At 74.1% G+C, this 56,219-nt stretch carries 58 protein-coding genes (2 of these 58 running past the window's edge); 32 read left to right on the top strand and 26 right to left on the bottom strand.

The features are described from left to right. Positions 1-377 carry the 3' portion of an NDMA-dependent alcohol dehydrogenase gene (locus O2W16_RS05805; RefSeq protein WP_269157856.1) on the top strand. Its footprint begins 751 nt before the window's first position, so 377 of the gene's 1,128 nt are visible here — the last part of the coding sequence; its start codon lies off the left edge, out of view; the stop codon is at positions 375-377. On the opposite strand, the gene O2W16_RS05800 is transcribed toward O2W16_RS05805, so the two are convergent. The 6 genes from O2W16_RS05800 to O2W16_RS05775 form a co-directional block, all read right to left on the bottom strand. Next, on the bottom strand, positions 356-970 hold the full coding sequence (locus O2W16_RS05800; protein ID WP_269157855.1) for an MOSC domain-containing protein: 615 nt from the start codon (positions 968-970) through the stop codon (positions 356-358). The genes O2W16_RS05805 and O2W16_RS05800 overlap by 22 nt on opposite strands. An 82-nt stretch (positions 971-1,052) precedes the next feature. Next, positions 1,053-2,174, bottom strand: coding sequence for an XdhC family protein (locus O2W16_RS05795; RefSeq protein ID WP_269157854.1), 1,122 nt, complete (start codon positions 2,172-2,174; stop codon positions 1,053-1,055). Between the two features lie 74 nt (positions 2,175-2,248). Then, the gene (locus O2W16_RS05790; protein ID WP_269157853.1) at positions 2,249-3,433 is read right to left on the bottom strand and encodes a vWA domain-containing protein; all 1,185 of its coding nucleotides are present in this window, start codon (positions 3,431-3,433) and stop codon (positions 2,249-2,251) included. Further along, positions 3,423-4,313 (bottom strand): AAA family ATPase, encoded by an 891-nt coding sequence (locus O2W16_RS05785; RefSeq protein ID WP_269157852.1) that lies wholly within the window; start codon positions 4,311-4,313, stop codon positions 3,423-3,425. Before O2W16_RS05785 ends, O2W16_RS05790 begins: the two co-directional genes overlap by 11 nt. Before the next feature lie 34 nt (positions 4,314-4,347). Further along, a complete protein-coding gene (locus O2W16_RS05780) occupies positions 4,348-4,614 on the bottom strand; it encodes a hypothetical protein (protein ID WP_269157851.1) in 267 nt (88 codons plus the stop codon). A gap of 102 nt (positions 4,615-4,716) precedes the next feature. Beyond that, entirely contained in the window at positions 4,717-6,273 is a 1,557-nt protein-coding gene (locus O2W16_RS05775) for an HNH endonuclease signature motif containing protein (protein ID WP_331253736.1), read from the bottom strand. 163 nt (positions 6,274-6,436) lie between these two features. Here O2W16_RS05775 and O2W16_RS05770 point away from each other — a divergent pair, with 163 nt between their 5' ends. After that, positions 6,437-7,708, top strand: coding sequence for a M18 family aminopeptidase (locus O2W16_RS05770; protein WP_269157850.1), 1,272 nt, complete (start codon positions 6,437-6,439; stop codon positions 7,706-7,708). A gap of 18 nt (positions 7,709-7,726) precedes the next feature. On the opposite strand, the gene O2W16_RS05765 is transcribed toward O2W16_RS05770, so the two are convergent. Both O2W16_RS05765 and O2W16_RS05760 read right to left on the bottom strand, forming a co-directional pair. Continuing rightward, complete coding sequence (locus tag O2W16_RS05765; protein WP_269157849.1) at positions 7,727-8,116, bottom strand: hypothetical protein; 390 nt, start codon at positions 8,114-8,116, stop codon at positions 7,727-7,729. 30 nt (positions 8,117-8,146) lie between these two features. Continuing rightward, on the bottom strand, positions 8,147-9,772 hold the full coding sequence (locus tag O2W16_RS05760; RefSeq protein WP_269157848.1) for an acyl-CoA dehydrogenase family protein: 1,626 nt from the start codon (positions 9,770-9,772) through the stop codon (positions 8,147-8,149). Positions 9,773-9,988: 216 nt separating this feature from the next. Between O2W16_RS05760 and O2W16_RS05755 the strand changes: the two genes are divergently transcribed. The 6 genes from O2W16_RS05755 (at position 9,989) to O2W16_RS05730 (ending at position 16,545) form a co-directional block, all read left to right on the top strand. Next, entirely contained in the window at positions 9,989-11,578 is a 1,590-nt protein-coding gene (locus tag O2W16_RS05755; RefSeq protein ID WP_269157847.1) for an ABC transporter substrate-binding protein, read from the top strand. After that, positions 11,575-12,621 (top strand): ABC transporter permease, encoded by a 1,047-nt coding sequence (locus O2W16_RS05750; protein ID WP_269157846.1) that lies wholly within the window; start codon positions 11,575-11,577, stop codon positions 12,619-12,621. Before O2W16_RS05755 ends, O2W16_RS05750 begins: the two co-directional genes overlap by 4 nt. Beyond that, the gene (locus tag O2W16_RS05745) at positions 12,614-13,435 is read left to right on the top strand and encodes an ABC transporter permease (protein WP_269157845.1); all 822 of its coding nucleotides are present in this window, start codon (positions 12,614-12,616) and stop codon (positions 13,433-13,435) included. The genes O2W16_RS05750 and O2W16_RS05745 overlap by 8 nt, the downstream gene beginning before the upstream one ends. After that, positions 13,432-14,412, top strand: coding sequence for an ABC transporter ATP-binding protein (locus O2W16_RS05740; RefSeq protein WP_269157844.1), 981 nt, complete (start codon positions 13,432-13,434; stop codon positions 14,410-14,412). The genes O2W16_RS05745 and O2W16_RS05740 overlap by 4 nt, the downstream gene beginning before the upstream one ends. Then, a complete protein-coding gene (locus O2W16_RS05735; RefSeq protein WP_269157843.1) occupies positions 14,406-15,092 on the top strand; it encodes an ABC transporter ATP-binding protein in 687 nt (228 codons plus the stop codon). The genes O2W16_RS05740 and O2W16_RS05735 overlap by 7 nt, the downstream gene beginning before the upstream one ends. 94 nt (positions 15,093-15,186) lie before the next feature. Beyond that, on the top strand, positions 15,187-16,545 hold the full coding sequence (locus O2W16_RS05730; RefSeq protein WP_269158118.1) for a glucose-6-phosphate dehydrogenase: 1,359 nt from the start codon (positions 15,187-15,189) through the stop codon (positions 16,543-16,545). A gap of 5 nt (positions 16,546-16,550) precedes the next feature. Here O2W16_RS05730 and O2W16_RS05725 read toward each other — a convergent pair whose 3' ends face one another. Further along, positions 16,551-16,742, bottom strand: a complete 192-nt coding sequence (locus tag O2W16_RS05725; RefSeq protein ID WP_269157842.1) for a hypothetical protein — start codon at positions 16,740-16,742, stop codon at positions 16,551-16,553. A gap of 148 nt (positions 16,743-16,890) precedes the next feature. On the opposite strand from O2W16_RS05725, the gene O2W16_RS05720 reads away from it, so the two are divergent. From O2W16_RS05720 to ppk2, 9 genes are all read left to right on the top strand, one after another. Further along, positions 16,891-18,576: a ribonuclease J gene (locus tag O2W16_RS05720; protein ID WP_269157841.1), complete on the top strand. Its 1,686-nt coding sequence runs from the start codon at positions 16,891-16,893 to the stop codon at positions 18,574-18,576. 161 nt (positions 18,577-18,737) lie between these two features. Beyond that, a complete protein-coding gene (locus O2W16_RS05715; protein ID WP_269157840.1) occupies positions 18,738-20,219 on the top strand; it encodes a SulP family inorganic anion transporter in 1,482 nt (493 codons plus the stop codon). A gap of 1 nt (position 20,220) precedes the next feature. Further along, a complete protein-coding gene (locus tag O2W16_RS05710) occupies positions 20,221-20,613 on the top strand; it encodes a MerR family transcriptional regulator (protein ID WP_269157839.1) in 393 nt (130 codons plus the stop codon). Positions 20,614-20,677: 64 nt separating this feature from the next. Further along, complete coding sequence (gene argG / locus O2W16_RS05705) at positions 20,678-22,126, top strand: argininosuccinate synthase (RefSeq protein WP_269157838.1); 1,449 nt, start codon at positions 20,678-20,680, stop codon at positions 22,124-22,126. A 79-nt stretch (positions 22,127-22,205) separates the two neighbouring features. After that, on the top strand, positions 22,206-22,592 hold the full coding sequence (locus O2W16_RS05700) for a YchJ family protein (RefSeq protein WP_269157837.1): 387 nt from the start codon (positions 22,206-22,208) through the stop codon (positions 22,590-22,592). Positions 22,593-22,701: 109 nt separating this feature from the next. Next, entirely contained in the window at positions 22,702-23,349 is a 648-nt protein-coding gene (locus O2W16_RS05695; RefSeq protein ID WP_269157836.1) for an FMN-dependent NADH-azoreductase, read from the top strand. Positions 23,350-23,602: 253 nt separating this feature from the next. Then, positions 23,603-24,529 carry a lysophospholipid acyltransferase family protein gene (locus O2W16_RS05690; protein WP_269157835.1) on the top strand — a complete coding sequence of 309 codons (927 nt, stop codon included), beginning with the start codon at positions 23,603-23,605 and terminating at the stop codon, positions 24,527-24,529. Then, the gene (locus O2W16_RS05685; protein WP_269157834.1) at positions 24,522-25,730 is read left to right on the top strand and encodes a glycosyltransferase family 4 protein; all 1,209 of its coding nucleotides are present in this window, start codon (positions 24,522-24,524) and stop codon (positions 25,728-25,730) included. The genes O2W16_RS05690 and O2W16_RS05685 overlap by 8 nt, the downstream gene beginning before the upstream one ends. 88 nt (positions 25,731-25,818) lie before the next feature. After that, complete coding sequence (gene ppk2 / locus O2W16_RS05680) at positions 25,819-26,808, top strand: polyphosphate kinase 2 (protein WP_269157833.1); 990 nt, start codon at positions 25,819-25,821, stop codon at positions 26,806-26,808. A 141-nt stretch (positions 26,809-26,949) separates the two neighbouring features. Here the strand turns inward: ppk2 and O2W16_RS05675 are convergent, their stop codons facing one another. Beyond that, positions 26,950-27,735 (bottom strand): PRC and DUF2382 domain-containing protein, encoded by a 786-nt coding sequence (locus O2W16_RS05675; RefSeq protein ID WP_269157832.1) that lies wholly within the window; start codon positions 27,733-27,735, stop codon positions 26,950-26,952. A gap of 269 nt (positions 27,736-28,004) precedes the next feature. On the opposite strand from O2W16_RS05675, the gene O2W16_RS05670 reads away from it, so the two are divergent. The 3 genes from O2W16_RS05670 (at position 28,005) to O2W16_RS05660 (ending at position 30,240) form a co-directional block, all read left to right on the top strand. Then, positions 28,005-28,814, top strand: coding sequence for a DUF3097 domain-containing protein (locus O2W16_RS05670; RefSeq protein ID WP_269157831.1), 810 nt, complete (start codon positions 28,005-28,007; stop codon positions 28,812-28,814). A 104-nt stretch (positions 28,815-28,918) separates the two neighbouring features. Beyond that, a complete protein-coding gene (locus O2W16_RS05665; RefSeq protein ID WP_269157830.1) occupies positions 28,919-29,857 on the top strand; it encodes a hypothetical protein in 939 nt (312 codons plus the stop codon). A gap of 2 nt (positions 29,858-29,859) precedes the next feature. Next, positions 29,860-30,240: a GntR family transcriptional regulator gene (locus O2W16_RS05660; protein WP_269157829.1), complete on the top strand. Its 381-nt coding sequence runs from the start codon at positions 29,860-29,862 to the stop codon at positions 30,238-30,240. A 142-nt stretch (positions 30,241-30,382) separates the two neighbouring features. Here the strand turns inward: O2W16_RS05660 and O2W16_RS05655 are convergent, their stop codons facing one another. The 4 genes from O2W16_RS05655 to O2W16_RS05640 form a co-directional block, all read right to left on the bottom strand. Next, entirely contained in the window at positions 30,383-31,225 is an 843-nt protein-coding gene (locus tag O2W16_RS05655; protein ID WP_269157828.1) for an aldo/keto reductase, read from the bottom strand. 137 nt (positions 31,226-31,362) lie between these two features. Beyond that, on the bottom strand, positions 31,363-32,250 hold the full coding sequence (locus tag O2W16_RS05650; protein ID WP_269157827.1) for a tryptophan 2,3-dioxygenase: 888 nt from the start codon (positions 32,248-32,250) through the stop codon (positions 31,363-31,365). A 33-nt stretch (positions 32,251-32,283) separates the two neighbouring features. Continuing rightward, entirely contained in the window at positions 32,284-33,921 is a 1,638-nt protein-coding gene (locus O2W16_RS05645) for a peptide chain release factor 3 (RefSeq protein ID WP_269157826.1), read from the bottom strand. 72 nt (positions 33,922-33,993) lie between these two features. Further along, on the bottom strand, positions 33,994-35,253 hold the full coding sequence (locus O2W16_RS05640; protein ID WP_269157825.1) for an MFS transporter: 1,260 nt from the start codon (positions 35,251-35,253) through the stop codon (positions 33,994-33,996). Between the two features lie 150 nt (positions 35,254-35,403). On the opposite strand from O2W16_RS05640, the gene moaA reads away from it, so the two are divergent. Genes moaA through O2W16_RS05625 form a run of 3 tightly spaced genes read left to right on the top strand, consistent with a single transcriptional unit; the run spans position 35,404 to position 36,920 of the window. Further along, positions 35,404-36,453, top strand: coding sequence for a GTP 3',8-cyclase MoaA (moaA, locus tag O2W16_RS05635; RefSeq protein WP_269157824.1), 1,050 nt, complete (start codon positions 35,404-35,406; stop codon positions 36,451-36,453). 1 nt (position 36,454) lies between these two features. Next, entirely contained in the window at positions 36,455-36,706 is a 252-nt protein-coding gene (locus O2W16_RS05630; RefSeq protein WP_269157823.1) for a MoaD/ThiS family protein, read from the top strand. Positions 36,707-36,716: 10 nt separating this feature from the next. Next, positions 36,717-36,920 carry a hypothetical protein gene (locus O2W16_RS05625; RefSeq protein WP_269157822.1) on the top strand — a complete coding sequence of 68 codons (204 nt, stop codon included), beginning with the start codon at positions 36,717-36,719 and terminating at the stop codon, positions 36,918-36,920. Positions 36,921-36,944: 24 nt separating this feature from the next. Here the strand turns inward: O2W16_RS05625 and O2W16_RS05620 are convergent, their stop codons facing one another. From O2W16_RS05620 to O2W16_RS05585, 8 genes are all read right to left on the bottom strand, one after another. Next, a complete protein-coding gene (locus O2W16_RS05620) occupies positions 36,945-38,534 on the bottom strand; it encodes a SpoIIE family protein phosphatase (RefSeq protein ID WP_269157821.1) in 1,590 nt (529 codons plus the stop codon). A gap of 133 nt (positions 38,535-38,667) precedes the next feature. After that, a complete protein-coding gene (locus O2W16_RS05615; RefSeq protein ID WP_269157820.1) occupies positions 38,668-39,087 on the bottom strand; it encodes a molybdenum cofactor biosynthesis protein MoaE in 420 nt (139 codons plus the stop codon). A 21-nt stretch (positions 39,088-39,108) separates the two neighbouring features. Continuing rightward, the gene (locus O2W16_RS05610; RefSeq protein ID WP_269157819.1) at positions 39,109-39,684 is read right to left on the bottom strand and encodes a nucleotidyltransferase family protein; all 576 of its coding nucleotides are present in this window, start codon (positions 39,682-39,684) and stop codon (positions 39,109-39,111) included. A gap of 12 nt (positions 39,685-39,696) precedes the next feature. Beyond that, positions 39,697-40,746, bottom strand: coding sequence for an ABC transporter ATP-binding protein (locus tag O2W16_RS05605; RefSeq protein ID WP_269157818.1), 1,050 nt, complete (start codon positions 40,744-40,746; stop codon positions 39,697-39,699). After that, complete coding sequence (locus O2W16_RS05600; RefSeq protein WP_269157817.1) at positions 40,743-41,582, bottom strand: ABC transporter permease; 840 nt, start codon at positions 41,580-41,582, stop codon at positions 40,743-40,745. The genes O2W16_RS05605 and O2W16_RS05600 overlap by 4 nt, the downstream gene beginning before the upstream one ends. Then, the gene (gene modA / locus O2W16_RS05595; protein WP_269157816.1) at positions 41,579-42,340 is read right to left on the bottom strand and encodes a molybdate ABC transporter substrate-binding protein; all 762 of its coding nucleotides are present in this window, start codon (positions 42,338-42,340) and stop codon (positions 41,579-41,581) included. The genes O2W16_RS05600 and modA overlap by 4 nt, the downstream gene beginning before the upstream one ends. A 68-nt stretch (positions 42,341-42,408) precedes the next feature. Beyond that, entirely contained in the window at positions 42,409-42,801 is a 393-nt protein-coding gene (locus tag O2W16_RS05590) for a TOBE domain-containing protein (RefSeq protein ID WP_269157815.1), read from the bottom strand. A gap of 67 nt (positions 42,802-42,868) precedes the next feature. Next, positions 42,869-43,633, bottom strand: a complete 765-nt coding sequence (locus tag O2W16_RS05585; RefSeq protein WP_269157814.1) for a polyprenol monophosphomannose synthase — start codon at positions 43,631-43,633, stop codon at positions 42,869-42,871. A 213-nt stretch (positions 43,634-43,846) separates the two neighbouring features. On the opposite strand from O2W16_RS05585, the gene O2W16_RS05580 reads away from it, so the two are divergent. The 3 genes from O2W16_RS05580 (at position 43,847) to O2W16_RS05570 (ending at position 47,445) form a co-directional block, all read left to right on the top strand. Beyond that, a complete protein-coding gene (locus tag O2W16_RS05580; RefSeq protein WP_269157813.1) occupies positions 43,847-44,149 on the top strand; it encodes a hypothetical protein in 303 nt (100 codons plus the stop codon). Positions 44,150-44,273: 124 nt separating this feature from the next. Further along, positions 44,274-45,620, top strand: a complete 1,347-nt coding sequence (locus tag O2W16_RS05575) for a phospholipid carrier-dependent glycosyltransferase (RefSeq protein WP_269157812.1) — start codon at positions 44,274-44,276, stop codon at positions 45,618-45,620. A 103-nt stretch (positions 45,621-45,723) separates the two neighbouring features. Beyond that, positions 45,724-47,445, top strand: coding sequence for a RecQ family ATP-dependent DNA helicase (locus O2W16_RS05570; protein WP_269157811.1), 1,722 nt, complete (start codon positions 45,724-45,726; stop codon positions 47,443-47,445). Positions 47,446-47,455: 10 nt separating this feature from the next. Here the strand turns inward: O2W16_RS05570 and O2W16_RS05565 are convergent, their stop codons facing one another. Further along, positions 47,456-48,103 carry a flagellar brake protein gene (locus tag O2W16_RS05565; RefSeq protein WP_269157810.1) on the bottom strand — a complete coding sequence of 216 codons (648 nt, stop codon included), beginning with the start codon at positions 48,101-48,103 and terminating at the stop codon, positions 47,456-47,458. A 180-nt stretch (positions 48,104-48,283) separates the two neighbouring features. Here O2W16_RS05565 and O2W16_RS05560 point away from each other — a divergent pair, with 180 nt between their 5' ends. From O2W16_RS05560 to O2W16_RS05545, 4 genes are all read left to right on the top strand, one after another. Then, positions 48,284-49,933, top strand: a complete 1,650-nt coding sequence (locus O2W16_RS05560) for a carbamoyltransferase family protein (RefSeq protein WP_269157809.1) — start codon at positions 48,284-48,286, stop codon at positions 49,931-49,933. 122 nt (positions 49,934-50,055) lie between these two features. Continuing rightward, entirely contained in the window at positions 50,056-50,517 is a 462-nt protein-coding gene (locus tag O2W16_RS05555) for a DUF4383 domain-containing protein (RefSeq protein ID WP_269157808.1), read from the top strand. A gap of 131 nt (positions 50,518-50,648) precedes the next feature. Next, positions 50,649-51,860 carry an acyl-CoA dehydrogenase family protein gene (locus O2W16_RS05550; protein WP_269157807.1) on the top strand — a complete coding sequence of 404 codons (1,212 nt, stop codon included), beginning with the start codon at positions 50,649-50,651 and terminating at the stop codon, positions 51,858-51,860. Between the two features lie 63 nt (positions 51,861-51,923). Further along, entirely contained in the window at positions 51,924-52,310 is a 387-nt protein-coding gene (locus O2W16_RS05545) for a DUF1801 domain-containing protein (protein ID WP_269157806.1), read from the top strand. A gap of 4 nt (positions 52,311-52,314) precedes the next feature. On the opposite strand, the gene O2W16_RS05540 is transcribed toward O2W16_RS05545, so the two are convergent. After that, positions 52,315-52,515 carry a hypothetical protein gene (locus O2W16_RS05540; protein WP_164700673.1) on the bottom strand — a complete coding sequence of 67 codons (201 nt, stop codon included), beginning with the start codon at positions 52,513-52,515 and terminating at the stop codon, positions 52,315-52,317. A 139-nt stretch (positions 52,516-52,654) separates the two neighbouring features. Between O2W16_RS05540 and O2W16_RS05535 the strand changes: the two genes are divergently transcribed. Further along, complete coding sequence (locus tag O2W16_RS05535) at positions 52,655-53,155, top strand: SigE family RNA polymerase sigma factor (protein ID WP_269157805.1); 501 nt, start codon at positions 52,655-52,657, stop codon at positions 53,153-53,155. Between the two features lies 1 nt (position 53,156). Continuing rightward, positions 53,157-54,503 carry a hypothetical protein gene (locus tag O2W16_RS05530; RefSeq protein ID WP_269157804.1) on the top strand — a complete coding sequence of 449 codons (1,347 nt, stop codon included), beginning with the start codon at positions 53,157-53,159 and terminating at the stop codon, positions 54,501-54,503. 65 nt (positions 54,504-54,568) lie between these two features. Here O2W16_RS05530 and O2W16_RS05525 read toward each other — a convergent pair whose 3' ends face one another. Together O2W16_RS05525 and O2W16_RS05520 are read right to left on the bottom strand one after the other, a co-directional pair. After that, on the bottom strand, positions 54,569-54,766 hold the full coding sequence (locus tag O2W16_RS05525) for a hypothetical protein (RefSeq protein WP_269157803.1): 198 nt from the start codon (positions 54,764-54,766) through the stop codon (positions 54,569-54,571). Between the two features lie 55 nt (positions 54,767-54,821). Beyond that, on the bottom strand, positions 54,822-56,219 hold the 3' portion of the coding sequence (locus O2W16_RS05520) for an aldehyde dehydrogenase family protein (RefSeq protein WP_269157802.1). The gene runs 168 nt beyond the window's last position; only the last 1,398 of its 1,566 coding nucleotides appear in the window; its start codon lies off the right edge, out of view; it ends in the stop codon at positions 54,822-54,824.

Genomic DNA, 56,219 nt, shown 5'->3' with positions numbered 1-56,219 from the left:
GGGGCCGGATGGCGGAGAAGGCGATCATCACCGTCGGCGACATCCAGGGGGAGGACGTCCAGGCCGCGGTCTCGATGATCGGCAAGGGCGGCCGGGTCGTCGTCACCGGCATGGGCAACGCAGCCAACATGGACGTGAAGCTCAACCTGTTCGAGTTCACCCTGCTGCAGAAGGACCTGCAGGGCGCGATCTTCGGCGGTGCGAACCCGCGCGCGGAGATCCCCGCCCTGCTCGCCCTCTACCAGGCAGGTCAGCTCAAGCTGGACGGGCTGGTGACCCAGAAGTACTCCCTGGCGGAGATCAACCAGGGGTACCAGGACATGCGCGAGGGCAAGAACATCCGCGGGATGGTCGTCTACACCGACGCCGACCGCTGACCGAGCCCGCGCCCCGTCGGTGGACGGGGCGCGGGCCGCACGGCGGCACCCGCCTGCGCCGGGTCCAGCGGGACAGCGGAGCGCAACACCGCCGCCCCCAGACGCAGGATGCCGTCCGTCCGCGGCGCGCACCGCACCCCGCCGCGCCCCCGCAGGCCGCGGTGGGCACCGGGCGCGAGCACCAGGTCCATCCAGGCGCACGGGTGGGCCGGCCGCCCACCGGCGAGGACGACGACCCCCTCGCCGCAGTCCAGGCTGAACAGCTGCCCGCGCAGCGCCTCGACCTCCGCACCCCGAAGCACGACGTTGCGGCGGGCCGCGAGCGGGTCGAACGGTTGGTTGCCCAGCTCCTGCGCCAGGGCCTCCAGCGCCTCGACCGCCAGCACGGTCACCGAGGCGTCCCGGTGGGCGGGCCGGCCGAAGTAGCGGTCACCGACGACCCCCAGGCCGGCGCGCACCTCGATCCGGTCCTGTGACTCCACGGGGCGGGCCGCGACCTCGGCGTCCGGCCGCCCGTCGTAGCGGTGCGCCGGCGAGGCGAGCAGCCCGACGACCTCGACGTCGCAGCGGTACGGCAGGTCGTCGTCCGTCACCCGCCGATCGTCCCCCTCCTCGACCACCAGGATGGCCGTTCTGGTGGTCGAGGAGGGGCCGAAGTCGCGATATCGGCCCCTCTCAGCGGTCAGCGGTGCGGTGGATGGGGCCGGCGACCTCGGCCAGCCGCTCACCGGTGCCGCCCCAGCGGCCCGCGATGATCTCCGCGGCGATCGAGACGGCGGTCTCCTCCGGGGTGCGGGCGCCCAGGTCCAGCCCGATCGGGGAGGCGAGACGGACCAGTTCGTCCTCGGCCAGCCCGGCCTCGCGCAGCCGCGCCAGCCGCTCGTCGTGGGTGCGCCGGGAGCCCATCGCACCGACGTAGGCCACCGGCAGCCGGAGCGCGACCTCCAGCAGCGGGACGTCGAACTTCGGGTCGTGGGTGAGCACGCACAGCACCGTGCGCTCGTCGAGCGCCCCGGCGTCCACCTGGGCCTGCAGGTACTTGTGCGGCCACTCCACGACGACCTCGTCGGCGTCGGGGAAGCGGCGGGCGGTGGCGAACACCGGCCGGGCGTCGCAGACGGTGACCCGGTAGCCGAGGAAGGACCCCACCCGGGCGACGGCGGCGGCGAAGTCGATCGCGCCGAAGACGACCATCCGGGCCGGTGGGGCGAAGGAGGAGACGAACAGCGTCAGCTCGTCGCCGCGCCGCTCGCCGTCGTGGCCGTAGGTGAGGGTCGCCGTCCGGCCGGCGGCGAGCATGCCGCGGGCGTCGTCGGCGACGGCGTCGTCCAGCCGCTGGAGGCCGAGCGTGCCCGAGGCACGGTCCGGCCAGAGCACCAGCCGCTTGCCCAGCCGGTCGGCCGGGCCCTTGACGCAGGTGACGACGGCGACCGGCTCGTGCGCACCCACCGACGCGGCGACGTCGCCGAGCTCGGGGAAGGACTCCCGGGAGATCGCCTCCACGTAGACGTCGAGGATCCCGCCGCAGGTCAGGCCGACGGCGAAGGCGTCGTCGTCGCTCACCCCGTACCGCTCCAGGGTGGGTTCGCCGCTGGTGAGGACGTCCTGCGCCTCGGCGTAGACCGCGCCCTCGACGCAGCCGCCGGAGACGCTGCCGACCGCCGTCCCGTCCGGACCGACCAGCATCGACGCCCCCGCCGGTCGCGGCGCGGAACGCCAGGTGGCCACCACGGTGCCCACGCCGACGGTCTCCCCCGCCTGCCACCACCCGACCAGGTCATCGAGTACATCGCGCATCTGCGTCCTCCTGTCGGTCGGCCTCGGGCAGAGGCTCGCCGCGAGCTTGCGAGTGGTGAGGGGACCGAGGTCCTTCAGGCATGAGACTCCTCCTGTCGGCCTCGGGCAGAGGCTCGCCGTGAGCGTGCGAGTGGTGAGGAGCCCGGGATCCTCTCGATGACCCTCGCCAGTTCCTCGAAGGCGGCAAGGCTGTGCCCGGCGACGAAGCAGTCGATCGACGGCAGCGCCGCCACCATCCCGCCGGTCAGCGGCTCGTAGCCGGCCCGGCCCTTGTGCGGGTTCACCCAGACGACGGCGTGCGCCAGCCGGGCCAGCCGGGTCATCTGCTCGCCCAGCAGCTCCGGCCCCCCGCGCTCCCAGCCGTCGCTGCAGACCACCACGATCGCGCCGCGGGCGGTGCCGCGCTGGCCCCAGCGGTCCAGGAAGGCCTTGAGCACCTCGCCGATCCGGGTGCCGCCGGACCAGTCGGGGATCGCCGAACCGCTGGCGGCCAGCGCCTTGTCCGGGTCCCGCAGCCGCAGCTCGCGGGTCACCCGGGTCAGCCGGGTGCCGATGGTGAACACCTCGGTGCTGGCCGGCCGGGCCCGGACGGCGGCGTGCGCGAACCGCAGGAGCGCGTCGGCGTAGGGGCTCATCGACCCGGAGACGTCGATCAGCAGCACCACCCGGCGCGGGCGCGGGCGGGCCCGGTGGTGCACCAGCCGGGTGATCTCCCCGCCGTCGCGGAGCGCCCGCCGGACCGTGCGCGCCTGGTGGATGGAGCCGTGCGCCGAGGGGCTGCGGCGCCGCGACGCACGCATCGGGGTGGCCGGGGCGAGCAGGGCGAACAGCCGGCGCAGCTGGTCGCGTTCGGCGACGGTCAGCTCGGCGACGTCCCGGTGCCGGAGCACCTCCTCGCCGCTGGCCTGGGTGGCGAGCTCGGTGGGCTCCCCGCCCTCCTGACTGCCCTCGCCGGTCTGCAGCGGCGCGGACTGGGCCACCCGCTGCTCCTCCGCCCCCGACGGCCGCCGCGCCCGCGGCGCCTCGCCCCCGAAGTACGCGGCGAACCCGGCGTCGTAGCGCTCCAGGTCGTCGGGGCTCGCGCAGAGCGTCAGCCGACCGGACCAGTAGACGGCGGTGGGGTCCAGCACGTCGAGGTGGGCGACGGCGGCCAGCATCGCCTCGACCCGGTCGGGGGAGGCGTCGACGCCGGAGTGCCGCAGCGTGCGGGCGAACCCGAGCACCGTGGTGACGACGTCCCGCCGCTGGTCAGCCGCCACCGAAGAGCGCTCCCCGGGCGAGTGCGTGCACGCGGTCGGTGTCCTCCCGGTACTTCAGCACCGCGCCCAGCGTGCGGGCCGCGGTGTCCGGGTCGAGCTCGCGGGCGCCGAGGGCGTGCAGTGCGGTGGCCCAGTCCATCGCCTCGGCCACGCCGGGCGGCTTGAGCAGGTCGAGCTCGCGGAGCCGGGCCGTGGCGCGGGCGACCTGGCGGGCCAGCTCCTCGGTGACGTCGGGCAGCCGGCGGCGCAGGATCGCCACCTCGCGATCGAAGTCGGGGTGCTCCAGCCAGTGGTAGAGGCAGCGGCGCTTGAGCGCGTCGTGCACCTCGCGGGTGCGGTTGGAGGTGAGGACGACGAGCGGCGGGGTCTCCGCGCGGATCGTCCCCAGCTCCGGGATGGAGATGGTGAAGTCGCTGAGCACCTCGAGCAGGAACGCCTCGAACTCGTCGTCGGCCCGGTCGACCTCGTCGATCAGCAGCACCGAGGGGGAGTCCTCCAGCGCCTGCAGCAGCGGGCGGGCCAGCAGGAACCGCCGGTCGTAGAGAGAGGCCTCCAGCTCCTCGGCGCGCTCGGCGGCACCGGCGGCCTCGGCGGCGCGCAGGTGCAGCAGCTGACGGCCGAAGTCCCAGTCGTAGAGGGCGTGGCTGGCCTCCAGCCCCTCGTAGCACTGCAGCCGGTAGATCGGCCGGCCGGTGACGTCGGCGAGCGCGCGGGCCAGCGCCGTCTTGCCGACCCCGGCCTCCCCCTCGAGGAACAGCGGCCGGTGCATCACCAGCGCCAGGTAGGCCGCCGTCGCCAGGCCCTCGTCGGGCAGGTAGCCGGTGGCCTCGAGCGACGCGGCCAGCGCAGCGGGGTCGGCGGGCAAGGTGGGCTCGGTCACAGGTCGCAGCATCCCACCCGCGCCCCGGCCGTGATCAGTCCGCCGTCATCACCGTCAGGTAGTCGTCGTAGCTGGCGATGACGTCTTCCAGGTCCAGGGTCTCCGGGAAGTCGGCGACGTCCTGGTGCTTGCGCAGGAACTGCACGGTGCGCAGCACCACGTCCTCCTCGTCGTCGGAGCCCAGCTGGTCCATCACCTCGGGCGTCACCGTGAACCAGGTGCGCACGTCCTCCAGCTCGCTCAGCTGGGTCACGAGGTAGCCGTGCTCACCCTGGGCATCGATCTCGATGTCGTCGGCCATGCACTCCGACCTACCCGCGCGTCGGCGACGAAACGCCCGGACTGCGGTCAGCGCGGGCGCCGACACAGGCCGAGACGGCAGGCAGGCACGAGGAACGAAGGCTCAGAACGGCGGCGGCTCGTCGAGCGGGTCCAGCGGTGGTGGCGCGCCGGGTGGTGGTCCGGGCTCCGGGTTCGGGGGGTGTGATCGGGAGCCGGGTGATCGCTGGCCTGGCGGGCGAGTGATGCGCGTGACCCCGGAAGGTGTCGTGACGTGCAGGGCGCCGTCTCTGTCCATCCGGTACTGCCAGCCGGGGGCGAAGGTCTTGAGTCGGTGGTGGCTACGACACAGGCAGCAGAGGTTGGCGCAGTCGGTCGCCCCGCCGCAGGCGTGGGCGGTGACGTGGTCCAGATCTGTCCAGCCGACCCGTTGCCCGCAGTTGGGGAACCGGCAGCGCCGGTCGCGGGTGGTGACGAAGGCCCGTTGCCGGTCGGTGGGCCGGTAGGCAGCGGTCACCGGCGGCGGCCCGAGGACCACACAGTCACAGGCCTCGCTGACATCCCGGCCGGCGGTGTCCACGGTCCACTCGGCGGCGCCGGTGCTGCCACTGTCGGGGTGCTGGGGACAGCCGCGGCGGGCCAGCCGGGCCAGCTCGGCGGGCGTCACCGTGGCCAGCAGCTGCCCGTCCGGCCCCGTGAGGGCGTAGGTGAGGGTCCCGCCGTCGGGGGCGGTGAGGCCGAGGGCGCCGACTCGGGCCAGGAGTTCGCGGAGGTGGGTGGCGGTGATCGACAGCCCGTTCACCTCACCCGGGGCACTGCTCGCCCCGGCCAGCGCTGCCAGCTCGGCGATGACCGTGAGGTTCACGGCCACCGCGGGCAGCCCGGAGTCGGCAGGGCGGCGGATCAACAGCGACAACACGTGCGCCCGCAGCGCCCCGATCGGGCGAGGATCGCCATCGGCCTTGAGCATTCGGGCCAGTTGGTCGAGCAGGTCGTGGCACTCCACGGCCTCATCGGTGGGCAGGTCCGCGGCCAGCATCGACCGCCCGTCGGTGGGCGAGGGGTGCACCCGTACGTCGGCGGTCTTCTCCGCCTCTGCCCGACGCTCCTCGGCGGCGGCGGCGTCCAGCCGGAGCAGCTCCTCGGTGGCGCGCCTCTCCAGCCGGGCCACCGACAGACCGGCCGCCTCACCGAGCAGCGCGTCCTCGACCTGCCCGGCGATCTGCGCCGGGGTGTGTTCCAGGACGTCGGCCAGCACATGGGCCCGCCGCTCATCCAGCTCCCCGGCCGCCAGAGCGGTGACGGTGCCCGGGAGCTTCTGCGACCAGGTCAGTGCCCGCCGCAACCGCACCGCCGCGGTCCCGCGACCCAGGTTCAGCACCGCGGACAGCTCGGCGAGGAAGAACTCGCTGATCTCGGCGCCACCGGACTCACTGGCCCAGCCCGGCCGTCGGGCACCCGGCCCATCCGGGTCCGGGGTGGCAGGCCGCCGACCGGCCAGCTCCAGGATCAGCTCTGCCTCCTCTGCGGCCTCCATCGCCCGCCGCCGCTGCACGCCCTGCAACCGGGCCGCCACCCGCTCATCAGAGGACAGCCCCGCCAGGTCGCGGTGCGACTCGCCGGTGAAGAAGACGTCGACCACCGCGCCCAGCGGGCCGGAGAAGGGAGCCGTCGTCGTCACGCATCGAACATACGTTCGAGGTCCGACGGTTTCGGGGAGGAACGGGGTCACCGGCGGGTCGAGCCGCTTCGCCGACTGTTGAGCCGTGTCGGGGCCCGGCCCCACGGTCGGTCCGGCGGCTCAAGGTCGGCCGGGCCCGAGGCCGTCGAGCAAGATGGGGCCCATGCCGGACCTCTCCCTCGGTGACGACCTGCGGGCCTTCGTCGACGCCTCCCCGTCCCCGTCGCACGCTGTCGCGGAGCTGGCCCGGCGGCTGGGTGCGGCCGGCTTCACCGAGCTGACCGAGGCCGACCGGTGGGAGCTGGCCCCCGGCGGGCAGCACTTCGTCGTCCGGCACGGCAGCCTGATCGCCTTCCGGGTGGGCAGCGCGTCGCCGGCCGAGGCGGGGCTGCGGCTGGTCGGCGCACACACCGACTCCCCCACGTTCAAGGTGCGGCCGCGGGACGACGTCCGGCAGGCCGGGTACCGGCTGGTCGGCGTCGAGCCCTACGGCGGCGGGCTCTGGCACACCTGGCTGGACCGGGAGCTCACCGTGGCCGGGCGGGTCGCATTGCGTGGCGGCGGCACCGCCCTGGTCCGGCTGCCGGGTGCGCCCCTGCGACTGCCGTCCCTGGCGATCCACCTGGACCGCGGCGTCCGCGACGGTCTGAAGCTGGACCCGCAGCGCGAGCTGGTGCCGGTGTGGTCCCAGGACGTGGGCACCGAGCCGGGCCTGCGGGAGGCGCTGGCCGCCGCGGTGGGCGCGGCCGTGCAGGACGTCGTCGGGCACGACCTGGTGCTCGCCGACACCCAGCCGGCCGCCCGCACCGGCGCCGACGGCAGCTGGGTCGCCGCACCACGGCTGGACAACCTGGCCAGCTGCCACGCCGGGGTGACGGCGCTGGTCGCCGCGGCGGCCACCCGCCGCACCCAGCTGCTGGTCGCCAACGACCACGAGGAGGTGGGCAGCGGCTCGATGTCCGGGGCCCGCGGCAGCTTCCTGGAGGACGTCGTCCGTCGGCTGGTGGCGGTCCTGGACGCCGATGACCCGCAGGCGCTCCCCCGGGCCCTGGCGCAGTCCCGGCTGGTCTCGGCGGACATGGCCCACGCGCTGCACCCCACCCGGGCCGACCGGCACGAGCCGGGCCACCAGCCGCAGCTGGGCGGCGGGCCGGTGCTGAAGGTGAACGCGAACCAGGCCTACGCCACCGACGCCGTCACCAGCGGCTGGTTCGCCGATCGCTGCGCGGAGGCATCGGTGCCGGTGCAGTGGTTCGTCACCCGGGCCGACCTGCCCTGCGGGAGCACGATCGGCCCGCTGACGGCGACCCGGCTGGGCGTCGCGACGGTCGACGTCGGCGCGCCGATGCTGGCCATGCACTCGGCCCGGGAGCTGGCCTCGGCCCTCGACGTCCCGCTGATGGTCGGCGCGCTGACCGCCTGCTTCACCGACTGACCGGTCCCCAGGGGAGGGTCAGGCGTCGATGCGCCGGCGGCCCGGGGCCCGGCCGACCCCGATCGCGACGAGGAGCGAGCCGAGGAACAGGCCCACGGCGATCAGCAGGGCGCCCACCATGAAGAGCCCGGTCTCGTCCTGGAGGGCTGCGTCGACCGTCCAGCAGAGGGTGAACGGCACGGTCACCATCAGCGCCGCGACCAGTGGCCGCCGCACCCACCCGGCCAGCACCGCGGCGGCCAGCAGCGTCAGCACGCAGCCGACCACCTGCCACGTCTCGTAGGGGCCCGAGGTCGTGCTGGTCTCCGGGTCGAACTGGTACTCCCGGTCCCAGGCCAGCCACGCGACCCAGGCGAGCACGCTGAGCCCGGCCGCGCCGGCGGTCAGGGCGGTTCGACGTCCGGTCATGCGCCGCAGGATAGGGCCGATCGAGCCCGATCAGGCGCGCGCCGCGATCGCGGCGAGGTCCAGGCCGGGGTCGAGGGCGCCGTACCCCAGGCTGCGGTCGGGCCCGAGCCGGGCAGAGACGAAGGCGTCGGCGACGGCGGCCGGTGCCTCACGGATCAGCACGGCGCCCTGCAGGGCGAGCGCCAGCGCCTCCACGACCCGGCGGGCGTGCTGCGGCGCGCTCCCCGGGTCCGCCTGCACCCGGCCGATCAGGGCCCGGGTCGCCTGCACATGGGCGTCGAAGACCCGGTGCTGCCCCAGCGCCGAGGAGACCTCCCGGTCGACGGCGGCCACCGACCCCGGCTCACGGGCCATCGCCCGGAGGACGTCGAGAGCGATCACGTTCCCCGAGCCCTCCCAGACCGCCATCACCGGCTGCTCCCGGTAGCGGCGGGCCAGCGGGAACGCCTCGGTGTAGCCGTTGCCGCCCAGGCACTCCAGCGCCTCGTAGGCGTGGTGCGGCCCGCGCTTGCAGACCCAGTACTTGGCCACCGCGGTGGCCAGCCGGCGGAACGCGACCGACTCGGCGTCCTCGTGGTCGTAGGCCGCGGCCACCCGGAGCGCGGTCCAGGTGGCGGCCTCGGCCTCCAGCTGCAGGTCGGCGACGACGGCGGTCATCGCCGGCTGGTCGATCAGGGTGGCGCCGAAGGCGCTGCGGTGCCGGGTGTGCCAGGCCGCCTCGGCGACGGCCTGCCGCATGCCGGCCGCGCTCCCCAGCACGCAGTCCAGCCGGGTCTGGCCGACCATCTCGATGATGGCGCGGACGCCGCGCCCCTCCTCGCCGACGAGCCACGCGACGGTGTCCTCGAGCTCGATCTCCGAGGAGGCGTTCGACCGGTTGCCCAGCTTGTCCTTGAGCCGCTGGATGCGGAACACGTTGCGGTCACCGCCCGGCAGCACCCGGGGCACCAGGAAGCAGGAGAGGCCGGCGGCGGTCTGGGCGAGCACCAGGAAGGCGTCGGACTGCGGGGCCGAGCAGAACCACTTGTGCCCGGTCAGCCGCCAGGTGCCGTCGCCGGCGTCGACCGCCCGGGTGGTGTTGGCCCGCACGTCCGAGCCGCCCTGCTTCTCGGTCATCGCCATGCCGAAGACCGCCGAGGTCTTGGTGGCCGGGTCGCGCAGCTCGGGGTCGTAGTCCCGGGAGAACACCCGGGGCAGCCACTCGTCGGCCAGCTCCGGCGTCGTCCGCAGCGAGGGGACGACGGCGTGGGTCATGCTCACCGGGCAGGCGTGCCCGGGCTCGACCTGGGCAAAGAGCATGAACACCGCCGCACGGGCGACGTGCGCACCGGGCCGCGGGTCGGACCAGCAACTGGTGTGCGCGCCGTGCGCGACCGCCGCGCTGCTGATCCGGTGGTAGGCGGGGTGGAAGTCGACCGCGTCGACCCGGTTGCCCCAGCGGTCGTGGCCGGCGAACACCGGCGGGTGGGTGTTCGCCAGCTCGGCGTCCCGCTGGAAGTCGGCCTGCCCGACGAGCGACCCGACCTCGGCGAGGTGGCCGTCCGCCCACCCGGCGTCGTAGCGCGCGACGGCCTCGGTCAGCGCCGGGTTGGTCGAGTACTCGTCCAGGCCGACCCGCGGCGGCGCCTGGTTGAGGACCTCGTGCGTGCTGCCCACTGCGCCTCCTCGCCGACCTGGTCCGACCCCCGTCCCGCTTCCCCAGGAGTGGACCACGGCCCGCCGGGTGAACGGGTAGCAACCGTCAGGTGGCGACTTGTTGCAACCGACTCGCAACGACTACGGTCCTGCGAGGTCTTCGCAACAAGCGGGGTCCGCCGCCGTCCGAACGGAGCCCCGTTGTCCTCCCGCGCCCGATCCCTGGTGGCCCTCACCGTGACCACGGCAGCGCTCACCGCCTGCACCGCGCCCGGCACGGGCGGCAGCACCGGCGGCGACGAGGCCGACTCCGACCGCTTGGTGCTGGCCGACGCCTACGAGCCCGAGCTGTTCAACCCGGTCACCGGCCACGGCGAGACCGGGTACTCCCGGGTCTACGACGGCCTGGTCCGCCTCACGGGCGGCAGCGCGGGCATCCCCGAGCTGGAGCCGTCGCTGGCCACCGAGCTGCCGCGCGGGAACGCCGACGCCACCGAGTGGACCGTCCCGCTGCGCGAGGGCGTCACCTTCAGCGACGGGACCACGTTCGACGCCGCGGACGTCGCGGCCACCTACGCGGCGGTGCTCGACCCGGCGTCGGCCTCCCCCATCGCCGGCAGCTACGCGATGGTCGACAGCGTCGAGGCCGTCGACCCGCAGACCGTCGTCTTCCGGCTGGCGTACCCCTACGTGCCCTTCCCGAGCAAGCTGCTGCTCGGCATCGCGCCCGCCGAGGCGCTGGCCACCCCGGGCCCGGCGGAGGCCTCCCCGCTGAACACCGCCCCGATCGGCACCGGCCCGTACGTGCTGGCCGAGCGCCAGGGCGACCAGACCGTCTTCCGGGCCAACCCGGACCACTGGGACGGCGCCCCGGAGGTCGAGGAGCTGGTGGTGGTGTACGTCCCCGACGACAACACCCGTGCGCAGCGGATGGCCAGCGGCGAGTTCGACGGGACGACGCTGCCGCCACTGCTGGCCGAGACCCTCGCCGACGACGAGGGGCTGACCGTGGTCGGCCACCCGTCGGCCGACTGGCGCGGGGTCGCCCTCCCCGCCGGCGACCCGGTCACCGGCGACCCGGCCGTGCGGCTGGCGCTGAACGCCGCCGTCGACCGCGACGCGATCGTCGAGTCGGTGCTCGGCGGCCACGGCGAGGCGGCATCCACGTTCGTGCCGGCGGTGTTCGGCGAGTTCACCGACCCGTCGGCCGTCTTCACCCACGACCCGGACGAGGCCCGGCGGCTGCTGGACGAGGCCGGCTGGGTGCCCGGCCCGGACGGCGTCCGGGTTCGTGACGGGCAGCGGGCGGAGTTCACCGTCATGTACTTCCCGGAGGACACCCTGCGCCGCGACCTCGCCCAGGCCTTCGCCTCCGACGCCCTCGCGGTCGGCGTCGAGGTGGACCTGGAGGCGGTGGACCGGCCGCAGTTCCGCCCCCGGATCCCGGTCGACGGGTCGCTGCTCGGCGGCGGTGACGTCCCGTACGACCCCGACACCCAGCTGTACGCCGCCCTGCACTCCTCGTTCACCGCCGACGGCGTGGGCGGCCCGTTCGACAACCCGAGCGACTACCGCAACCCGACCGTGGACGCCGCCCTGGACCGGGCCCGCCGCAGCACCGACCAGGCCGAACGGGTCGCCGACTACCGCGAGGTCCAGCGGCAGCTCGTCGCCGACCCGCCGGCGGTGGTGCTCGTCTTCCTCGAGCACGTCTACGTGATGAAGGACGACGGCTGGACCGGCACCGAGCCGGTGCTGGAGCCGCACTCGCACGGGGTCAGCTGGGGCCCGTGGTGGAACCTGCGTGACTGGCGGCGCGACGGGTGACCCTCACCGAGCTCCCCGCCCCCCGCGTGGACGACGCCGCGCCTGCCGCACCCCGGCCCCCGCGGGTGCGGTGGCGGGCGGCCGGGCGGCTGGCCCGGCGCCGGCTGCTGTTCGTCGTCCCGGTGCTGGTCGTCGTCTCCGGCGGCGTGTTCGCCGTCGCGGACGCCTCGCCGTTCGACCCGCTCGCCGGGTACCTGGGCGACCGGTACCTGACCGCCAGCGAGCAGGCCCAGGCCCGGATCGCCGACGAACTGGGCACCGGGCGCCCCTGGTGGCAGCAGTACGGCGACTGGCTGGGCGGGCTGCTCACCGGCGACCTGGGGGTGTCCCGCTCCTTCGGGCAGCCGGTGGCCCAGGTGCTGGCCGAGCGGCTGCCGTGGACGCTGCTGCTGACCGGCGTGTCGCTGGGCCTCGCCGTCCTCACCGCGCTGCTGCTCGGCACCTGGAGCGCCGCCCGCCGCGGCGGCTGGGTCGACCGGGTGGTCACCTCGACCTGCCTGCTGCTGCAGGCCGTGCCGCCGTTCGTCATCGCCCTCGGCGCGGTGGCGCTGTTCGCCCTCGGGCTGGCCTGGCTGCCGGTCGCCGGGCTCACCGACGCCGGCGCCGAGCTCACCGTCGGCCAGGTGGCCCGGCACCTGGTGCTGCCGGCCGCCGTCCTCGCCGCCTCGCAGCTGCCCTGGCTGCTGCTCAACGTGCGCCAGTCGCTGCTGGCCGCGCTCGCCGACGACGCGGTGCTCGCCGCCCGCGCGCGGGGGCTGGCGGAGTCGACGGTCGTGTTGCGGCACGCCCTGCCCACCGCGCTGCTGCCGTTCGTGACCCTGCTGGGCGCCCGGCTGCCCGAGCTGGTCGTCGGCGCGGTGCTGGTCGAGGAGGTGTTCAGCTGGCCGGGGCTCGCCCAGGCCGTGGTCACCTCCGCCGTCGAACTGGACTTCCCGCTGCTGGCGGTGCTGACCCTGCTGACCACCGCCGCCGTCCTGCTCGGCTCGCTGCTGGCCGACGTGGCCTACGTGCTGCTGGACCCCCGGGTGGCCGCAGATGGCTGACCGCCGCCTGCGCGCCGGCGTCGTCCTGCTGGTGCTGCTGGCCGGCTACGCGCTGCTGGTGCCCTGGCTGGCCGGGGTCGACGACCGGGTCACCGACTTCGCCGCCGCCCGGCAGGGCCCCAGCTGGGCGCACCTGTTCGGCACCGACTCCGCCGGACGGGACCTGTTCGTCCGCACCGCCGCCGGGCTGCGGGTCTCCCTGTTCATCGCCGTGGTCTGTGCGCTGCTGTCGGTGCTGATCGGCGCCCTGGTCGGGGCGCTGTCCGCGGCCGCCGGCGGCTGGGTCGACCGGCTGACGATGCGGGTGGTCGACGGGGTGAACGCCGTGCCGCACCTGCTGCTGGGCATCGTGCTGGTCGCGCTGTTCCGCGGCAGCCTGGTCGCGATCATCGCCTCGATCGCGCTGACCCACTGGACGCAGGTGGCCCGGATCGTCCGGGCGGAGGTGCTGTCGTTGCGCGACCGCGAGCACGTGGACGCCGCCCTGCTCGGCGGGGCGACCCGCTGGCGGGTGGTCCGCCGGCACCTGCTGCCCGCCGCCCTGCCGCAGGCGCTGGTCGCCGCCGTGCTGCTGCTGCCGCACGCGGTCTGGCACGAGTCGACGCTGAGCTTCCTGGGGCTCGGACTGCCCCCGCACGCGGCCAGCCTGGGCACGCTGCTGCAGGAGGCCCGCAGCTCGCTGCTGCTCGGCGGCTGGTGGACGCTGGTCTTCCCCGCGCTCGGCCTGGTGCTGGCCACCCTGGCCGTGGCCGCGATCGGTGCCGCCCTGCGCGACCGCGCCGCCCTCCCCGAGCGCGCCGGAGCCCAGCTGTGACCGCCCCCGCGCTGACCGTCTCCGACCTCTCCGTGCGCTTCCCGACCGGCCAGAGGGCCAGTCGGGGCGCCGGCAGCGCCGTGCACGCCGCCACCGACGTCTCCTTCGCGCTGCGCCCGGGCCGGGTGCTCGCGCTGGTCGGGGAGAGCGGCTGCGGGAAGTCGGTGCTGGCCGCCGCGCTGCTGCGGCTGCTGCCCGCCGACGCCGTCGTCACCGGGCGGGCACTGCTCAGCACGGACGGTCCGGCCGTCGACCTGCTGACCGCGCCCGGCCGGGTGCTCCGCCGGACGGTCCGCGGCCGGCGGGTCGCGCTCGTCCCGCAGTCGGCGGCGACCGCGCTCACGCCGGTGCGGACCGTGCGGGCCCAGCTGGAGGAGACGGTCGGCGAGCTCACCCCGGGCGTGGACCGCCGGCAGCGCGCCGACGAGCTGGCGATCCGGGTCGGGCTGGCCCCGGCCGACCTGGACCGCCACCCGCACGAGCTCTCCGGCGGCATGGCGCAGCGGGTGGTCACCGCCCTCGCACTGGCCGGCGACCCCGAGGTGGTGCTGGCCGACGAGCCGACCGCGGGGCTGGACCGCCCGCTGGTCGACCGGACCCTGCGACTGCTGCGCGAGGTGGCCGACGCCGGGTGCGCCGTCCTGCTGATCACCCACGACCTGGGCGCCCTGCAGCGCTCGCCCGGGCTCGTCGACGACCTGGCGGTCATGTACGCCAGCCGACTGGTCGAGACCGGCCCGGCCGGCGCCGTGCTCGCCGCCCCGGCGCACGACTACACCCGCGCCCTGCTGGGCGCGCTGCCCGCCGGTGGGCTGGTCCCGATCCCCGGGTCCCCGCCCGCGCTGACCGACCTGCCGCCGGGGTGCGCCTGGCACGCCCGCCGTCCGGACAGCGGGCCGTGCGACGGCGGCGGGACCGTGCACGTCGACGGCCTCCGGGCCACCCGCTGCCGACCGCCGGGAGGCGCCCCGTGCTGACCCTGACCGGCGTCGACGCCGGGTACGAGCCGGGCCGCCCGGTGCTGCGCGGCGTCGACCTGCGGGTGGCCCCCGGGGAGGTGGTCGGCCTGTCCGGGCCCAGCGGCACGGGCAAGACCACCCTCGCCCGGGTCGCCGCCCTGCTGCTGGCGCCGCAGCGGGGCACGGTCGAGATCGACGGCGTCGGTGCCTCCGGCGTCCGCTACGCCCGGGACCCGCGGCTGCGCACCGCCGTCGGGATGGTCTTCCAGTCGCCCCGCCGCTCGGTCGACGCCCGGCTGCGGCTGCGCGACGTGATCGCCGAGCCGCTGCGGCTGCGCGGGCTGGCCACCGCGGCGCGGGCCGGCGCGACGGCGCGGACCGAGCGCGTCGCCGAGCTCGCCGGCCGGGTGGGGCTCACCGCCGACCTGCTCGACCGGCGGCCGCACGAGGTGAGCGACGGGCAGCTGCAGCGCGCCTGTCTGGCCCGCAGCCTGGCGTCCGGGCCGCGGTACCTGGTCTGCGACGAGATGACCGCGATGCTCGACGCCTCGACGACGGCCGCGCTGGTCGGCGTGGTCGGCGCCGAGGTGCGCGCCGGACGGCTCGGCGTGCTCGCCATCAGCCACGACGACGCCCTGCTCGACGTCTGGGCCGACCGCGTCGTCGCCCTGGGGGCGGCAGTCGCGGGACCGGCCTGATCCGCGGCCCGGGGGTTCAGCTCGGCACGCCCTGGGCAGGGCGCGAGGGTGGGGCCGCGGACGGCGGCCCGGCTCGACGACGGATGGGGTGACGATGCAGGCGACCTTCGTGGTGCTCGGCGGGACGGGCGACCTCACCGGGCGCCTGCTTCTCCCGGGGCTGGCCCAGCTGGTCCAGGCCGACGCGCTCGACGGCGGCGTCGACGTGCTGGCGGTGGGCCGGGACGACTGGTCGGAGCAGCAGTACCGGGAGTGGGCGGGCGACCGACTCGCCGAGCACGGCGCACAGGTGCCCGAGCAGGCCCGCGACCAGCTGGTCGGCCGGCTCGGCTACCAGCGCGGTGACGTCACCTCCCCCGACGACCTCCGGCAGGTGCTGGCCCGGGTGCGGGGCCGCCCGGTGCTCTACCTGGCCCTGCCGAACACCGTCTTCCTCCCCACCCTCGAGGCGCTCACCGAGGTCGAGCTCCCCGAGGGGACGACGATCGCCGTCGAGAAGCCCTTCGGTCGCGACGAGGCCGACGCCCGGCAGCTCAACGCCGTCCTGCACCGGCTGGTCCCGGAGGCGCAGGCGTTCCGCACCGACCACTTCCTGGCCAAGCAGACCGTGCTCAACGTGCTCGGGCTGCGCTTCGCCAACCGGCTGTTCGAGCCGGTCTGGAACGCCTCCCACATCGACCGGGTGGAGATCGTCTTCGACGAGACGCTGGGCCTGGAGGGGCGCGCCGGGTACTACGACGGGGCGGGTGCGCTGCGCGACATGCTGCAGAACCACCTGCTCCAGCAGCTGTCCATCGTCGCGATGGAGCCGCCGAACGCGGTCGACGGCCCGAGCCTGGCCGCACGCAAGGCCGACGTGCTGCGCGCGGTCCGCCCCCCGGCCGACATGGCCCGGGACACCGTCCGCGGGCGGTACACCGCCGGGACGGTGGAGGGCCGGGAGCTGCCCGACTACACCAGCGAGGAGGGGGTCGACCCGGCGCGGGAGACCGAGACCCACGCCGAGTTCACGGTGACGATCGACAACTGGCGCTGGGCGGGCGTCCCGTTCCGGCTGCGCAGCGGCAAGGCGCTCGGCGCGGGCCGGCGGGAGATCGCCGTCTGGTTCAAGCCGGTGCCGCACCTGGCCTTCGGCGACCAACAGCTCGAGTCCGACGTGCTGCGGCTGGGGCTCGACCCGGACCACGTCACCCTGGAGCTCAACCTCAACGGGGCGGGCGAGCCGTTCGACCTCGAGCGCCGCGCCCTGGACATCGACCTGGCCCCGAACGACCTGTCGGCCTACGGCCTGCTGCTCCGGGAGGTGCTGGCCGGGGACGCCACGCTGTCGATCAGCGACGTGGAGGCCGAGCAGTCCTGGCGGATCGTCGAACCGGTCCTGGCCGCCTGGGCGAAGGGCGAGGTGCCCCTGCAGGAGTACCCGGCCGGGTCGTCCGGCCCCGCCGCGGGCTGAGGCGCCTACGTCGGGGGCTCCAGCTGGAACAGCCGGTGGACCACCTCCACCCAGGCGCTCCGCACCTCCGCGGGCCGGTCCGCCACGAGGTCCCGGATGCAGGCCAGCACCCCGCGCCCCTCGCCGACGACGCCCTGGAAGGCCAGGCCGAACACCAGCGACCGGATCTCCTCGAGCTGCAGACCGGCATCGATCAACGGCTGGACGACCCACTGGTGTTGGTCCCTCGCGAGCGACTCCACACCAGACGTTCTCCGCGAAAGGCCGACTCGGATGCAGACGGCCGGATGCAGTCACGACGGGACCGGCGGCAGGTCCCCGGTCGCGCGCACGTAGCGTGAGGGCATGAGCCGTTCCCGCCGAGACCCCGGCACGCTCCCCGCACTGGCGCCCACTGGCCTGCGGATCGTCGCCCTGGGTGGGCTGGGTGAGATCGGCCGCAACATGACCGTCTTCGAGCACGCCGGCAAGCTGCTGATCGTCGACTGCGGCGTGCTCTTCCCCGAGGAGCACCAGCCGGGGATCGACGTGATCCTCCCCGACTTCACCTCCATCCGGGACCGGCTGGACGACGTGGTGGCGGTCGTGCTGACCCACGGGCACGAGGACCACATCGGCGGCGTCCCCTACCTGCTGCGGGAGCGGCGGGACATCCCCGTCATCGGGTCGAAGCTGACGCTGGCCTTCATCGAGGCCAAGCTCAAGGAACACAAGATCACCCCGGTGACCGAGCAGGTCGCGGAGGGCGACGAGCTGCGGCTCGGCCCCTTCGACCTGGAGTTCCTGGCGGTCAACCACTCCATCCCCGACGCGCTCGCCGTGGCGATCCGCACCGCGGCCGGCCTGGTGCTGCACACCGGCGACTTCAAGATGGACCAGTTCCCCCTGGACCAGCGGATCACCGACCTGCGCGGCTTCGCCCGGCTCGGCGAGGAGGGGGTCGACCTCTTCCTCACCGACTCCACCAACGCCGACGTGCCCGGCTTCACCACGTCCGAGGGTGAGCTCACCCCGGCGATCGACACGGTCTTCCGGACCGCGCCCAAGCGGGTCATCGTCTCCAGCTTCGCCAGCCACGTGCACCGGATCCAGCAGGTGCTCGACGCCGCGCACCAGCACGGCCGCAAGGTCGCCTTCGTCGGCCGGTCGATGGTCCGGAACATGGGGATCGCCCGCGACCTGGGCTACCTGCGGGTGCCCAAGGGACTGGTCGTGGACATGAAGGTGCTGGAGAAGCTGCCCGCCGACCAGGTGTGCCTGATCTGCACCGGCTCCCAGGGCGAGCCGATGGCGGCGCTGTCCCGGATGGCCAACCGGGACCACGTCATCCGGATCTCCGAGGGCGACACCGTGCTGCTGGCCAGCTCGCTGATCCCGGGCAACGAGAACGCGATCTACCGGATCATCAACGAGTTCACCAAGATCGGCGCCAACGTCGTCCACAAGGGCAACGCCAAGGTGCACGTCTCCGGGCACGCCAGCGCCGGCGAACTCGTGTACTGCTACAACCTCGTCAAGCCGCGCAACGTCATGCCGGTGCACGGGGAGTGGCGGCACCTGCGGGCCAACGCCGACCTGGCGATCCGCACCGGGGTCCACCCGAACGGGGTGGTCATCGCCGAGGACGGCTCCGTGGTCGACCTGGTCGACGGTCGGGTCTCCATCACCGGCAAGGTGCCCGCGGGCAACGTCTACGTCGACGGCTCGACCGTCGGCGGGGCGACCGAGGCCTCGCTCAAGGACCGGCGCACCCTGGCCGAGGAGGGCGTCATCACGGTCGTGGCGATCGTCGACGCCAACACCGGCCAGCTCGTCGAGGCCCCCGACTTCCTGGCCCGCGGGTTCGTCCACGAGGCGGAGTCCTTCGATGCGGCGGTGCCGCTGATCGAGCGGGAACTGGCCCGGGCGGCGGCCGACGGCGTCAAGGACGCCACCCAGCTGGAGCAGCTGATCGCCAAGGCCGTCAGCAACTGGGCGAACCGGTCCCACCGCCGCACGCCGATGATCATCCCGGTGGTCATCGACGCCTGACCGGGTCGCCCGGATCACAGTGCGCCGACACCCCACTCTCCCCTTGCGTGAGGGTAGGGTGTCGGCGGCGGGAGCTGCTTCGCTGCCGTCCTGATCCGGACCACCGCTGTTCCGGGCATCCACGCCCGCGCCTGCCCGGCGCACGACCCGAACACGGTGGCATGTCCTCCTCTACCGCACTGTCCGCGCCCCGCCGACCCGCCTGGCTCGCGCCGAAGGTGGCCCGCACCGAGGTGCTCGCCGGCCTCGTGGTGGCCCTCGCGCTGATCCCCGAGGCGATCAGCTTCTCCATCATCGCCGGCGTCGACCCCCGGGTCGGTCTCTTCGCCTCGTTCACGATGGCGGTGGTGATCGCCTTCACGGGTGGCCGTCCGGCGATGATCAGCGCCGCCACCGGGGCGATCGCGCTGGTCGTCGCCCCGCTGGTGCGCGACCACGGCCTGGAGTACCTGCTGGCCGCGGTCGTCCTCGGCGGGGTGTTCCAGGTCCTGCTGGGACTGGCCGGCTTCGCCCGGTTGATGCGCTTCGTCCCGCGCAGCGTGATGATCGGCTTCGTCAACGCGCTGGCCATCCTGATCTTCACCGCGCAGCTGCCGTACCTGGTCGACGTGTCCTGGCTGGTCTACCCGATGGTGGCCGCCGGCCTGGCGATCATCTTCCTGCTCCCGCGGCTGAGCTCCGCCGTCCCGGCTCCGCTCGTCTCGATCGTGGTGCTCACCGGGCTCACCGTCGCGGTCGGCCTCACCGTGCCGAACGTGGGCGACCAGGGCGAGCTGCCCGACAGCCTGCCGTTCTTCGGCATCCCCGACCTGCCCCTCACCTGGGAGACGCTGAGCATCATCGCCCCCTACGCCCTGGGCGTGGCGTTCGTCGGGTTGATGGAGTCCCTGCTGACGGCCAAGCTGGTCGACGACCTGACCGACACCCACTCGGACAAGACCCGGGAGTCCTGGGGGCAGGGCGTGGCCAACATCGTCACCGGCTTCTTCGGCGGCATGGGCGGCTGCGCCATGATCGGCCAGACGATGATCAACATCCGGTCCGGTGCGCGGACCCGGCTGTCGACCTTCCTCTCCGGGGTGTTCCTGCTGATCCTGGTCGTCGCCCTCGGCGACATCGTCGCGATCATCCCGATGGCTGCGCTGGTGGCCGTGATGATCTTCGTGGCCATCGCCACCTTCGACTGGCACAGCCTGCGGACCATCCACCGGATGCCCCGCAGCGAGACGATCGTGATGCTCTCCACCATCGCGGTCACCCTGTGGACCCACAACCTCGCCATCGGGGTCGGCACCGGCGTGCTGGTCGCCTGCGTGCTGTTCGCCCGCCGGGTCGCCCACCTCGTCGAGGTCACCAGCACGACCAGCCCGGACGGGACGACGCGCCACTACGCCGTCCACGGCGCCCTGTTCTTCGCCTCCAGCAACGACCTGTACCAGCAGTTCGACTACGCCGACGACCCCACGGACGTGGTCATCGACCTGTCCGGCGCGCAGGTCTGGGACGCCTCGACCGTCGCCACCCTGGACGCGATCACCCACAAGTACGAGACGCGTGGCAAGAGCGTGCAGATCGTGGGCCTGAACGAGCACTCGGCCGACCGCTTCGCGCGGCACACCGGCCAGCTCGCCGGGGGGCACTGAGATGGCCGGGCGCGGCGAGCTGATGCAGATCGGCCAGGTCGCCGAGCGGATCGGGCTGAGCCTGCGCACCATCCGGTTCTACGAGGAGAACGGGCTGGTCGTCCCCACGAGCCGGACCGAGGGGGGCTTCCGGCTCTACAGCGAGGCCGACGTCGCCCGCTTCGAGGTGATCAAGCGGATGAAGCCGCTGGGCTTCTCGCTGGAGGAGATGCAGGAGCTGCTCACCCTGCTGCACGACCTGGAGCAGGCCACCGGCGACCGCGCGCAGCTGCTGGCCCGGCTGCAGGAGTTCCACGAGGCGGCGGTGGCGCGGGTCGCCGCGCTGCGCGAGCAGCTGGCCGTCGCCGAGGGGTTCGCCGGCACGCTGGCCGACCGGTTGGCGGCCCACCGCTAGGACGGGACGCGGGTCACCCGACCCGGCTTTGCATGGTCATACATGCGAATGCATACTTGTGTCCATGTCCAAGGTGCTCACGTCCCTGCCCGTCGGCGAACGCGTCGGCATCGCCTTCTCCGGCGGCCTCGACACCTCGGTCGCGGTGGCCTGGATGCGCGACAAGGGCGCCGTCCCCTGCACGTACACCGCCGACATCGGCCAGGCCGACGAGCCCGACATCGGCTCGGTTCCCGGCCGGGCCAGCGCCTACGGCGCCGAGCTGGCCCGGCTCGTCGACTGCCGGTCCGCCCTGGTGGAGGAAGGGCTCGCGGCGCTGACCTGCGGGGCCTTCCACATCCGCTCCGGCGGCCGCAGCTACTTCAACACCACCCCGCTGGGCCGGGCGGTCACCGGCACGCTGCTGGTGCGCGCGATGCTGGCCGACGGCGTCCAGATCTGGGGCGACGGGTCGACCTACAAGGGCAACGACATCGAGCGGTTCTACCGCTACGGCCTGCTGGCCAACCCCTCGCTGCGGATCTACAAGCCGTGGCTGGACGCCGACTTCGTCACCGAGCTCGGCGGCCGCAAGGAGATGTCGGAGTGGCTGGTCGCCCACGGCCTGCCCTACCGGGACAGCGCGGAGAAGGCCTACTCCACCGACGCCAACATCTGGGGCGCGACGCACGAGGCGAAGACCCTCGAGCACCTGGACACCGGCATCGAGACCGTCGAGCCGATCATGGGCGTGAAGTTCTGGGACCCGGCGGTCGAGATCGCCACCGAGGACGTCACGATCGGCTTCGAGTACGGCCGGCCGGTGACGATCAACGGCAAGGAGTTCGCCACCCCGGTCGACCTGGTGCTGGAGGCCAACGCGATCGGTGGCCGGCACGGCCTGGGGATGTCCGACCAGATCGAGAACCGGATCATCGAGGCCAAGAGCCGGGGCATCTACGAGGCCCCGGGCATGGCCTTGCTGCACATCGCCTACGAGCGGCTGGTCAACGCCATCCACAACGAGGACACGCTGGCCAACTACCACAGCGAGGGCCGCCGACTGGGCCGGCTGATGTACGAGGGCCGCTGGCTGGACCCGCAGGCGATGATGCTGCGCGAGTCGCTGCAGCGCTGGGTCGGCATGGCCGTCAGCGGCGAGGTCACCGTGCGGCTCCGGCGCGGCGAGGACTACTCGGTGCTGGACACCTCCGGCCCGGCCTTCAGCTACCACCCGGACAAGCTGTCCATGGAGCGCACCCAGGACTCCGCCTTCGGGCCGGTCGACCGGATCGGCCAGCTGACCATGCGCAACCTGGACATCGCCGACTCGCGCGCCAAGCTGGAGCAGTACGCCCGGATGGGCATGGTCGGCGGCGCCACCCCGACCTCCATCGGGGCGGCGCAGGCCGCCGCCACCGGGCTGATCGACGCCAGCGAGCAGGGCGGCGCGGAGGCGATCGCCTCCCGCGGCCGGGTCTCCGAGCACGACGAGCTGCTGGACCGTGCGGCGATGGAGGCCGGCACCGACTGACCCGGCAGCGGCCGGTCCCGGGCGCCGTCCCGGCACCGCGTCAGGGACGGGCCGGTCCGGCACCTGGGAGACTCGGGCCGTGCCCTCCCACCGCTGCCCGTGCAGCACCGGCCTGCCCTACGACGAGTGCTGCGGCCGGCTGCACGCGGGAGCGGCGACCGCGGCGACGCCCGCGCAGCTGATGCGCTCCCGCTACAGCGCCTTCGCCGTCGGCGACGCCGGCTACCTGCTGAGCACCTGGCACTCCACCACCCGGCCCGACGGCCTCGAGCTCGACCCGGCGGTGCGCTGGACCGGGCTGGAGGTGCTGGCCGCGAGCGGCGGCGCCCTGCTGGCACCGGATGGCACGGTGGAGTTCCGGGCCCACCACCGCACCGGCGGGGTGCCGGGGGTGCAGCACGAGCTCAGCCGGTTCGCCCGCGAGAACGGGCAGTGGCGGTACGTCGACGGGGTGTCGCTGGACTGAGCCGGCGGATGCTCCACGTGGAACATCCGCCCCGACCGGCGCCCCGGTGGCCGGCCCTGCTTGGGTGGGCCCCGGAGACCCCGCCCATCCCCAGCCCCGGGAGACCCCGATGCCGCACCTGCTGCACCTCGACTCGTCCGCCGATCCGCGCAGCTCCGCCTCGCGTGGGGTGACCGCCGCCTTCGTCCAGGGCTGGCAGGCCCGTGGCGCGGAGTTCACCGTGACGTCCCGGGACCTGCAGGCGGACCCGCCGCCGCACCTGCCCGACGCCGCCCTGCACTGGGCCCCCCGGTTGCGCACGGCCGAGGAGGTGGTCGACCCGGCCGCCGAGGCGCAGCAGCAGGTCTACCTGGACGAGCTGCTGGCCGCCGACGTCCTGCTGGTCGGCGCCCCGATGTACAACTGGTCGCTGCCCTCCACCCTCAAGGCCTGGGTCGACCACGTGCACGTGCTCGGCGTGACCGTGCCGTTCGGCGACTTCGAGGCGCGCCCACTGGCCGGGCGGAACGCCGTGATCGTCTCCAGCCGGGGGGCGAGCTACGACGCCGGCGGCGAGCAGGCCAGCTGGGACCACACCGTGCCGCCCCTGGAGCTCGTGCTCGGGCGCTCGTTCGGGATGACCGTCTCGGTCATCACCCTGCAGCTGACCCTGGCCGACCGGGTGCCGGCGATGGCCGACCTCCGCGACCGCGCCGCCGCCGAGGCCGATGCCGCCCGCAGCTTCGCCCAGGAACTGGCCGAGCGCCTCACCACCTGAGCGGCCGCCCCGCCCGTCGGCCGGGCCGGGATTCGCCCGACCGACGGGGGCACGCCAGGGAGCGGCCACCCACCGGACACCTCCGCCGCTGACGCTGGCAGCGTCCGGGCCTCGTCCAGGGGCCTCCCGACACCCGAGGTGTCGCCGTGACCGCAGCTGGGACCACCGCGTCGACCACCCCCCTGCCGGCATCCCGCCGCAGCTGCACCACGAACCCGACCACCCACCGCGCCCGCGAGGCCGGGGGCGACCGATGAGCTGGGTGCCGGTCTCCGGCTGCACGACCGCCTGCACGGCCGACCCGGTGCCGACCGTGGACGCCGCCACCCGGCGGCGCCGCTGGCTCCGGCTCAGCGGTGCGCTGGCCGGCACCGGCGTCGCCGCCCTGCGCGCGCCGTGGACCGGTGCGCGGGGACGGCGACGGCTGGTCGTGTGCGCCGCGGCGAGACTGCTCACCGCCGCCGGGGTGCGGGTCGAGGTCACCACACCGGCGGTGGCCTGGCCGCGGGCCGGTGTCGGGCGCGGCCCGGGACACCTGGTGGTCGGTAACCACGTCTCCTGGATCGACGACCTGGCGATGCTGACCGTGGTGCCGGGGGTGCCCGTCGCCCGGCGCGAGGTGGGCGACTGGCCGGTCCTCGGCGGCCTGGCCCGGCGGGCCGGCGCCGTGCTGGTCGACCGGGCACGCATCCGGGCACTCCCCGGCACGGTGGCGCAGGTCGCCGGCCTGCTGCGGTCGGGCACACCGGTGACCGTCCACCCCGAGGGGACGACGGCGTGCGGGGTCGAGCTCGGCCGCTTCCGCCCGGCGTTCTTCCAGGCCGCCGTGGACGCCGCTGCCCCGGTCTGCCCGGTCGCCGTCCGGTACCGGGTCCACGGGCAGGCCTCCACCGCGGTCGCCGGCTTCCTGGGCGACGAACCGCTGTGGCGCAGCATCGCCCGGGTGGTCACCGTCCGCGGCCTGGTGGTGGAGGTGCACCTGCTGCCGGCGCTCGACCCGGCCGGCGCCGACCGCCGGGAGCTGGCCGCGCTCGCCGAGTACGCCGTCGCCGCCGTCACCGAGGCCCAGCCCCCCGTGGTGGCCGCCCATCCCCGCCGGCCCCGGGTGCCCGCCCGCCGGAGGCCGGTCCGCCGGCCCTCCGTCATCCCGACCCACCCGGGAGCAGCGCGCATTGCCTGACGACGCGCTGCACGGGAACGCGCTGGAGGACGTCGTCCGGCCGGAGCCGGTCGTGGCGCGACTGCCGCCCGCCGGCGTGGGCATGCGGGTCGCCGTGGTCGCCGAGACGTTCCTGCCTGCGGTCAACGGGGTGGTGAACTCGGTGCTGCGGCTGGTCGACCACCTCGCCGTCCGCGGCCACGACCCGGTGGTGGTCGCCCCCTCCGGCTCGGGCTACGAGTCCCGCTGCGGCGCCTGGGTGGAGGTCGCGACCGTCCCGTCGATGCGCCTGCCCGGCTACTGGCAGCTCTCCGTCGCACGCCCGGCCGGCGACCTGACCCAGGTGCTGGGCCGGCTGGCCCCCGACGTCGTCCACCTGGCCTCGCCTGCCGTGCTCGGCCTGGCCGCTGCCCGGGCCGCGCGCACGCTGGGGGTGCCGTCGGTCGCCGTCTTCCAGACCGACCTGGCCGCCTACGCCGAGCACCACCGGCTGCCCGGTGGCCCGGCGGCGGCCTGGCGGTACCTGCGCTCGGTGCACGAGACCGCCGACCTGACGCTGGCTCCCTCCACGGCGACCCTGGCGATGCTGGCCCGGCACGGGATCGGGCCGGTCACGCTGTGGCCGCGGGGCGTCGACCTCGACCAGTTCGCCCCCTGGCACTGCGACCCCCACCTCCGCCAGGAGCTCGCGCCGAACGGGGAGCTGCTCGTGGGCGTGGTCGCCCGGCTGGCGGTGGAGAAGCGGCTGGAGCTGCTCGCGCCGCTCAGCGAGCTGCCCGGGGTCCGGCTCGTCGTGGCCGGCGACGGCCCGCAGCGCCGCCAGCTGGCCCGCCGGCTGCCGCGCGCCCACTTCCTCGGCCAGCTCGGCGGGGCAGGGCTCGGCGCCCTCGTCGCCTCCCTGGACCTCTTCGTGCACCCCGGGGCCGACGAGACGTTCTGCCAGGCGGTCCAGGAAGCGCTGGCCGCAGGCGTCCCCGCCCTCGTCGCCGCCTCCGGCGGTCCGCTGGACCTGGTGCGGCACGGGCAGAACGGCTGGCTCTGGGCCGGGGACGACCCCCACCTGCTGGCCGCGATGGTCGCCGGGCTGCGGGACGACCGCACTGCGTTGCACGCCGCCGCCGCGCGGGCCCGACCCTCGGTGGAGGCCAGGACCTGGGGCCGGATCGGCGACCAGCTGATCGGTCACCTCCAGCACGTACGCACCATGGTCCGCGCCCACTGACCCCCGGGGCGGGCAGGCCGAGCCGCAGCCGGGCAGGATCGGGCCAGCACCTGGTACGTGGCACCTGCACCCGGAGACCGGAGACGACGTGACCCACCAGATCCGCGACCGCGCCCCCGAGGGCACGAGCTCGCCCGTCCTCGACCTGTCCCGGTGGCGGCTCAACGCCCTGCCGGACACCCACTCCGACGAGGACTGGGACGACGACCGCGAGCTCTTCGACCCCGAGGGCAACCGGGTCGACACCTGGCGCGAGGGCTACCCGTACAGCGAGCGCATGGAGCGCCGGGAGTACGAGATCGTGAAGCGGCAGCTGCAGATCGAGCTGCTCAAGCTGCAGGGATGGGTGAAGGACACCGGCCAGAAGCTGGTCCTGGTGTTCGAGGGCCGCGACGCCGCCGGCAAGGGCGGCACCATCAAGCGGTTCACCGAGCACCTCAACCCGCGCGGGTCGACGGTGATCGCCCTGGACAAGCCCTCGGAGCGCGAGAAGACGCAGTGGTACTTCCAGCGCTACGTGCAGCACCTGCCCGCGGCCGGCGAGATCGTGATGTTCGACCGCTCCTGGTACAACCGCGCCGGCGTGGAACGGGTGATGGGCTACTGCACCGCCGACGAGTACCTGCGCTTCATGCGCCAGGCCCCGGAGTTCGAGCAGATGCTCGTGGAGAGCGGCATCCACCTGGTCAAGTTCTGGTTCTCGGTGACCCGGGGCGAGCAGCGCAGCCGGTTCATCGTGCGGCAGATCGACCCGGTGCGGCAGTGGAAGCTCTCCCCCACCGACCTGGCCTCGCTGGACAAGTGGGAGGCATACACCGAGGCCAAGGAGGCGATGTTCCTGCACACCGACACCGGGCACGCCCCGTGGACGGTGATCAAGAGCAACGACAAGAAGCGGGCCCGCCTGGAGGCGATGCGTCACGTGCTGGCCCGGTTCGACTACACGGGCAAGGACCCGGCCGCCGTCGGCACGCCGGACCCGCTGATCGTGGGCTCGGCCGCCGAGGTCCTCGAGGAGGAGGCCGGCGCACCGGTCATGCCGCGACCCGGGGAGACCCTGCCGCCCGAGCACGGCTGACCGCGGCGGCTCCGGCCGGCACGGCGCACGGGCGCCCTCCACAGAACGGCACGACGCCCGCCCCGATGGATCGGAGCGGGCGTCGTGCTGGTCCTGGGTCGTGCGGTGGCGCGGGCGGGGCCCACGCCTGGAAGCGCTTGGTCAGCGCTTCTTGTCGACGCCCTCGGTCTCGATCTCCTCCTTGCGGAGGGACTCGTCGACCTGGACGTTCTCGGTCACGGTGTCCTTCTCCAGGCGGACGCGCTCCACCGGCACGGCCTCCTTCTCCACGACGGGGGTCGTGGAGGTGAGGGTGACCTCGTGCTCCTCTTCGCTGATGGCGGGGCCGTCCATGGCCTTGCCCACGTTGCCGTCGGTGATCGGCTCCCGGGAGACCCGGACCTCTTCGTGGGTCACGGGCACGGTCTCGGAGACGTTCTCGGTCACCACGTACTTGCGCAGACGAGCCTTGCGCTCGCCCTCGCTACGGGTGCCGACGCGGAGCCGCTCCTCGGAGAGGGTCATCGCGTCGTCGGTGTTCGGGCCCGAGGTGTCGTGGCCGACCGGCGCTGCGGTCTCGGTGGCGACCGGTGCGGCGGTCTCGGTGGCGACCGGCGCCTCGGTGACCACGGCGGTCTCGGTCATGTTGTAGTGCCGGTACAGCTCGGTCTCCTCGGCCGGGGAGAGGTGCCCGTCCGAGTCGATGCGCGGGGCGTCCTTCACCGCGTCCTTGCTCACCGGGACACGCAGGCCATCGCCGGTCAGGTCCGCGTCCCGGATCGGCACGAAGGACTCCTTGGTGCCGAACATGCCGGTCTTCACGGTCACCCACTCGGGGGCACCCGACTGGTCGTCGAGGAACACCTCGGAAGCCGTACCGATCTTGTTGCCGTCGGCGTCGATGACGTCTGCGCCGATCACGCGGTCGAGGGTGTCGGTGCCGATCATGTGTTCCGCTCCTTCGTTCGGGGGTCGTACTGTCTCGCTCTCTGAACTGCCCGCCAGGAGCGCGGCAAAACAGCGATCACCCGATCGATTCAGCGACGTGGTAGTGCGTGTCGCCGGCCCACCGCCGACCACGAGCCCCGTCTTCGCAGGTCGACGTGGGTTCCTGCGAGGGACGCACCACGGATCCGACACGCCGGAGACCTGCAGGAACCGTACGCACCGGGCGTGTCGCGCCCGGATCGGGCGGCGAGCGCGCCGAGCATGGGCGGGTGCCTCCTCGTTCGCCCTACGACAACCTGGTCCACCCGCGCACCCAGAAGAAGCCCTCGCCCCAGGTCGAGGCGCTCAAGGACGTCGTCGTCGAGGACCCCAGCAGCGGGTTCGTCGGCGCCGTCGTGCGGTGCGAGAAGGACGTCGTCCACCTCGAGGACCGCAACGGCCGCGTCCGCGCCTACCCCCTCGGCCCCGGCTTCTGGGTCGACGGGCGCCCGGTCGTGCTGGTGCGGCCGAAGCAGAACGCACCCTCCGGCCCGCAGCGGAGCGCGTCGGGCTCGACCTACGTGGTCGGCGCTCGGGCGCGGGTCGCCCGGGAGGGGCGGATCTACGTCGAGGGCAAGCACGACGCCGAGCTGGTGGAGAAGGTCTGGGGCCACGACCTCCGGATCGAGGGCGTCGTCGTCGAGCCGCTGCACGGCGTCGACGACCTGCCGGGGATCGTCAAGGAGTTCCGCCCGTCGTCGGGGCGGCGGCTGGGCGTGCTCGTCGACCACCTGGTGACCGGCTCCAAGGAGTCCCGGATCGCCGCCCAGATCACCGGCTCGCACGCCCTGGTGGTGGGCCATCCGTTCATCGACATCTGGCAGGCGGTCAAGCCCTCCGTCGTCGGGATCGAGGCCTGGCCGACGGTGCCCCGGGGCGAGGACTGGAAGACCGGCGTCTGCCGGCGGCTGGGCTGGGAGGACGACACCGGCTACGTCTGGGCGCAGCGCATCCTCGCCCGGGTGAAGGTGTGGACCGACCTGGAACCGACGCTGATCGGCCGGGTCGAGGAGCTCATCGACTTCGTCACCACCGACTGAGAGCCGCCCACGCCAGCACTGCGCCCGAGGACGACCCCCGACCGCGGTGCTTGCGTGTGGGCCGACGGCAGGTCATTGTGTCAATCACTTGACTCAATGATTCAGTGGAGGACGTCGTGGCGCTGCTGCCGCTGCTCGTCGTGTTGCTCGTCGCCGTCGCCGCTGCCAGCGGGACCGGGTTCGTCCGGCGATCCCCACCCAGCCGGGAGACGACCGTCGCGGCCGCGCGTCGACACGCCTCCGTCAGCTCGGTGGCCGCGGTCGCCCTGGGCGTGACCGCGGCTCTCGGTACCGGCGTCGTCGCGACGCTGCCGGGGACACTGCAGGGAGCCAGCAGGAACGGGGTCGCCGCGCTCTCGGTCCCGCTGGCCTTCGGCATCGCGTACACCGCCGTCCTGCTCCTCGGCGAGCTGACCTGGCCCCGTCCGGAGGGCGACCTGCGGCGGGCTCGCCTGGTGCACCGGGGCCTGTTCGACGCCGCCCCGCGGTCACTGGTCGCCCTGACCACCGGAGCGCTGGTGGGCGGCGGTGTCGTCGTGCTGCTGGGAGCGCTGCTCGCCGCGCCGGACGGGCGGTCCTTCGGCGTGTCCGCCGCCGGCGGCACGATCCGCGGTGCTGCCTCCCCCTTTGCCGGACTCGCCTACGGCGGCCCCGCCGCGCTCGGGCTGCTCGCGCTGGCCCTGCTCACCGGAGCGGCGCTCCGGGTGGTCGCCCAGCGGCCGGCCGTCGTCACCGCCGACGACCGGATCGAGGCCGCGCTGCGCCGCGCGTCAGCGCACCGGGTGCTGCGCGGAACCGCCGCGACGGCCCTCGTCGTCACCGGGGGGCTGCTGGCGGTCAGCGGGAACGCGGTGCGCTCGGCCTCCTCCGGCGTCATCGCCACCGCCTCGGCCAACGGCCTCGACGCGGGGACGACGGTCGCCGCCCTGCCGTGGGTCGGCGGGATCCTCGCGGTGCTGGGGCTGGTCACGGCGCTCGCGGGCGTCGTCGTCCTCGCGGCCCGGGCGCCCGGGGTGCCGGCCGACGAGCCGATCGCCGCCTGATCGTGGCGCTGGACGTCACGGTCGACGTCGGCAGTCCGACGCCGCCGTACGAGCAGATCCGGGCTCAGATCGCCGGTTACGTGCGGGCCGGGGTGCTCGCCGCCGGCGACCGGCTGCCCACGATCCGGGCGCTGGCCGCCGACCTGGGGGTGGCCCCGGGGACGGTGGCGCGGGCCTACACGGAGCTGGAGGCGGCCGGCCTGGTCGTCAGCCGGCGGCGGGTCGGCACCGTCGTACTCGGCCAGGCCGGACCACCCGCCGCAGAGGACCGGGTGCGCGTGGCCGCCGCGGCCCTGGCCCAGGTCGCCCGCGAGGACGGTGTGCCAGCGGAGACCGTGCTCGCCGTCGTCCGGGCCGCACTCCTCACCGCCGCCCCCCGCTGAATCCGGCGCCGCTCCGACTGCGGAGCACTGTGCGCTGGGGGCCTGTTCCCGCGGCGGCGTGGGCCCTCAGCGCACAGTGCTCCAGGACGACGGCGGCCGCCGTCCCCGGTGGGGACGGCGGCCGGCGAACGGTCCAGCGGGGTCAGCTGGGGATGTAGTTGAACTCGTCCGGGTTCGGGCCGTTACGGCCGTCCGCGCGGTCGAGGCCGTCGATCTCCGCCATCTCGGCCTGGGAGAGCTCGAAGTCGAAGAGGTCGAAGTTCTGCTCGACCCGGCTGCGGGTGACCGACTTGGGGAAGATGATGTCGCCGCGCTGGACGTGCCACCGCAGGGTGGCCTGGGCCGCGGTCTTGCCGTGGTTCTCGCCGATCCGGGTGAGGACCTCGTCGTCGAGCACCTTGCCCTGCGCGATCGGGGCCCACGCCTCGGTGTGGATCTCGTGGTCGCCGTTGAACGCCCGCACGTCGTTCTGCGCGAAGTACGGGTGCACCTCGATCTGGTTCACCACCGGGCGCACCTCGCTGTCGGCGAAGAGCTTGCGCAGGTGGTGCGGGTTGAAGTTCGAGACGCCGATCGACTTGGCCCGGCCGGAGCGGTAGATCTCCTCCATGGCCTTCCAGGTCTCGACGTAGTCGACCTCGATGCCCGGCAGCGGCCAGTGGATCAGGAACAGGTCCAGGTAGTCGAACTGCAGCTCCGCCAGCGTCTGGTCGAACGCCTTGAGCGCGTCCTCGCGGGCGTGGAAGCCGTTGTTGAGCTTCGAGGTCACGAAGACCTCCTCGCGCGGGATGCCGGACTGCCGCACGGCCTCGCCGACCTCGGCCTCGTTGCCGTACATCTCGGCGGTGTCGATGTGCCGGTAGCCGACCTCGAGCGCGGTGCGGGTGGCCTCGACGGTGTCCTCGGGCTTGATCTGGAAGACGCCGAAGCCCAGCTGCGGGATCTGCACGCCGTTGTTCAGGGTGATCGTGGGCACGGTGGCCATGGGGGATCCTCCAAGCGTCGAACGGGGCTGGATGGCGGCGCGCGACACCGTGGTGCGCGACCGGCCGACCCCCCACCTACCCGGGCTTCCCGCGCCCTACCCGCGACAGATCTCACCGGCGGGTGCGGGAATGCGGCTCAGACGACGGTGCGCGCCGCCCACAGGTCCGGGAAGACCACCCGCGCGGCGCTCCGCTCCAGCCACGCCAGCCCGGCCGAACCGCCACTGCCGGGCTTGGCGCCCATCGCCCGGCGGACGGCGGTGACGTGCCGCTGCCGCCAGGTGGTGAACACCTCGGCGACGTCGGTGAGCGCCTCCCCCAAGGTGAACAGCTCATTGCCCGGCCGCGGGTCGGTGTAGACCTCCGCCCACAGCGCCGTGACGGCGGGATCGGGCTCGTGGGTCACCGTGCGGTCCCGCTCGAGCACGGTGGCCGGCACCGGCAGGCCGCGGCGGGCCAGGTACGCCAGGACGTCGTCCTCCAGGGACGGCGCGGCCAGCGCGCGCTGCAGGTCCGCGTGCACCACCGGCAGCCCGCGGTGCGGCCGGACGACGGACTCCGCCTTCAGCCCGAGCAGGAACTCCACGTGCCGGTACTCGTAGGACTGGAAGCCCGACGCCTCCCCCAGCTGGTCGCGGAAGCCGTTGAACTCCGCCGGGGTGAGCCAGAGCAGCGAGCCCCAGCTGGCGTCCAGGGACCGCAGGTGGTGCACCGACCGGCGGATCGAGCCGATCGCGGCGTCCAGGTCGTCGGCCCGCAGCTGCTGCTGGGCCAGCTCCCACTCCCGGCGCAGCAGCGTGAACCACAGCTCCATCACCTGGGTGACCACCAGGAAGGCGGGCTCGGCCGGGTGCTCGGTCACCGGCCGGACCAGCGCCTGCAGCTGGCGCACGCCCACGTACTGCTCGTACGGGGTCGCCTCGGCGAACTCGACGGTGGGCTGGCCGGCGTTGCCGGCGGCCCGGGCGGCCCGGGTGCCGGCGTCCAGCGGAGCCGGGGCGCTGGGGGACTGTCGCGTGGTCACCGCGACAGTGTCTCGCCTCGGCCCTGCCGTCGATCAACTCAGCTGTGCGGCCACCATCGGCTCCAGGGTCAGCTCGGGGCTGCGCTGCTGGAGCGAGCGCAGGTCCCACTTGTCCATGAACAGCGCGAGCAGCTCGCCGTCCTCGCGCTCGAAGACCTCGACCCCGCGGGCCGCCGCGACCGCCGGGGCGGAGGCGGCGTCGGTGCGCACCGCGATCTGGTACGGCAGGTGGTCCAGCTCGACCGGCGCGCCGAACTCCTGTGCCATCCGGTGCGCGGCCACCTCGAACTGCATGGGGCCGACGACGGCGAGCACGGGTGCCTGATCGCCGCGGCGGTCCGAGCGCAGCACCTGGGCCACGCCCTCGGAGCCCAGCTGGCCGACGCCGCGGCGGAACTGCTTGAACTTGGCGGTGTCCTTGCCGCGCATCACCGCGAAGTGCTCGGGCGCGAAGGTGGTCAGCGGCGGGAAGGTGACCTTCGTGCCGGCGTAGAGGGTGTCGCCGACGTGCAGGGCGTTGGCGTTGACCAGGCCGACGACGTCGCCGGGGTAGGCGGTGTCGACGCTCTCCCGCTCCCGGCCGAACACGTGCTGGGCGTACTTGGTGGCGAACGGCCGGCCGGTGGTGGCGTGGGTGACGACCATGCCGCGCTCGAAGACCCCGGAGGCGATCCGGATGTAGGCCAGCCGGTCGCGGTGCGCGGCGTCCATGCCCGACTGGACCTTGAACACGAAGGCGCTGAACGACGCCTCCAGCGGCCGCGGCACACCGTCGGCGTCCGGCCGTGCGGGCGGCGGGGGAGCCAGGTCGACCAGGACGTCCAGCAGCGCGCCGACGCCGAAGTTGGAGACCGCCGAGGCGAAGATGACCGGCGTCGTCTCCCCGGCCAGGAACCGCTGCTGGTCGTGGTCGGCCTCGGTGGCGTCCAGCAGTTCGTTCTCCTCGACCGCCCTGGTCCAGTCGATGCCCTCGCGGGCCTCGGCGGCCGCGGCGGTCAGCGTCTCCTCGGGGGCGATGGTGGCCCCGCCGGCCGTGCGGGTGAACCGGCGGTAGGTGCCGTCGCGGCGGTCCAGTACGCCGCGGAAGTCACCGGAGATGCCCACCGGCCAGGTCAGCGGGGTGGGCTCCAGGCCGGTGCGCTGGGCGACCTCGTCCATCAGCTCCAGGGCGTCCTTGCCCGGCCGGTCCCACTTGTTCACCACGGTGATCACCGGGATGCCGCGGTGCCGGCAGACGGCGAACAGCTTCATCGTCTGCGCCTCCAGCCCCTTGGCGGCGTCGATGAGCATCACCGCGGCGTCCACCGCGGTCAGCACCCGGTAGGTGTCCTCGGAGAAGTCCGCGTGCCCGGGGGTGTCCAGCAGGTTGACCACCGCGTCGCGGTACTCGAACTGCAGCGCCGCGGAGGTGATGGAGATGCCGCGGGCCTTCTCCATGTCCATCCAGTCCGACACCGTGCCCCGCCGCCCGGCCTTGCCGTGCACCGCACCGGCCTGCCCGATCACCCGCGCGTGCAGCGCCAGCGCCTCGGTCAACGTCGACTTCCCGGCGTCGGGGTGGCTGATCACCGCGAACGTCCGCCGCCGGGCGGCCTGCGCCAGCACCGCACCGGTCGCGGCGTCGGGGTTGCTGGCGTCGGGACGGAGCTCCGTGCTCGGGACGGTGCTCATCGTGGTGCCGGGTCTCCTCAGGTGGCGCGGACGGTCTGTCCAATGTACGGCGGCCGGCCAGGGCCGGTGTGGTCAGTGCGAGGTGGCCGGAGCCACCTCGGCGACCACCTGGTCCGGACGGCGGAGCACTGCCCACGCGGCCACCCCGAGCACCCCGGTGAGCGCGGCGCCCAGGGCCGGGACGGCGAAGGCCGCCTCGGCCCCCCACCGGTCGACCGCCGTGCCGGCCAGCGCCGAGCCGGCGGTGACCCCCACGGTGAGGCCGGTGGAGGTCCAGGTCAGGCTCTCGGTGAGCGCAGCCCGCGGCACCCGGGACTCCACCAGCGACATCCCGGCGACCAGCACCGGGGCGATCGTGAGTCCGGCCAGGAACGCCAGCCCGATCAGCAGCGTCAGAGAGCTGACCAGGTAGAGGGTCTGCGCGGCCACGGCGAACAGCAGCGCGCAGCCGAGGAACCGGGTGACCAGCGCGCCCGGCAGCCGGACCACGCCGTAGACAAGCCCGGCGACCAGGCTGCCCGCGGCGTACGCCGACAGCGCCACCCCGGCCATGGCCGGCCGGCCCTCCGCGTCGGCGAAGCCGACGACGACGACGTCCATCGCGCCGAAGACCGTGCCCATGGCCAGGTAGGTGACGGCGACGGCGACGAGCCCGGAGGTGAGCACCCGGATCCGCACGTGCCGCTGCCCGGCCACCCGGGGGGTCACCGGCGGCGCGGTCGCCTCCAGCCGGGACATCACCAGGCCGCCGACGACGCCGACCAGCAACCCGGTCAGGAAGCCGGCGGGCGGGGAGACCAGCGCGGCCAGGAAGGTGACCAGCGGCGGTGCGGTGACGAAGACGACCTCGTCGGCGACCGACTCGAAGGCGAAGGCGGTCTGCCGCTGGGCGGGGTCGTCCAGCGCGTGCGCCCAGCGGCTGCGCACCACCGAGCCGATGCTGGTGCCGCTCGCCCCGCTCAGCACGGCGAGTGCGAACCACGTCCAGACCGGGGCGCCGGCCAGCACCACCGCGACGAACGACAGCCCCAGCACGAGGTAGGCCAGCGCCGTCCAGCGCAGCACCTGGCTCTGCCCGTAGCGGTCCATCACCCGGGCCCACTGCGGGCTGGCGACGGCGAAGGCGAGCGACAGCGTGCCGGCGATGGCCCCGGCGAGGGCGTAGCTGCCCGACTCCGCCTGGACGAGCAGCACCGAGCCGAGGCCCACGGTGGCCATCGGCACGCGGGCGAACCAGCCGGCGAGGGAGAAGGCCCGGGCGCCGGGGACGGTGAACAGCCGGGCATAAGGGCTGAAGACGGTGCGGGGACTGAAGACGGTGCGGGGAGACACAGCTGCTTCTCGCGCTTCCTGGCCACAGGCGAGTGCGGGGATGCCCGCCGGACCCTCGGGTGGCCCCGCGAACGTAGCAGCCGGCCGCCGGGCTTCGACGGCGTTCACCGCGACCGCGCCCGCGTGCCGTTCCCGCACTACATTCGGGCCGTGACGACTCCCAGCCCCCTCCCCGACCCGCGGGTGCGCCCGACGGTGACCCCGGGCAGCGGCGGGCTCGTCGACCGGCACGGGCGCACCGCCACCGACCTGCGGGTCTCGCTGACCGACCGGTGCAACCTGCGCTGCAGCTACTGCATGCCGCCCGAGGGGCTCCAGTGGCTGCCCAAGGTCGAGCAGCTGACCGACGACGAGGTCGTCCGGCTGGTCCGGATCGGGGTGGAGCACCTGGGCATCCAGGAGGTCCGCTTCACCGGCGGCGAGCCGTTGCTGCGCCCCGGCCTGCCGGGCATCGTCGCGGCGACCACGGCCCTGCGCCCGCGCCCGGAGGTCAGCCTGACCACCAACGCGATCGGGCTGTCCCGGATGGCGCCGGCCCTCGCAGCGGCCGGCCTGGACCGGATCAACGTCAGCCTGGACACCCTGGACCGCGAACGCTTCAAGCAGATCACCCACCGCGACCGGCTGCCCGACGTCCTCGCCGGGATGCAGGCGGCCCGGGACGCCGGCTTGACGCCGGTGAAGGTCAACGCCGTCCTGATGCGCGGCATCAACGAGGACGACGCCGTCCCGCTGCTGGAGTACTGCCTGGAGCACGGCTACGAGCTGCGCTTCATCGAGCAGATGCCGCTGGACGCCCACCACGCCTGGACCCGCGCGGAGATGGTGACCGCCGAGGACATCCTCGCCCGGCTCACCGCTGCGCACACCCTGACCCCGGACGTCGAGGAGCGCGGTGCCGCCCCGGCCGAGCGGTGGCTGGTCGACGACACGGGGCTGACCGTCGGCGTCATCGCCTCGGTGACCCGCTCGTTCTGCGGTGCCTGCGACCGGACCCGGCTCACCGCGGACGGGCAGATCCGCAACTGCCTGTTCGCCCGCGAGGAGTCCGACCTGCGCAGCGCCCTGCGCAGCGGCGCCGACGACACCGAGATCGCCGATCGCTGGCGGATCGCGACGCTGTCCAAGCTCCCCGGGCACGGCATCGACGACCCGAGCTTCCTGCAGCCGTCCCGTCCCATGTCCGCGATCGGGGGCTGAGATGACCGCACCCACCGTCACCGTCCGCTACTTCGCCGGCGCCCGCGCCGCGGTCGGCGTCGACACCGAGACCCGGCACGCCGGCACGTTGGCCGAGCTCGTCGGCCAGCTCGCCGACGCGCACGGCGAGCGGCTGGAGCGGGTGCTGACCGCCTGCTCCTTCCTGGTCGACGGAACCTCCACCCGGGACCGCGCGTTGGTGCTCACGCCCGGCACGGTGGTGGACGTCCTGCCCCCGTTCGCCGGCGGATGAGGAGTACCCGATGAGCGTGTTCGACAAGGCCAAGGCGAAGGCAGAGGAGCTGCTGGGCCGCGCCGAGCAGGTCTACGGCGAGTCCCACGGCGACGCCGCGGCCACCATCGACGGCGAGGCCCGCCGCCTGGAGGCCGAGGCCGAGGAGGAGCGCGCCGACCGCGACCGCCACGGCCGGGACGACGACGGACTGGCCGGCGCCGGCGCGCACTGACGCGCCCGGCCGGCCAGCCGGTCGCTATCCGCGCAGGCGGATGGCGACCAGGGCGACGTCGTCCTCGGGCTGACCGTGCACGAGCCGGTCCAGCAGTTCGTCGCAGAGTTCGTCCAGTGACCGCCCGGCGAGCTCCGCGGCGGCCGTGCGCAGCCGGGCCATCCCCTGGTCCAGGTCGCCGCCGCGGCTCTCGATGAGCCCGTCGGTGAACAGCAGCACCGTCGTCCCGCCGTCCAGCGTGACCACCGACTCCCCGCGGGCGGTCTCGGCGTCGACGCCGAGCAGCAGCTCGCCCCGCCAGTCGGCCAGGGCGGCCAGGGTGCCGTCGGGGTTGATCACCAGCGGCGGCAGGTGACCGGCGTTGCTCCACCGCATCCGGGTGACGCCGCGGACCAGCTCGTCGGGGGTCTGCTCGAACCGCGCCACCGCCGCGGTGGCGTAGGTGCCGACCTCCAGCTGGGCCATCGACGCGTCCAGGCCGCGCAGCACCTCACCCGGGCCGGCGTCGCTGTAGGTCGCGATGCCGCGCAGCAGCGAACGGAGCTGGCCCATCGCCGCGGCCGCCGCGGTGTCGTGGCCGACGACGTCGCCGATGACCAGCATGGTCGCCCCGCAGGGCTGCAGGAAGGCGTCGTACCAGTCCCCGCCCACCCGGGCCGCCTCGGCCGCCGGGGTGTACCGGACGACCACCTCGGCCTGGTCGTGGGTGAAGGCCCCGGTGAGCAGGCTGCGCTGCAGCTCCTCGGCCAGCTGGCGCTGCTGGGAGAAGAGCCGCACGTTGTCCAGCGCGAGGCCGGCCCGGTCGGCGACCTCCTGCGCGGTGGCCAGGTCGGACTCGTCCATCACCCGGTCGCCGTCGAAGTACAGCGTCAGCGCACCCAGCGTCCGCCCCCGGCCGCGCAGCGGCAGCGTCACCCCGGAGTGCGGCCCGAGCAACCCCAGCAGGTCCCGTGCCTGGCCCTCGGGCATCAGGGCGGCGACGTCACCGGCGGCGGCGATCACGGTCTCGCCGAGCAACGCCCGCACCACGGGGGAGGTGACCGGCATCGAGCTCAGCCGCACGGCGGCGTACCGCTCCACCAACGGACGGCGGGCGGGGTCGACGTGCCACCAGCCGACGTCCCGAGGGCGGCCGTCGTCGTCCAGCACGGTCAGCACGCACCAGTCGCCCAGCACCGGGACGATCAGCCGCGGGATGCGGCTGGCCGCGGAGTCGACGTCCAGGGTGCCGGCCAGCTCGGCGCTCACCCGGGCGAGCATCGCCAGCCGCTCCCGGCTGGCGCGACGGTCGGTGATGTCGGAGAAGTAGCAGAGCAGGCCGTCCTCGGCCGGGATCACCTGCACCTCGAACCAGCGGTTCAGCGGCTGCGGGTAGAAGCCCTCCACGCTGACCGGTTCACGAGTGTCGAACGCGCGCCGGTAGGCCCGGCCGAACTCGTTGTCCCGGTTGGCCGGGAACGTCTCCCAGAAGTCGGCGCCGACCAGCTCGTCGCGGGGGAGACCGAGGATCGTGACGCCGGCCTGGTTCACGTAGGTGATCCGCCAGTCCCCGTCCAGGGCCAGGAAGCCCGAGGGCATCGCCTCGACGATCAGTTCGCCAGCCCGCCAGGGCATGTGGGACCTCCCGGTCATTCCGCCACCTGCGGTACACCGGAGGAGCACTCGCCCCGGGGCTGGAGTCGAGTCGGTGCGTTTATGCCATGCAGACGGCCCCGCAGGCAAGGCGCCGTCCCAGGCAGCCCACCCGTCACGGGCAGGCGACCCACTCCTCCGCGCCGTCGGAGAAGACCTGCCGCTTCCAGATCGGCAGCCGGGCCTTCACCTCGTCGACGAGCTCCGCGCACGCGGTGAACGCCTGGCCCCGGTGGGCGGCACTGACCGCGCAGGCCAGCGCGACGTCGCCGATGCCGAGCAGCCCGATCCGGTGGGAGACGGCGACGGCCTGCACCTCGGGGCGGGCGGCGAACTCGGCGGCGATCTCGGCGATGAGCTCAGCAGCGGTCGGGTGCCCGGTGTACTCCAGTTCGGTGACCGAGCGGCCACCGTCGTGGTCGCGGACCACACCGGCGAACGAGACCACCGCACCGGCCCTCTCGTCCGCCACCGCCGCCTCGTGCTCGGCGACCGACAGCGGCTCCTCTGTCACCCGGGCCAGGATCGTCTCCACGGCGGCGAAGGTACTCGCGCATCACGCCGTCGGCGGGTGGTCCAGGTCGGTGGGGTCGGCCAGCCCGGTGCAGTCGACCTCGGTGACCTCGTGGGCGGCCAGGTAGGCCCGGGCCCCCTCGTCCCCCGTCGCCGTCCCGGCCACTCCGGCCCAGTGCTCGCGGCCGAGCAGTACCGGGTGACCGCGGACGCCGTCGTAGGTCGCCACCGCCAGGGCGTCGGGTGCTGCGTGCGTGGCCAGCCGGGCCAGCGCGGCCGGCGTCATCCCCGGCATGTCGACCAGCTGCACCAGGACCGCGTCGACCCGACCGGGCCAGCCGCGCAGCCCGTCCAGCCCGGTCCGCAGGCTCGAGGCCATGCCGCTCTCCCAGTCGCGGTTGGCCAGCACCGTGGCCCCGGCCAGGTCGGCGCGCTGCCAGACCTCGACCGCCGCGGCGCCCAGCACGACGAGCACCGGGTCGCAGACCGCGGCCGCCGTCCGGACCGCCCGCTCGACCAGCAGGCTGCCCTCGTACTCGACCAGCGCCTTCGGCATGCCGTACCGGCGGCCGCCGCCGGCGGCGAGCACGAGCCCGGCCACGGGTGCATCCGACGTCATCCCACCACTCTCTCAGCGGGGGTAGACGGCGACCTCGGAGGCCTTGACCGAGGCCCAGACCTCGGCGCCGGGAGCCAGCCCGAGCTCGGCGAAGGAGGTGGCGGTGACGTCGGCGGTCAGCGCCACCTCCCCGGTCAGGTCGCAGCGCACCACCGAACCGTGCGGGGTGGCCGTGACCAGCCGCAGCGGCCACACGTTGCGCGGGCTGCCGGCGGGCCGGGACAGGTAGAGCGCCACCGACTCGGGCCGGACGGCGACGAACACCGGCCCGTGCGCCTCGGCGGCCACCGCGACCGTGCCGCCGCCGTCCAGCTCGACCGTCGTCCCCGCAGCCGTGCCGGCCAGCAGGACCAGACCGACCAGCCGGGCCACGTAGTCGGTGCGCGGACGCCGGGCGACCTCCGCCGGGGTGCCGGCCTGCACCACCCGGCCGTCCTCGACCACCACGACCCGGGTGGCCAGCGCCATCGCGTCGACCGGGTCGTGGGTGACCAGGACGGCGCTGCCGGCGTAGTCGGTGAGGTGCCGGTGCAGCTCGGCCCGCACGGTGAGCCGGGTGCGGGCGTCCAGTGCCGACAGCGGCTCGTCCAGCAGCAGCACCCGCGGCTCCCCCACCAGCGCCCGGGCCAGCGCCGCCCGCTGAGCCTGCCCGCCGGACAGCTGCCCGGGACGGCGGTCCCCGAGCCCGGTGAGGCCGACCCGGGCCAGCCAGTCCCCGGCGGTCGTCCGGGCATCGGCCCGGCGGACACCGCGGGTGCGCAGCCCGAAGGCGACGTTGTCGGTGACGGAGAGGTGCGGGAACAGCAGGTGGTCCTGGAACACCATGCCCAGCGACCGCTCGTGCGCGGGCCGGTGGTCCTCGGGGGAGTCCCAGACCTGGTCGCCGTCGACGACGACCCGCCCCCCGTCGGGAGGCAGCAGCCCGGCGAGCACCCGCAGGACGGTGGACTTCCCGGCCCCGTTCGGACCCAGGACGGCGAGCACCTCGCCGTCGGCCACGGCCAGCTGCACGTCCAGCTCGAGCGACCCGCGCCGGACGACGACGTGGGCGGCCAGGCTCACGTGACCGCCCCCCGCCCCAGCCACCGGTCGCGCAGCAGCAGCAGGGTGGCCAGCGAGACGCCGAGCAGCACCAGGCTCAGCACGATCGCCGCCTCCGGCTCGCGCTGCAGGGTCAGGTACACCGCCAGCGGCATGGTCTGCGTCGTCCCCGGGAAGTTGCCGGCGAAGGTGATCGTGGCGCCGAACTCCCCCAGCGCCCGCGCCCAGCAGAGCACCGCCCCGGCGGCGACCCCCGGTGCGACCAGGGGGAGGGTGACCCGGCGGAACGTCGTCCACCGGTCGGCGCCGAGCGTGGCGGCGGCGTCCTCGAACCGGGCGTCGGCGGCCCGCAGCGCGCCCTCCACGCTGATCACCAGGAACGGCATCGCCACGAACGCCTCGGCGATGACGACCGCCGCGGTGGTGAACGGCAGCGAGAAGCCGGTGGCCTCGAACAGCCACCGGCCCAGGATCCCCTGCCGGCCCAGCACCAGGAACAGCGCGACCCCGCCGACCACCGGCGGCAGCACCAGCGGCACGGTCACCAGCGCCCGCAGCACCGACCGCCCGCGCAGCTGCGAGCGGGCCAGCACCCAGGCCAGCGGGACGCCGAGGACCAGCGAGACGGCGGTGGCCAGCGTCGCGGAGACCAGCGACAGCCGCAGCGCCTCGCCGACGCCCGGGCGGGCCAGCTGCGGACCGATCTCCGACCACGGCGCGCGCACCAGCAGCCCGAGCAGCGGCAGCACCAGGAACGCCACCCCGAGCAGCGCCGGCACCAGCAACGGCGCCGGCACCCCGCCGTCCCCCGGCCGCCGCCACCAAAATGGCCATTTTGGTGGAACCGGGTGGGTCACGGGAGGCGGAAGCCGGCGTCGGCGAGGGCCTGGCGGCCGGCGTCGGAGCGCACCAGGTCGACGAACGCCTCCGCCGCCTGCGGGTTCGGGGCGGCCTCGAGCACCATCAGTGGGTAGCGGTTGACCACGTCGGCGGCCTCCGGGACGTCGATGCCCTCCACCGCGGAACCGGCCGCAGCGACGTCGGTCGCGTAGACCAGCGCCGCGTCCACCTCGCCGAGCTGCACCTTCGTCAGCGCCGCGCGCACGTCCTGCTCCAGGGTGTCCGGCGCGGGGGTGAGGCCGGCGGCGTCGAACACCCGGCCGGCGGCCGCGCCGCACGGCACCTCGGCGGCGCACAGGGCGATGGTCAGCCCCGGGTCGGCGAGGTCGGCCAGGCCGGTCACGTCGGCCGGGTTGCCCGCCGGGACGGCGATGACCAGCGTGTTCTCCGCGAAGACGGCCGGGGCCCCGGCACCGGGGTCGGCGACGGCGGCCAGCTGCTCCTCGTCGGCGGAGGCGAGGACGTCGGCCGGCGCACCCTGGGCCACCTGGGTCGCCAGCGCGGAGCTGCCGGCGAAGGTGAACTGCACGTCCAGGCCCGGGTGGTCGGACTCGAGCTGGTCGCCGAGGTCGGTGAAGACGTCGGTCAGCGAGGCCGCCGCGAGGACGGTGAGGGTGCCGCCCAGCTCGCCGTCCGTCTCGATCGACCGCCCGCCGTCGTCGACCCCGCACCCAGCGAGGACCAGCAGCAGCGCACCGGCCGCCGACCGCCTCACGGCACCAGGTCCTCGGCGGTGCACGCTCGCTCCGCTCCTCACTCGCTGGCGCTCGCTGCGATGCTCACTCACGGCACGTCCACGCTGACCTGGGTCGCCTTCACCGTGGCCACCGCCCGGACGCCGGGCGCCAGGCCCAGCTCGTCGGCAGCCTCCCGCGACATGAGCGACACCACCCGGAACGGCCCGGCCTGGATCTCCACCTGCGCCATCACGGTGTCCCGGACCACCCGGGTCACGATCCCGGTGAGCCGGTTACGGGCCGAGGACGAGCGGGTGGCGCCCGGCTGGGGCGCTTCGTGCAACTCGGCCGCCACCCGGGCCAGCGCGACGCCGTCGACCTGCGCCGGGCCCCCACCCCGGGTGGCGGGCAGCCGGTCGCTGTCGATCCAGCGCCGGACCGTGTCGTCACTGACGCCGAGCAGCGCAGCGGCCTCGGCGATCCGGTAGGAGGTGGGCACGCCGAGCACCCTAGTTCCGCATCTGCGGGCGGACAACAGGCGTATGTCCGCATCCGCGGACCGCGGGTCAGGTGGCGATTCGGTGGATCAGCTGCTCACCACGGCTGGTCGCCGGCCGCGGCGGTGCGGACACGGGCCGGCGGGAGGTCAGCGACCAGGCGGTGACGCGGACCAGCGCCTCGCGGATGATCCGCGAGCTCATCTTGCTCTCGCCGAACTCCCGGTTCACGAACAGGATCGGCACCTCGACCAGGCGCAGGCCGCGAGCCCAGACCTGGCGGGTCATGTCGATCTGGAAGCAGTAGCCCTGGCTCTGCACGGCGTCGAGGTCCAGGCGCTCCAGGGTGCGCCGGCGGAACGCCCGGAAGCCCCCGGTCGCGTCGCCCACCGGCAGTCGCAGGGCGGCGCGCACGTAGCGGTTGGCGGTGCGGCTCAGCAGCTCCCGGCTGTGCGGCCAGTCGGCGACGGCGCCGCCGGGCACCCACCGGGAGCCGAGCACGGCGTCGGCTCCGCTCAGCGCCGCCAGCAGCCGGGGCAGGTCCTCGGGTCGGTGCGACCCGTCGGCGTCCATCTGCGCCACCACGTCGAAGCCCTCGGCCAGGGCCCAGCGGAAGCCGGCGATGTAGGCCGGCCCCAGCCCCTCCTTCCCCGCGCGGTGCAGCACGTGCACCCGCGGGTCGTCGGCGGCCAGCCGGTCGGCGAGCTCCCCGGTGCCGTCGGGGCTGTTGTCGTCGATCACCAGCACGTGCGCGTGCGGAACGGCGCGCAGCACGCCGTCCAGCGTGCGCGGCAGGCTCTCCCGCTCCTGGTAGGTGGGGATGCAGACGCACACGGACCGAGGGTTCACCTTCCCGCCATTACCAATGCCGAGCCGGCGGACACGCCATTCATCAACATCATTTCGGCTGCTCCACCGTTGTCGGATCGTTGCACGGGAAGAGGGTTCACGTGCTGTGACCCGATCGTTATGCGTCTCGGGTGTGTGAGGGCGGTGATATCCGGTCATGCCCTTCGGCGACCGTTCACCCCGAACACAGGAGCTCCCATGAACAAGCTCGTCCGCGGCGTCTCTGCCGCCACCTTCTCCAGCCTCCTCATCTTCGGCGCCGCCGGCTGTTCCGGCGAGAACACCGACGACGACGGCACCGTCGAGGTGGAGGTGACCGAGGAGCTCACCGAGACCGAGGAGGTCGAGACCGAGGTCACCGAGACCCTGGAGCCGACCGAGACCGAGACCGAGACCGAGGAGGTCGTCGTCGAGACCGAGACCGAGCTCGAGGTCGAGACCGAGACCGAGTTCGACGTCGACGTCCCGGCCGACGAGGACGAGGGCCTCATCGACGACTGATCACCAGGTCATCTGACCAGTGAGCGCCACCGCACCACCGGTCGCGCAGCACGAGACGGGCGGCGCCACCAGGCGCCGCCCGTCGTCGGTCCGACGCATGCCACCGGGGGTCGTGCGGTGGGGCGTGCCGCTGACGCTGCTGGGCCTGGCCGCCGTCATCCGGTTCTGGGATCTCGGCGACCCGGACCGCCTCTACTTCGACGAGAAGTACTACGCCGTCGACGCCTCCGACTACCTGGTCCGAGGTGTCGAGGAGGGCCGCCCGGCCCATCCCCCCGTCGGCAAGTGGGTGATCGCCGCCGGCATGGAGCTGTTCGGCTCCACCCCCTTCGGCTGGCGGGTCGGCATGGCCGCCGCCGGCTCGCTGACGGTGCTGTTGACCTACCTCAGCGGTCTCCGGCTGCTCCGCCGCACCGCCCCGGCCGCGCTCGCCGCCGTGCTCGTCGCCCTGGACGGCCTCGCCGTGACGTCGAGCCGGATCGCCATGCTCGACGCGGCCCTCGGCCTGTTCGTCGTCGCGACGTTCTGGCTGGTGCTCCTGGACCGGGACGCGCGCACCCGGACCCGCGTGGCCGGCGAGACGCTGTGGCGGTCCTTCCTCGGCTCCCGCCACCGCTGGCTGGCCGGGGTCACCCTGGGGCTCGCGGTGGCCACCAAGTGGTCCGGCCTGATCGCCGTCGGCGTCGCCGGGCTGCTGGTGCTCGGCACCGAGCTCAGCGGAAGGGGCGAGACGTTCCGCGCGGCCGCCCGCCGCGCCGGTGCGGTCACCGGCGGTGCGGTGCTGAGCCTGCTGATGGTCCCCGCCGCCGTCTACGTCGCCAGCTTCGCGGGCTGGTTCGCCAACTACCCCGAGAGCTACGCCGCCCAGCAGGCCTGCGAGGCCGGGGACTGCGGCACCTCACCGGGTGATCGGCTGGAGACGTGGGGGCAGAGCCAGGTCGACCTGGTCGACTACCACCTCGGCCTGGAGGCCAGCCACCCGTACCGGTCGAGCCCGGTCGGCTGGCCCTGGCTGGAGCGGCCGGTGCTGGTCTACGCCGAGAGCTGCACCACCGCGCAGCAGGAGGCCGGGGAGTGCGAGGTGCCACCGGACACCCGGGCGCGCATCGTCATGCTCGGGAACCCCGGCCTGTGGTGGCCGGCGCTGCTGGCCTACCCGGTGCTCATCTGGCGCGCGGTCGCCCGCCGGGACGGCGTCGCAGCCACCGTCCTGGTCCCGCTGGTGCTGCTGTGGGCTCCCTGGCTGGCCGCGAACAAGCCCGGCTACTTCTTCTACATGGTCCCGGTGGTGCCGTTCATCGCCCTGGGCCTGGTCCGCGCGGTGCAGGCGACCCGCCGACCGCGGCTGGCCGGCGGCGTGGTGCTCGCCCTCTCCGTCGCCGGGTTCGCCTTCTTCGCCCCGGTCTGGCTGGGGATCCCGCTGGGGTCCGACAGCCTGGACCTGCGCTTCTGGCTCGACTCCTGGGACTGACCTCGGCTCCGGCAGCCGACGGCACCGAGCTGGCCCCGACGACCGGTCCGGGGCCCGGCCTGCGGGTCGTTTGTCGATCTCGGGGCTCGGGAAGTCGCGGTCGGTGACCCAGACCGCCCAGCGCGCCGCCGACCCGAAGACCACCGCCGGGGGCTCCGCCTCCGTCCGCACCCGGCGGATCCGGGAGACCGCCCGGGAGGTGCTCGGGTTCGAGGAGTTCCGGGCCGGCCAGGAGGAGGCGATGAAGGCGGTCGCGGCCGGCCGCGACACCCTCGCCGTGCTGCCCTCGGGGGCCGGCAAGTCCGCGGTCTACACCGTCACCGGGCTGCTGCTCGACGGCCCGGTCGTGATCGTCTCGCCGCTCATCGCGCTACAGCGCGACCAGGTCCAGCGCCTGGAGGAGCTGGGCGAGGAGCGGGTCGGCCGGGCGGCGGTGCTCAACTCCAGCCTGCCTGCACTGGAGCACCAGGCGGTGCTGGACGGCGTGCGTGACGGAACGGTCCGCTACTGCTTCCTCGCCCCGGAACAGCTGGCCAAGCCGGAGGTCGTGGCGGCGCTGCGGACGGCGGCCCCGGCGCTGTTCGTCGTCGACGAGGCGCACTGCGTCTCCGCCTGGGGGCACGACTTCCGCCCCGACTACCTGCGACTGGGCGGGGTCGTCCAGCAGCTGGGGCACCCGACCGTGCTGGCCCTGACCGCGACCGCCGCGCCACCCGTGCGGGCCGAGATCGTCGAACGGCTGGAGATGACCGACCCGGAGGTCGTCGTCGCCGGCTTCGACCGGCCGGAGATCCGGTTGGAGGTCGAGCAGCGGGCCGACGCGCACGCCAAGCACACCGCCGTCCTGGACCGGGTGGCCGAGCTGACCGAACGCGGGAGCGGGATCGTCTACAGCGCCACCCGCCGCAGCACCGAGGAGCTCGCCGACGCCCTCGCCGAGCGCGGGATCCGCGCCCGGGCCTACCACGCCGGGTTGAAGAAGAGCGACCGCGAGGAGGTGCAGCGGCAGTTCATGGCCGACGAGCTGGACGTCGTCGTCGCGACCACCGCCTTCGGCATGGGCATCGACAAGCCGCAGACCCGGTTCGTCGTGCACGCCGAACCGGCCGACTCGGTCGACAGCTACTACCAGGAGATCGGCCGGGCCGGCCGAGACGGCGAGCCGGCGGTGGCCGTGCTGGTCCACCGCCAGGAGGACCTGGGGCTGCGCCGGTTCTTCGCGGCCGGCGCCCCGGCCGAGGAGGAGCTGCAGCAGGTCGCCGGACTGGTGCAGGCGGGGGCCGCGGCGGGGATGGACGGCGTCGACGTCCGCGACCTGCGGGAGGAGACCGGCCGCGCCGCGACCCCGCTGGTGCGCGACCTGAACCTGCTGGAGCAGGCGGGCGCCGTCGTCGTGGACGAGGAGGGGACCGCGTCACCGGCCCCGGACGCCCCGCCCGCCGGGGAGGCCGCCGCTGCTGCCCGGGAGCTCGCCGAGCACCACGTCCGGGTGGACGAGAGCCGGGTGGAGATGATGCGCGGCTACGCCGAGACCACCGGCTGCCGGCGGCAGTTCCTGCTCGGTTACTTCGGCGAGCAGCTGGACTCCCCGTGCGGCAACTGCGACAACTGCAGCGCGGGGCTCTCCCAGGAGCAGCACACCGCCGACGCCGACCACCCGTTCCCGGTCGACCTGCCCGTCGAGCACACCGAGTGGGGCCCCGGCGTCGTCATGCGGCACGAGGACGACCGCGTCGTCGTCCTGTTCGAGGAGGTCGGTTACAAGACGCTGGCGCTCCGGGCCGTGCTCGACCACGACCTGCTGCGGGGCCGCCCCGGCGGCTGACCGGCCGTGCTCAGGGGAGGCCGCGGCGGCGGCGCTCGCGCAGCTCGGCGAAGACCAGCGCTCGGATGCGGTCCTCGTGCCGCTCGCCGAGCCCGATGAACCGCAGGGACAGCTGGGTGCGCTCACCGGCCAGCGGCAGCGTGCGCACGACCTCGGCCTCGGTCCGGACCAGCTCCCCGCCCAGCTCCAGGCCCACCGTCACGATGGTGCCCACCCCGATCCGCACACCGGCGCGCGCCTCGACGGCGCAGCGGCACCCGCCCTCGCTGAGGTCGAGCGTCGCACCGGTGAGCTCGCCCCCGGGGAGGGTCACGCACACCGGGAGGACCAGCGGGCTCCGCACGGCATCGCGGCGCTGGGCCCGCACGGTGGGCCCCGTCGGCCGGACCTCCCACAGCGGTTCGGGACCGCCCAGGCGGACCGCCAGGAACTCCCCCGGCAGCGCCCGGAGCCCGTCCGGCCCCTTCCAGACGACGGTCAGCGCCTCGTTCGCGGCCGGCCGCACCGGTCGCCGTTCGTCGTCCTGCCCGGCGACCAGCACCAGCTGCTCCGAGCTGCTCTCCCGGACCCAGCTGATGAGGGGGGCGGCGTGCGCCACCTCCAGGTCCACGACCGTGTTGACCTCCGGGAGGTCGCTCCCCGAGCCGGCTGCCGTCATCGCCTCTCCCCCGTGCTCCGGAGGCCGTCCGCTCAGGCCTCGGACAGCACATCGGCAGGTCGCCGCCCCACCTCGACCACCGGGGACGTGATCCGGGCGGCTCACCGTGCGGCGACCGGCCTCCGGCGTGATCATGAACGGGGACCGGGCCGCTGGAGCCCGGCCGGGAGGAGTGCACGCGTGAAGGTCCTGGGCATCAACGCGATCTACCACGACCCGTCGGCGGCGCTGGTCGTCGACGGGAAGGTCGTCGCCGCGGCGGAGGAGGAGCGGTTCAGCCGGCGCAAGCACGGCAAGCGCCCGCTCCCCTGGAGCGCTTGGGAGCTGCCCGAGCTGGCCGCGGCGTGGTGCCTGCGCGAGGCCGGCATCCGCCCCGAGGAGCTGGACGCGGTCGCCTACTCCTTCGATCCCGCGCTGATGGGCACCCCGGAGGACTCGGGGCTGTTCGACGACGGCGACGTGATGCGCAAGAAGTACGCGGAGATGGCCCCGGACTTCCTGGCGCACGCCCTGCCCGGGCTCGACCCGGCGAAGGTCCGCTTCGTCAAGCACCACGTGGCGCACGCGGCCTCGGCCGGCCTGGGTGCCCCGCAGCGGGACAACGCGGTCCTGGTGCTCGACGGTCGCGGTGAGGCGCACAGCCACCTGGCGGGCCGCTACGTCGACGGCCAGCTCGAGGTGCTCGCCGGTCAGGCGCTGCCGCACTCCCTGGGCCTCATGTACGAGGACCTCACCGACCACCTGGGCTTCCTGCGCAGCTCCGACGAGTTCAAGGTCATGGCGATGGCCAGCTACGGCAAGCCGCGGTTCGTCGGCGACCTGACCGAGCTGATCCGGGCCACCGACGACGGCGGCTTCCGCACCGAGCCCATCGACTACACCGAGTTCGCCCCGCGCCTGGGCAAGGGCGACCAGTGGACCTCCGACCACGCCGACCTGGCCGCCAGCGTCCAGCAGCGGCTGGAGGAGGTGCTGATCGACCTGGCCCGCTGGGTGCACGAGCAGACCGGCGAGACGACCCTCACCCTGGCCGGCGGGACCGCGCTCAACTGCGTGGCCAACACCCGGATCCTGGCCGAGAGCCCGTTCGAGCAGGTCTGGGTGCAGCCGGCCGCCGGGGACTCCGGGACGGCGCTGGGTGCCGCCCTGCACGTGGCCCGCGAGCTCGGTGAGGAGACCCAGCCGATGCCCGGCGCCGCACTCGGCCGGGGCTGGTCCGACGACGAGATCGAGCAGGTGCTGATCACCGCGGCGATCGACTACGAGCGTCCGGACGACGTGGCCGAGGCCGTGGCCGAGGTGCTGGCCGACAACGGCATCGTCGCCTGGTTCCAGGGCCGCAGCGAGTACGGCCCCCGGGCACTGGGCCACCGCTCGCTGATCGCCCACCCCGGCTTCGAGGCCAACCTGGAGCGGATGAACGACGTCAAGGGCCGGGAGCAGTTCCGCCCGGTGGCCCCCATGGTGCTGCTGGAGCGGGCGCCGGAGATCTTCAGCCGCGGGCCGATCCCCTCGCCGTACATGCTCTTCGTGCACGACGTGGCCCCCGAGTGGCGGGAACGCATCCCCACGGTCACCCACGTCGACGGGACGGCGCGGATCCAGACGATCGACCCGGCGGAGTCCCCGCTGGTGCACCGGATGATCTCGGCGTTCGAGCGGCGTACCGGGCTGCCGGTGGTGGTGAACACGAGCCTGAACACCGCCGGCCGGCCGATGGTCGACGACCCCCGGGACGCGCTGGAGTGCTTCGGCTCGGCGCCGGTCGACCTGCTCGCGATCGGCCCGTTCGTCGTCCGGCGGCCGAAGGCGACACCCCGCCCGGCCTGAGATGACGGTTCGGCAACGGCCGCCACCCGATCGGGTGGCGGCCGTTTTCGTACCTGGAGTCTGGGAACTGGCTGTGCAGGCCCGCCGAGCACCTGGCGGGCAGTGACAACACGGAGGCACCCATGTCCACTGCAGACCTGCCCGGCGCCGGCCGTCGAGGCATGACCTGGCCGCAGATGCTCGCCCTGGCGATCGGTGTCGTCTACACGATCGTCGGCATCGTCGGCTTCTTCATCACCGGCTTCGACGACTTCGCCGAGCACACCGACGAGACGATCCTCGGGTTCGGCATCAACCCGCTGCACAACATCGTCCACCTGGTCATCGGGCTGGCCGGCATCGCGCTGGCCAGCAAGCTGAGCACCGCCCGCGTGTACGGCTGGCTGCTGGCCGTCGGTTACGGCGCCGCCTTCGTCTACGGCCTCTTCGCCGCGGGCGGGGACGACTCGCTGAACTTCCTGAGCATCAACTGGGCCGACAACTGGCTGCACCTGGCCAGCGTCATCGCCGGCCTGGCCATCGCCCTGGGCCCGGTGAAGACCGTGGACACCGCGCGCGGACCGGACGAGTCCCTGCGTCGCTGACGGCGGTCGAGCCCGCACACCTCGTGACCACGGCCGCCCGGACACCACCCGGTGTCCGGGCGGTCGTGCGTCTGGCACCGGGTGCCAGACCCCGGTGCGTCCTGCGTCACGTCCGGCGCTAACGTCCGTCCATGGACTTCACCCTCTCCGCCAAGGCCGAGGACGTCAGTGGCCGGATGTGGGACTTCATGCGGGAGCAGGTCTTCCCCGCTGAGCCCGTGTACGAGGAGTGGCGCGCTGCGCGCGGCCACGACGACCACGCCCATCCACCCGTCCTGGAGGACCTCAAGGCCGAGGCGCGCACGCGCGGCCTGTGGAACCTCTTCCACCACGAACTCGGGGGCATGACCAACCTCGAGTACGCCTCGATCGCCGAGATCATGGGCTGGTCGCCGGTGATCGCGCCGGAGGCGACCAACTGCGGGGCCCCGGACACCGGGAACATGGAGACCCTGATGCTCTTCGGCACCGAGGAGCAGAAGGCCCGCTGGCTCACCCCGCTGCTGGAGGGCGAGATCCGCTCCGGCTTCGCCATGACCGAGCCGGACGTCGCCAGCTCCGACGCCCGCAACATCCAGACCTCGATCGTCCGGGACGGCGACGAGTACGTCATCAACGGCCGCAAGTGGTGGACCAGCGGCGCCGCGGACGAGCGCTGCGAGATCTTCATCCTGATGGGCAAGACCGACCCGGACGGCCCGCCGCATCGCCAGCAGTCGATGGTGCTGGTGCCGCGCGACACCCCGGGCCTGGAGATCGTCCGGCACCTGCCGGTGTTCGGCTACCAGGACCAGCACGGACACTCGGAGCTGCGGTTCACCGACGTCCGGGTGCCGGTGGGCAACATCCTCTCCGGCGAGGGCGACGGCTTCATGATCGCCCAGGCCCGGCTCGGCCCCGGCCGCATCCACCACTGCATGCGCGCCATCGGCATGGCCGAGCGGGCGCTGGCGCTGATGGTGGAACGGGCGAAGTCCCGGGTCGCCTTCGGCCGGCCGCTGGCCGAGCAGGGCACCGTGCGGGAGTCGATCGCGCTCTCCCGGATCGAGATCGACCAGGCCCGGCTCTACGTGCTGCAGACCGCCGACCTGATCGACCGGTTCGGGGCCAAGGGCGCCCGCACCGAGATCTCCGCGATCAAGGTCGCCGCACCGCGGGTGGCCCTGGACGTCATCGACCGGGCGATCCAGATCCACGGTGGTGCCGGGGTCAGCGGCGACACCGTGCTGGCCCGGTTCTACGCCAGCGCCCGCACGCTGCGGATCGTCGACGGCCCGGACGCGGTGCACATCCGCGGGGTCGCCAAGGAGGAACTGGCCCGCGAGCGCCCCTTCGCCGGGTAGCCGCACCCCACCGACGGTCCTGGCCGACCCAGGACCGTCGGTGGGCGGGTGCACAGTGCTGCCATGAGCGCTCCGGCTCCTCCCGACGAGATCCAGCAGCTGCTGGCCGGCCACCCACTCGCCGTGGCGAGGGCCACGCTGGACCTGCGCGACCTGCTCCGGACGGCGTACCCGGAGCTGCAGGAGCGGGTGCGGACCGGCTGGCACAGCACCAACCACCGCCACCCGCAGGCCGGCTTCGTCTGCGGCCTGTTCCCCCGCGACACCGGGGTGACCCTCGTCTTCGAGCGCGGCACACAGCTGCCCGACCCCGAGGGACTGCTCCGCGGCACCGGCCGCACGGTCCGCTCCCTGGAGTTCGTCGCCGCCCCCACCCCGGAGGCGGCAGATGCCGTCGCCGAGTTCGTGCACCAGGCCATCGCCCTGGGGCGGCGCAGCAACCTGCGGTGAGCGCTCAGGGGGCCAGCGTGCCCCCGAACGAACCGCCGGCCAGCTTGGCCATCAGCTGGGTGCGGTCGAGCCCCGCCGCGGCCAGCGCATCGCCGTCCCGGTCGGTGTCGATCTGCTCCGGCAGGTCTCCTTCCACCTTGTCCGCGGTGTCGTTGTCCCCCTCGGTGCGCAGCACCTGGACCAACTGCTCCCTGCTGATCTGCACGGCCACCTCCACTGCTCGATGTGTCGTGAGTCACAGTGCCGGGTGTCCGCCGAGAACGCCAGATGATCACGATGAGGTCACGGAGACACCCCTCCGGCCGTGCTCACCGCGTCTTACAGGGTGACGACGGGGGGATCCGGTGAGAGCCGAGCACGAGGCAGCGTTCGAGGCGTTCGTCGCCGCACGCTCCGACGACCTGCTGCGGGTCGGTTTCCTGCTGACCGCCGACCGCGGCCACGCCGAGGACCTGCTGCAGACCGCCCTGCTCAAGGCCTACCGGCACTGGGGCCGGATCTCCGGCACGGACGCCTACCCCTACGTGCGCAAGGTGCTGGTGACCAGCGCCGCGAGCTGGCGCCGCCGGCGCACCACCCAGGAGATCGTCTCCCTCCCGGCGCACGACGCCCCCGAGCCCGACCAGACCGACGCGTTCGCCGAGCGCGACGCCATGGCGACGGCGCTGGCCACCCTGCCGCCGCGGATGCGCGCAGTCCTGGTGCTCCGCTACGGCGAGGACCTCGGCGAGGCCGCCACCGCAGCCGCACTGGGCTGCTCGGTCAACACCGTGAAGAGCCAGACCACCCGCGGTCTCGCCCGGCTGCGCGCCGTCCTGCCCGCCCGTGCCCTCGAGGAGCGCTGAGATGGACCTGATCGACGTCGAGACCGACCTGCGCACGCACCTCGCCACCCGCCCGGCGCCCCGCGCCCCCGCGGACCTGGCCGAGCGCACCCGGGTGCGGCACCGGCGGCAGCGCCGTCAGCAGGCGGCCGTGGTCGGCGTGGGGCTGGCCGTGGTGCTGGTCTTCGGGTCGGTGCCGGTGCTGCGCGGCCTGCTCCCCACGGTCGACACCGCGGACGACGTGGCCGCACCGTCCAGCACGCCACTGCCGAGCCTCTACGACCTGCCGACCCGAGGCTCCCTCGCCAGTGACGAGGAGTGGCTCGCCGACGTCGCGGCCCTGGGCTGGGGACCGTGGGACCCGGCCTACGTGCCGACACCACCAAGCGACTCGCACCGGGTGGCCTTCGCCGAGGACACGGCCACCGGCCGCGTCGCCCTGGTGTTCGGCCGGGAGGACGCCCAGCTGTCCTCGATCTGGTTCACCGGCCCGACCGGGGCGCGACCGGAGGAGATGACACCGGCGACGCGGCCGCAGGAGACCTTCCCGGACCAGCCACAGCTGCTGCTCGACGTCACCGATGCGGCCGCCTCCCGCGGCGTGCTGATCGCGGTGAGCCGCCCCGACGACGAGTTCACCTACGCCCCCGGGCCGTCGGTCGCCGCGGACGGCTCGGAGACCACCGAGTTCACGCCGGTTCCGGCGACCGACGGGGTGGCCGTGATCGACGTCCCCGCACCGACCGGTTGGCTGCTCGGTCCGCAGGTCCGGGTGGTCCGGGACGGCACGACCGCCTACACCCTGGGCGGTGGGTTCAGCGAGAGTGCTGAGGCGGTGGCCACCTCGCCGATCCCCGTCGCGGACCCGCGGGGCCTGCGGTCGTCGGCCAACGAGACCTGGCTGCAGGGACTGCTCCAGACGGCGCTCGGCCACTACGGCGTCCGACCGGAGGACGTGCAGCCCACGCTGCTGGCCGTCGGCACCCCCACCGGCAGTGCAGCCGAGCAGATCATCATGGTCGGCCTCACGTTCCCGTCCGGGGCGACGGTGACCTGGGCGGGCCGGTCCATCGCCGAAACCGACAGCAGTGAGACGGCCACCGTCGCCGGCGCGCCCGCGGCCGCCGGACCCGACCTGCTGGACCGGCTGTTCGCCCTGCCGATCTCCGGCGGGGACCTGGCGGTGAGCGGGCCGCTCACCGGCGTCACCGCCGAGGTGTTGGACGGGGACGGCGACCTGCTCACGACCCTGCCCCTGGTGTCCGGGGGCGGCGCAGGCGCTGTGCCCCCGTCGGCGGCGATGGTGCGGGTCCTCGACGCGGCCGGCACCGTGGTCGCCGAGGGGCCGCTGACCGGGCTCGCCCGATGACCGGGGAGCCGGCGTCGGTCACCGCGATGCGGCAGCTGGCCGCCGAGGCGCGGGGACGGCGGGGGTCAGCGCGGCTGCGCCCGGCGCACCACGAGGCCGCCCACCGCCGCCAGCACCAGGCCCACCACCACCTGGGCGATGCCGATCGCACCCCGGTCGCTGCCGAACCAGGTGACCGAGGAGACCAGCAGGACGGCGGCGACGCCCAGCAGGAACAGGCCGATCAGCCGCTGTCGGGGGGCGCGCGGCTCCGGTGAGGTCATGCCACCGACCCTCTCAGACCCCGTGTCCGCCCCGCCCGGAGGCCGTGGCGGGTGGTCAGATGGCGGCGGGGTAGCGCGAGTGCTCGGGGAAGTTGCCGTAGAGCAGCTCGTTCTCCGCCCCCTGGGTGACCGCCTGCACCAGCAGCTCGCCGCCGACGAAGCAGCCCAGCCAGGACGCGCCCCGGCCACCGAACGGCTCGGCCCGGTCGCCGCGCGAGCGGGGCTTGTTGATGCCGACCTTGAACGCCTGCACCTCCCGGGCCAGCCGGCGGGCCTTGTCCTCGTCGTCGCAGGCCAGGCTGGCGACCAGCGCGCCGTTGGAGGCGTTCATCTGGGCCAACAGCTCCGCCTCGGAGTCGACCACGACGATCGTGTCGATCGGCCCGAACGGCTCGGCGTGCATGAGGGAGCTCGCGCCGGCCGGGGAGAGCAGCGCCGCCGGTGCCACGTAGGCCGAGGTGTCCTGCCCGGTGATGAACCGGCCGTCGGCGACGCTGCCCCGGTACAGCGGGACGGCGCCGCGGTGCATCGCGTCGTCCACCTGGCGGCCCAGCTCCTGGGCCTTGGCGGCGCTGATCACCGGCCCGAAGTCCAGGGTGGGGAGGTCGTCGGCGTCGGCCTCGACGGCCAGCGGGTGCCCGAACCGGAGCGACTGCACCAGCGGCAGGTAGGTGGCGAGGAACTGGTCGACGAGCTCGCGCTGGACGACGTAACGCGGGTAGGCGGTGCACCGCTGCTTGCCGTACTCGAAGCCCTTCTTCAGGTGGGCGGCCAGCCCGGCCCAGTCGGAGAACTCCCAGATCCCCCAGGCGTTGAGGCCCTCCTGCTCGAGCATGTGCCGCTTGCCGGTGTCCAGCAGGTCGGCGGCGACCTTGCCGCCGTTGGAGCGGCCGCCGACGAAGGCCAGCGCGCCGATCTCCGGGGAGCGCACCAGCACCGACGACAGCTCCGCGCCGCCGCCGGAGAGCAGCGTGACCGGCAGCCCCGCGTGGGCCATCAGCGCGTGGGCCAGGGTCAGGCACGCGGCGCCACCCTGGGACGGCGTCTTGGCCAGCACGGCGTTGCCGGCCAGCAGCTGCACGAGCTCGGCGTGCACCAGCACCGACATCGGGTAGTTCCAGCTGGCGATGTTGGACACCGGGCCGGCCAGCGGCGCGCGGTCGCCGAGCATGGTGTCGATCCCATCGACGTACCAGCGCACGCCGTCCAGCGCCCGGTCGACGTCGGCGCAGGCCAGCTTCCACGGCTTGCCGATCTCCCAGGCCAGCAGCAGGGCCAGCTCGTCGCGGGCCGCGGCCATCGCGTCGACGGCCGCGGTGACCCGGGCCTTGCGCTCGGCCAGCGGCGTCCGTGCCCACTCGCGGTGCGCCGCGGCGGCGGCCAGCACGGCGTGCTGCGCCTCGCCGGCCGACAGCCGGGGGAGGCCGATGAGCTTGGTGCCGTCGACCGGGGT

It is taken from the genome of Modestobacter sp. VKM Ac-2984 (genome assembly GCF_026967985.1).
GTDB lineage: Bacteria > Actinomycetota > Actinomycetes > Mycobacteriales > Geodermatophilaceae > Modestobacter.
This window is presented reverse-complemented; position numbering and strand designations above follow the sequence as displayed.

Excerpts from the sequence above, each read along its gene's own strand:
- O2W16_RS05625 (WP_269157822.1), top strand. The coding sequence starts at position 36,717 with ATGAGCGTGTTCGACAAGGCCAAGGCGAAGGCAGAGGAGCTGCTGGGC.
- O2W16_RS05765 (WP_269157849.1), bottom strand. The coding sequence starts at position 8,116 with ATGACCGGACGTCGAACCGCCCTGACCGCCGGCGCGGCCGGGCTCAGC.
- O2W16_RS05525 (WP_269157803.1), bottom strand. The coding sequence starts at position 54,766 with ATGACCTCACCGGAGCCGCGCGCCCCCCGACAGCGGCTGATCGGCCTG.
- O2W16_RS05795 (WP_269157854.1), bottom strand. The coding sequence starts at position 2,174 with ATGCGCGATGTACTCGATGACCTGGTCGGGTGGTGGCAGGCGGGGGAG.
- O2W16_RS05545 (WP_269157806.1), top strand. The coding sequence starts at position 51,924 with ATGAGCGCTCCGGCTCCTCCCGACGAGATCCAGCAGCTGCTGGCCGGC.
- O2W16_RS05695 (WP_269157836.1), top strand. The coding sequence starts at position 22,702 with ATGCCGCACCTGCTGCACCTCGACTCGTCCGCCGATCCGCGCAGCTCC.
- O2W16_RS05655 (WP_269157828.1), bottom strand. The coding sequence starts at position 31,225 with ATGGCCACCGTGCCCACGATCACCCTGAACAACGGCGTGCAGATCCCG.
- O2W16_RS05780 (WP_269157851.1), bottom strand. The coding sequence starts at position 4,614 with ATGGCCGACGACATCGAGATCGATGCCCAGGGTGAGCACGGCTACCTC.
- O2W16_RS05580 (WP_269157813.1), top strand. The coding sequence starts at position 43,847 with ATGAACAAGCTCGTCCGCGGCGTCTCTGCCGCCACCTTCTCCAGCCTC.
- O2W16_RS05565 (WP_269157810.1), bottom strand. The coding sequence starts at position 48,103 with ATGACGGCAGCCGGCTCGGGGAGCGACCTCCCGGAGGTCAACACGGTC.
- O2W16_RS05530 (WP_269157804.1), top strand. The coding sequence starts at position 53,157 with ATGGACCTGATCGACGTCGAGACCGACCTGCGCACGCACCTCGCCACC.
- O2W16_RS05645 (WP_269157826.1), bottom strand. The coding sequence starts at position 33,921 with ATGAGCACCGTCCCGAGCACGGAGCTCCGTCCCGACGCCAGCAACCCC.
- O2W16_RS05730 (WP_269158118.1), top strand. The coding sequence starts at position 15,187 with ATGCAGGCGACCTTCGTGGTGCTCGGCGGGACGGGCGACCTCACCGGG.
- O2W16_RS05745 (WP_269157845.1), top strand. The coding sequence starts at position 12,614 with ATGGCTGACCGCCGCCTGCGCGCCGGCGTCGTCCTGCTGGTGCTGCTG.
- O2W16_RS05720 (WP_269157841.1), top strand. The coding sequence starts at position 16,891 with ATGAGCCGTTCCCGCCGAGACCCCGGCACGCTCCCCGCACTGGCGCCC.
- O2W16_RS05630 (WP_269157823.1), top strand. The coding sequence starts at position 36,455 with ATGACCGCACCCACCGTCACCGTCCGCTACTTCGCCGGCGCCCGCGCC.
- O2W16_RS05710 (WP_269157839.1), top strand. The coding sequence starts at position 20,221 with ATGGCCGGGCGCGGCGAGCTGATGCAGATCGGCCAGGTCGCCGAGCGG.
- O2W16_RS05715 (WP_269157840.1), top strand. The coding sequence starts at position 18,738 with ATGTCCTCCTCTACCGCACTGTCCGCGCCCCGCCGACCCGCCTGGCTC.
- argG (WP_269157838.1), top strand. The coding sequence starts at position 20,678 with ATGTCCAAGGTGCTCACGTCCCTGCCCGTCGGCGAACGCGTCGGCATC.
- O2W16_RS05610 (WP_269157819.1), bottom strand. The coding sequence starts at position 39,684 with ATGACGTCGGATGCACCCGTGGCCGGGCTCGTGCTCGCCGCCGGCGGC.
- O2W16_RS05555 (WP_269157808.1), top strand. The coding sequence starts at position 50,056 with ATGTCCACTGCAGACCTGCCCGGCGCCGGCCGTCGAGGCATGACCTGG.
- O2W16_RS05770 (WP_269157850.1), top strand. The coding sequence starts at position 6,437 with ATGCCGGACCTCTCCCTCGGTGACGACCTGCGGGCCTTCGTCGACGCC.
- O2W16_RS05690 (WP_269157835.1), top strand. The coding sequence starts at position 23,603 with ATGAGCTGGGTGCCGGTCTCCGGCTGCACGACCGCCTGCACGGCCGAC.
- O2W16_RS05550 (WP_269157807.1), top strand. The coding sequence starts at position 50,649 with ATGGACTTCACCCTCTCCGCCAAGGCCGAGGACGTCAGTGGCCGGATG.
- O2W16_RS05675 (WP_269157832.1), bottom strand. The coding sequence starts at position 27,735 with ATGATCGGCACCGACACCCTCGACCGCGTGATCGGCGCAGACGTCATC.
- O2W16_RS05620 (WP_269157821.1), bottom strand. The coding sequence starts at position 38,534 with ATGCCCTGGCGGGCTGGCGAACTGATCGTCGAGGCGATGCCCTCGGGC.